At 48.7% G+C, this 57671-nt stretch carries 45 protein-coding genes (1 of these 45 running past the window's edge); 20 read left to right on the top strand and 25 right to left on the bottom strand.

Going from position 1 to position 57671, the window contains the following annotated elements; all coding sequences use genetic code 11:
- A protein-coding gene (locus tag NDA06_RS09155) for a GAF domain-containing protein (protein ID WP_190984898.1) crosses the window boundary here: on the top strand, positions 1 to 2448 show its 3' portion. Its footprint begins 534 nt before the window's first position; 2448 of the gene's 2982 nt are visible here — the last part of the coding sequence; its start codon lies off the left edge, out of view; its stop codon occupies positions 2446 to 2448.
- Positions 2449 to 2493: 45 nt separating this feature from the next.
- Here the strand turns inward: NDA06_RS09155 and secA are convergent, their stop codons facing one another.
- The 3 genes from secA to NDA06_RS09140 all read right to left on the bottom strand — a co-directional run bounded on the left by secA (position 2494) and on the right by NDA06_RS09140 (position 7197).
- Entirely contained in the window at positions 2494 to 5310 is a 2817-nt protein-coding gene (gene secA / locus NDA06_RS09150; protein WP_190984897.1) for a preprotein translocase subunit SecA, read from the bottom strand.
- Positions 5311 to 5556: 246 nt separating this feature from the next.
- Positions 5557 to 6177 carry a diheme cytochrome C gene (locus tag NDA06_RS09145; RefSeq protein ID WP_190414083.1) on the bottom strand — a complete coding sequence of 207 codons (621 nt, stop codon included), beginning with the start codon at positions 6175 to 6177 and terminating at the stop codon, positions 5557 to 5559.
- Positions 6178 to 6288: 111 nt separating this feature from the next.
- Positions 6289 to 7197: a MoxR family ATPase gene (locus tag NDA06_RS09140; protein WP_190414084.1), complete on the bottom strand. Its 909-nt coding sequence runs from the start codon at positions 7195 to 7197 to the stop codon at positions 6289 to 6291.
- 89 nt (positions 7198 to 7286) lie between these two features.
- Between NDA06_RS09140 and NDA06_RS09135 the strand changes: the two genes are divergently transcribed.
- Complete coding sequence (locus NDA06_RS09135) at positions 7287 to 7511, top strand: hypothetical protein (protein ID WP_190984896.1); 225 nt, start codon at positions 7287 to 7289, stop codon at positions 7509 to 7511.
- Here NDA06_RS09135 and NDA06_RS09130 read toward each other — a convergent pair.
- From NDA06_RS09130 to NDA06_RS09120, 3 genes are all read right to left on the bottom strand, one after another.
- Positions 7491 to 8606 (bottom strand): bifunctional riboflavin kinase/FAD synthetase, encoded by a 1116-nt coding sequence (locus tag NDA06_RS09130; RefSeq protein WP_190984895.1) that lies wholly within the window; start codon positions 8604 to 8606, stop codon positions 7491 to 7493. The genes NDA06_RS09135 and NDA06_RS09130 overlap by 21 nt on opposite strands.
- A 64-nt stretch (positions 8607 to 8670) precedes the next feature.
- Positions 8671 to 9573, bottom strand: coding sequence for an MBL fold metallo-hydrolase (locus NDA06_RS09125; protein WP_190414088.1), 903 nt, complete (start codon positions 9571 to 9573; stop codon positions 8671 to 8673).
- Between the two features lie 616 nt (positions 9574 to 10189).
- A complete protein-coding gene (locus tag NDA06_RS09120) occupies positions 10190 to 10354 on the bottom strand; it encodes a hypothetical protein (RefSeq protein ID WP_190414090.1) in 165 nt (54 codons plus the stop codon).
- A gap of 318 nt (positions 10355 to 10672) precedes the next feature.
- Here NDA06_RS09120 and NDA06_RS09115 point away from each other — a divergent pair, with 318 nt between their 5' ends.
- Complete coding sequence (locus NDA06_RS09115; RefSeq protein WP_190984894.1) at positions 10673 to 11029, top strand: hypothetical protein; 357 nt, start codon at positions 10673 to 10675, stop codon at positions 11027 to 11029.
- A 583-nt stretch (positions 11030 to 11612) separates the two neighbouring features.
- Here NDA06_RS09115 and NDA06_RS09110 read toward each other — a convergent pair.
- A complete protein-coding gene (locus tag NDA06_RS09110) occupies positions 11613 to 11747 on the bottom strand; it encodes a hypothetical protein (RefSeq protein ID WP_277878293.1) in 135 nt (44 codons plus the stop codon).
- Between the two features lie 305 nt (positions 11748 to 12052).
- A complete protein-coding gene (locus NDA06_RS09105) occupies positions 12053 to 12478 on the bottom strand; it encodes a hypothetical protein (protein WP_242047364.1) in 426 nt (141 codons plus the stop codon).
- A 354-nt stretch (positions 12479 to 12832) separates the two neighbouring features.
- On the opposite strand from NDA06_RS09105, the gene NDA06_RS09100 reads away from it, so the two are divergent.
- The 5 genes from NDA06_RS09100 (at position 12833) to NDA06_RS09080 (ending at position 17925) form a co-directional block, all read left to right on the top strand.
- Positions 12833 to 13702 carry a 2OG-Fe(II) oxygenase gene (locus tag NDA06_RS09100; protein ID WP_190673749.1) on the top strand — a complete coding sequence of 290 codons (870 nt, stop codon included), beginning with the start codon at positions 12833 to 12835 and terminating at the stop codon, positions 13700 to 13702.
- 277 nt (positions 13703 to 13979) lie between these two features.
- A complete protein-coding gene (gene grxC, locus NDA06_RS09095) occupies positions 13980 to 14243 on the top strand; it encodes a glutaredoxin 3 (RefSeq protein WP_190686200.1) in 264 nt (87 codons plus the stop codon).
- Between the two features lie 96 nt (positions 14244 to 14339).
- Positions 14340 to 15317, top strand: a complete 978-nt coding sequence (gene gshB / locus NDA06_RS09090; protein WP_190984892.1) for a glutathione synthase — start codon at positions 14340 to 14342, stop codon at positions 15315 to 15317.
- Positions 15314 to 16450, top strand: coding sequence for a Gfo/Idh/MocA family oxidoreductase (locus tag NDA06_RS09085; protein WP_190984891.1), 1137 nt, complete (start codon positions 15314 to 15316; stop codon positions 16448 to 16450). Before gshB ends, NDA06_RS09085 begins: the two co-directional genes overlap by 4 nt.
- A gap of 266 nt (positions 16451 to 16716) precedes the next feature.
- On the top strand, positions 16717 to 17925 hold the full coding sequence (locus NDA06_RS09080; RefSeq protein ID WP_190673744.1) for a tetratricopeptide repeat protein: 1209 nt from the start codon (positions 16717 to 16719) through the stop codon (positions 17923 to 17925).
- A gap of 48 nt (positions 17926 to 17973) precedes the next feature.
- Here NDA06_RS09080 and NDA06_RS09075 read toward each other — a convergent pair whose 3' ends face one another.
- Both NDA06_RS09075 and NDA06_RS09070 read right to left on the bottom strand, forming a co-directional pair.
- Positions 17974 to 19146: a GNAT family N-acetyltransferase gene (locus tag NDA06_RS09075; RefSeq protein ID WP_190673740.1), complete on the bottom strand. Its 1173-nt coding sequence runs from the start codon at positions 19144 to 19146 to the stop codon at positions 17974 to 17976.
- Between the two features lie 115 nt (positions 19147 to 19261).
- Positions 19262 to 19510: a hypothetical protein gene (locus NDA06_RS09070; RefSeq protein WP_190984890.1), complete on the bottom strand. Its 249-nt coding sequence runs from the start codon at positions 19508 to 19510 to the stop codon at positions 19262 to 19264.
- A 53-nt stretch (positions 19511 to 19563) separates the two neighbouring features.
- Here NDA06_RS09070 and NDA06_RS09065 point away from each other — a divergent pair, with 53 nt between their 5' ends.
- A complete protein-coding gene (locus tag NDA06_RS09065; RefSeq protein WP_347277003.1) occupies positions 19564 to 21477 on the top strand; it encodes a serine/threonine-protein kinase in 1914 nt (637 codons plus the stop codon).
- Positions 21478 to 21523: 46 nt separating this feature from the next.
- Here NDA06_RS09065 and dprA read toward each other — a convergent pair whose 3' ends face one another.
- The 3 genes from dprA to NDA06_RS09050 all read right to left on the bottom strand — a co-directional run bounded on the left by dprA (position 21524) and on the right by NDA06_RS09050 (position 24352).
- Positions 21524 to 22636: a DNA-processing protein DprA gene (gene dprA / locus NDA06_RS09060; RefSeq protein ID WP_190984888.1), complete on the bottom strand. Its 1113-nt coding sequence runs from the start codon at positions 22634 to 22636 to the stop codon at positions 21524 to 21526.
- Positions 22637 to 22829: 193 nt separating this feature from the next.
- Complete coding sequence (locus NDA06_RS09055) at positions 22830 to 23480, bottom strand: DUF2301 domain-containing membrane protein (protein WP_190427047.1); 651 nt, start codon at positions 23478 to 23480, stop codon at positions 22830 to 22832.
- A gap of 68 nt (positions 23481 to 23548) precedes the next feature.
- Positions 23549 to 24352, bottom strand: a complete 804-nt coding sequence (locus tag NDA06_RS09050; RefSeq protein WP_190984887.1) for an SAM-dependent chlorinase/fluorinase — start codon at positions 24350 to 24352, stop codon at positions 23549 to 23551.
- A 279-nt stretch (positions 24353 to 24631) separates the two neighbouring features.
- Here NDA06_RS09050 and NDA06_RS09045 point away from each other — a divergent pair, with 279 nt between their 5' ends.
- Positions 24632 to 24787: a hypothetical protein gene (locus NDA06_RS09045; RefSeq protein WP_190414178.1), complete on the top strand. Its 156-nt coding sequence runs from the start codon at positions 24632 to 24634 to the stop codon at positions 24785 to 24787.
- A 298-nt stretch (positions 24788 to 25085) separates the two neighbouring features.
- Here the strand turns inward: NDA06_RS09045 and NDA06_RS09040 are convergent, their stop codons facing one another.
- The gene (locus NDA06_RS09040) at positions 25086 to 26453 is read right to left on the bottom strand and encodes a TldD/PmbA family protein (protein WP_190984916.1); all 1368 of its coding nucleotides are present in this window, start codon (positions 26451 to 26453) and stop codon (positions 25086 to 25088) included.
- A 256-nt stretch (positions 26454 to 26709) separates the two neighbouring features.
- On the opposite strand from NDA06_RS09040, the gene NDA06_RS09035 reads away from it, so the two are divergent.
- Positions 26710 to 29031, top strand: coding sequence for an MASE1 domain-containing protein (locus NDA06_RS09035; protein WP_190984886.1), 2322 nt, complete (start codon positions 26710 to 26712; stop codon positions 29029 to 29031).
- Positions 29032 to 29061: 30 nt separating this feature from the next.
- Positions 29062 to 29733 (top strand): DUF1361 domain-containing protein, encoded by a 672-nt coding sequence (locus NDA06_RS09030; protein WP_190984885.1) that lies wholly within the window; start codon positions 29062 to 29064, stop codon positions 29731 to 29733.
- Positions 29734 to 29772: 39 nt separating this feature from the next.
- On the opposite strand, the gene NDA06_RS09025 is transcribed toward NDA06_RS09030, so the two are convergent.
- On the bottom strand, positions 29773 to 30570 hold the full coding sequence (locus NDA06_RS09025) for a sugar phosphate nucleotidyltransferase (RefSeq protein ID WP_190984915.1): 798 nt from the start codon (positions 30568 to 30570) through the stop codon (positions 29773 to 29775).
- A 352-nt stretch (positions 30571 to 30922) separates the two neighbouring features.
- On the opposite strand from NDA06_RS09025, the gene NDA06_RS09020 reads away from it, so the two are divergent.
- Entirely contained in the window at positions 30923 to 32095 is a 1173-nt protein-coding gene (locus NDA06_RS09020; protein ID WP_190984884.1) for a hypothetical protein, read from the top strand.
- Here NDA06_RS09020 and NDA06_RS09015 read toward each other — a convergent pair.
- The 4 genes from NDA06_RS09015 to NDA06_RS09000 form a co-directional block, all read right to left on the bottom strand.
- On the bottom strand, positions 32092 to 32349 hold the full coding sequence (locus NDA06_RS09015) for a hypothetical protein (RefSeq protein WP_190414119.1): 258 nt from the start codon (positions 32347 to 32349) through the stop codon (positions 32092 to 32094). The genes NDA06_RS09020 and NDA06_RS09015 overlap by 4 nt on opposite strands.
- Positions 32350 to 32619: 270 nt before the next feature.
- Entirely contained in the window at positions 32620 to 35328 is a 2709-nt protein-coding gene (locus NDA06_RS09010) for a putative PEP-binding protein (protein WP_190984883.1), read from the bottom strand.
- 46 nt (positions 35329 to 35374) lie between these two features.
- Positions 35375 to 40732 (bottom strand): PAS domain S-box protein, encoded by a 5358-nt coding sequence (locus NDA06_RS09005; protein WP_242047362.1) that lies wholly within the window; start codon positions 40730 to 40732, stop codon positions 35375 to 35377.
- A 99-nt stretch (positions 40733 to 40831) separates the two neighbouring features.
- The gene (locus tag NDA06_RS09000) at positions 40832 to 44701 is read right to left on the bottom strand and encodes a PAS domain-containing protein (RefSeq protein ID WP_190984882.1); all 3870 of its coding nucleotides are present in this window, start codon (positions 44699 to 44701) and stop codon (positions 40832 to 40834) included.
- A 178-nt stretch (positions 44702 to 44879) separates the two neighbouring features.
- Between NDA06_RS09000 and NDA06_RS08995 the strand changes: the two genes are divergently transcribed.
- Entirely contained in the window at positions 44880 to 45566 is a 687-nt protein-coding gene (locus tag NDA06_RS08995) for a ComF family protein (protein WP_190984914.1), read from the top strand.
- A gap of 107 nt (positions 45567 to 45673) precedes the next feature.
- On the opposite strand, the gene NDA06_RS08990 is transcribed toward NDA06_RS08995, so the two are convergent.
- Complete coding sequence (locus tag NDA06_RS08990) at positions 45674 to 46042, bottom strand: EamA family transporter (RefSeq protein ID WP_190427002.1); 369 nt, start codon at positions 46040 to 46042, stop codon at positions 45674 to 45676.
- Between the two features lie 116 nt (positions 46043 to 46158).
- Here NDA06_RS08990 and NDA06_RS08985 point away from each other — a divergent pair, with 116 nt between their 5' ends.
- Both NDA06_RS08985 and obgE read left to right on the top strand, forming a co-directional pair.
- Complete coding sequence (locus NDA06_RS08985; RefSeq protein WP_190534055.1) at positions 46159 to 46845, top strand: Mo-dependent nitrogenase C-terminal domain-containing protein; 687 nt, start codon at positions 46159 to 46161, stop codon at positions 46843 to 46845.
- 107 nt (positions 46846 to 46952) lie between these two features.
- Positions 46953 to 47972 (top strand): GTPase ObgE, encoded by a 1020-nt coding sequence (gene obgE, locus NDA06_RS08980; protein ID WP_190534057.1) that lies wholly within the window; start codon positions 46953 to 46955, stop codon positions 47970 to 47972.
- A gap of 210 nt (positions 47973 to 48182) precedes the next feature.
- Here obgE and NDA06_RS08975 read toward each other — a convergent pair whose 3' ends face one another.
- From NDA06_RS08975 to NDA06_RS08960, 4 genes are all read right to left on the bottom strand, one after another.
- Complete coding sequence (locus tag NDA06_RS08975; RefSeq protein ID WP_190984881.1) at positions 48183 to 48977, bottom strand: class I SAM-dependent methyltransferase; 795 nt, start codon at positions 48975 to 48977, stop codon at positions 48183 to 48185.
- A gap of 92 nt (positions 48978 to 49069) precedes the next feature.
- Positions 49070 to 50680: a 2-isopropylmalate synthase gene (locus NDA06_RS08970; protein ID WP_190984880.1), complete on the bottom strand. Its 1611-nt coding sequence runs from the start codon at positions 50678 to 50680 to the stop codon at positions 49070 to 49072.
- Between the two features lie 95 nt (positions 50681 to 50775).
- The gene (locus NDA06_RS08965) at positions 50776 to 51297 is read right to left on the bottom strand and encodes an NYN domain-containing protein (protein ID WP_190414139.1); all 522 of its coding nucleotides are present in this window, start codon (positions 51295 to 51297) and stop codon (positions 50776 to 50778) included.
- A 318-nt stretch (positions 51298 to 51615) separates the two neighbouring features.
- Positions 51616 to 52458 (bottom strand): sulfurtransferase, encoded by an 843-nt coding sequence (locus NDA06_RS08960; protein ID WP_190673704.1) that lies wholly within the window; start codon positions 52456 to 52458, stop codon positions 51616 to 51618.
- A 596-nt stretch (positions 52459 to 53054) separates the two neighbouring features.
- On the opposite strand from NDA06_RS08960, the gene NDA06_RS08955 reads away from it, so the two are divergent.
- From NDA06_RS08955 to NDA06_RS08940, 4 genes are all read left to right on the top strand, one after another.
- Entirely contained in the window at positions 53055 to 53942 is an 888-nt protein-coding gene (locus tag NDA06_RS08955; RefSeq protein ID WP_190984879.1) for an MnmC family methyltransferase, read from the top strand.
- Positions 53943 to 54305: 363 nt separating this feature from the next.
- Positions 54306 to 55349 (top strand): two-component system response regulator, encoded by a 1044-nt coding sequence (locus NDA06_RS08950; protein WP_190534077.1) that lies wholly within the window; start codon positions 54306 to 54308, stop codon positions 55347 to 55349.
- Positions 55350 to 55501: 152 nt separating this feature from the next.
- Positions 55502 to 56881, top strand: coding sequence for a bifunctional UDP-N-acetylglucosamine diphosphorylase/glucosamine-1-phosphate N-acetyltransferase GlmU (glmU, locus tag NDA06_RS08945; RefSeq protein WP_190426984.1), 1380 nt, complete (start codon positions 55502 to 55504; stop codon positions 56879 to 56881).
- A gap of 6 nt (positions 56882 to 56887) precedes the next feature.
- On the top strand, positions 56888 to 57217 hold the full coding sequence (locus NDA06_RS08940; RefSeq protein ID WP_190414703.1) for a YnfA family protein: 330 nt from the start codon (positions 56888 to 56890) through the stop codon (positions 57215 to 57217).
- A gap of 52 nt (positions 57218 to 57269) precedes the next feature.
- Here the strand turns inward: NDA06_RS08940 and NDA06_RS08935 are convergent.
- Positions 57270 to 57671 (bottom strand): isoaspartyl peptidase/L-asparaginase (locus NDA06_RS08935; protein WP_348251706.1); only part of this gene is annotated, 402 nt, incomplete at its 5' end.

Below are 57671 nucleotides of genomic sequence, written 5' to 3'. Positions count from 1 at the left end.
CTTGACTGGCAGCACTCCTCGACCAAGCGCCCCGACCAGCCGCTATTTCAGGTGCTAGACCAGATGGCGCGGATGCCTGCGATGGATCAACGCCTAGAGGCTGTGGTAGCCATGACGCAGCAATTTATTGGACCAACTCGCACCAGCGTCTACTGGTATTCCCCGGAGCGACGCTACTTTTGGCACCGAGTTGGCAACCGCCAGACATCTAGGGGACTCGCTTCCTCAGCCGCCAGTGCTGCTGCTGGTCTTACCGTCCAAGAAGTCAGCGAATTTTATCTAGCTCTGAATGAAAATCGGCTGATTGCCATTGGCGCGGGTAGAAGCCCCCTAAAAGCCGAAGTAACCGGGCGCTTGCTCTCCAGGTTGCGGGCACGCTCCCTTTTGGCTGCACCGATTCGGGTAAAGCAGGAACTGGTGGGCTTTCTGGCAGTGGAAGGCAATGAAGCTCGCATTTGGGAAGAAGCGGAAAAAAACTACATTCGTGCGGCTGCTCAGTTGATTTCCCTAGGGGCAGGAAGTGAGGAGATAGAAGGAACGCTTGAGCGTACCCAACAGGATGCCCAACTGGTGGCAGAGTGTGCCCGTATTCTCGCCGACAACACAAACGCTGAGAAAGCCTTAGATGAGTGTGCCCAGCTGCTCTTGAAGCGGCTAGGGGCAGAACGTTTTTTGGTACTGCAACAACCCAGAAGTGGTCATGGGTCATGGTTCGGGAATGGGGAACAAGACTCATTCCCGATTACTCCAGGTTCAACTGAAAACTCAAAACAGAAAGCTGAAAATTATTCGGTTGTTTACCAGCGCCAGCCACTGAATAGAAGACCCCTAACAACTTCCCTCAGGGCTGTTACAGGTGCTGACCGGCAGCTAATCGAGGAAAGTCCTGAAGCCGTGACGATTGAAGATTGGGAACAAGACCCGCGACTGGGTCGCTGGCGGGAAAGCTTGGCGGGTTTAGGCGTGCGATCGCTTTTAGTCTGCCGGATGTCCAGTCGCGACGCCTCTGATGACCCAGACTCGGAAGAGAACTTACCCCTTGTTGTCATTGGTCATAACACCCCCCGAACTTGGAACCAAACCGAGCGCCAATTACTAGGCATCGTCAGCCAACAATTAAGTTTGGCAGTCCGCACCTTGGAGATGAGAACCTCCACCCAACTCTCAGAGTCAGCCCAATCCTTCTTCCAGGCTGGCTTGAAGATTCTCTTATCGGCACCGCCAGACCCAGCCGGGTTCGATCGGGCTTGGGTGGAATTCCTCTCTGAGATGCTGCAATCTCCTCTAGCGCTCTTGCTTACTTGGGGAGGCACTCGGAAAGATTCTCGGATTGAAAACGCCAAGGTAGCGGCGGCGGTGATGGCAAACTCGCGGTTTGCCCTTCCCCCCGACCTTTCGGTTCCACTCAACGATGCATTGATTCAGGAAGCTCTAACGACTGAGGGTCTTCTAGAAAAGCGGGGCACGCAAATCCCCGGTAGATCCCGGCAATGGCTGAGCAGCGCCAGTATCGGCTGCTTGCTGGTCATGGCTCTCCCCCAGGATGAAGGCGGAAGGACGAAGGAGGAAACAACTCCCCTTCATCCTTCCGGTGGTCTGGTTGTGCTGGCAGACAGCCCCCAGCGTCAGTGGCCCGAACACTTACTTCCGGTTGTGGAAACCTTGATAGGACAGTTCGCTCGGATTCGCCAGTACACCTTGGAAAACGCCGCTCTCTATGGGCAAGTCAGAAACCTAGAACAGCTGAACTGGTATAAACATCGTTGTATGGCAAGCTTGCATTCCTCTGCCGCCGATCGCCTTAACCGCCTGAATCAACTTGTAGGGGGGGGGTTATCAGACATCCCGCTGGGAGAACAAACCAATCGTGCAGACAGTTCTGTACCTTCTAAAGGCCATCCTCCAGATAAATCTTTAGCGCGTATGCATTCCTCACAACTCATCCGCGAACTAGGGAATATCCTTGGGGAGTTCGCCCCGCTCGTGGAGGAGGAGCAGTGGCAGCTGAAGCGCCGACTGACAAAGGTGCCGTTAGTGAATGTGTTGAAGCGATCGCTCTGGTTCGTTCAACCTCTCTACCATCAGCGCCAGATTCAAGTATCCATCGGAGGAGTGGGTAGCAACCTTCACGTATATAGCGACCTGCTTAAGCTGGAATGCGTCCTCTCCGAACTGTTAGCGATCGCAGCTCGTAAGGCAACCGCAAACAGCCGGATTCATCTCAAGGCTGAAGTCAAAATTCCCCAAGAGGTCAGCGCTTCCCTCGTGGAATTGTTAATGACCGATTCGGAAAGTTTTGATTTGACAACACCCGTAGGAGCGGGTTTCCATCTCGAACCAACCTTGAAGATTTGCCAACGCTTCGTGCGCTCTTTTGGCGGCGATCTCCAGTTTTACCAGATGGAAGGACACCGCTACTTAACTCGGTTGTTACTACCAATGGTCTAATTAAAAATTAAAAATTGAATGCCCAATTTTTAATTTTTAATTCTTTTACACCGCTTGCGGCTGAGCCTGCGGCTGGAACTGGAACAACGAATAAACCACATTCCGGCGGATATCCGTCATCATGTCCAGAAACATCTCATATCCTTCCTGCTTGTACTCAATCAGCGGGTCTTTTTGACCGTAGCCGCGCAAACCTACCGACTCGCGCAAGGCGTCCATTGCTTGTAGGTGTTCCCGCCAAAGGGTATCAATTTGCTGCAAGATAAAAAACCGCTCGGCTTGGCGCATCAAACCAGGCTGAATTTGATCGACAGTCGATTCTTTGAGGTCGTAGGCTTTTCGCACTTCTTCTTGCAAGAAAGTTTTGATTTCCCCAACGCTCATGTCTTCTAGATGGGACGGCTCCAAATCTGCCAACAGATTGACAAATTCCTTCACCTTAGCAACAAGGCTGTTTAAATCCCATTCTTCCGAAGGTAATTCTGGATTGACGTAAGCCTCCACAATGTCATCCATTGTCCGCTCGGCATACTGAATCACCTGTTCTTTCAAATCCAGCCCCTCCAAGACGCGGCGGCGTTCGGCATAGATAGCGCGACGCTGGTTGTTCATCACCTCGTCGTACTCAAATACCTGCTTCCGGATGTCGTAGTAGTAGGTTTCGACTTTTTTCTGCGCCCCTTCCAGACTCCGGGTTAGCATCCCGGATTCAATGGGCATATCCTCCTCTACCCGCAATCGATCCATCAATCCTGCGACGCGATCGCCACCAAAAATCCGCAACAGGTTGTCTTCCAAACTCAAGAAGAACTTCGTCGAGCCTGGGTCTCCTTGCCGTCCGGCGCGACCCCGCAACTGGTTGTCAATCCGGCGCGACTCGTGGCGTTCTGTGCCGATAACATGCAAACCGCCCAACTGGATCACTTCTTCGTGTTCGGCGCTGGTAAATTGTTCGTACTCTTTGTGAATTAAGTTGTAAACCTCCCGCAGCCTTTGGATGACCGCGTCATCCGTCGGTGCTTTTTCTGAGGCAACGGCTAGCTTATCCTCTGCCTCCAACTCTGGCAGGCTCCGCTCTCCATATTGCTGTACGGCAAAATCTACCGCACTTTTCAGCTTTTGTTCCGTATCCTTGGATAACTGAGTCGGGAAAATTTGCGGGCTAACCTTCCAGCTTTTCACCTTCTTACCGGGAGTAAACCCCTGCGCGGGGGCACGTCCTGGCGCTCCCGCCACCTGACTTAATGCAAAACTATCTTCTTCTTCCGGCTGCACAATCTTGGGCATCAAGTATTCCCGCAGCTTCAGGCGTGCCATATAGTCCGCATTCCCTCCCAAAATGATGTCGGTTCCGCGACCCGCCATGTTCGTCGCAATCGTCACTTTCCCTTTGCGACCGGCTTGAGCGACAATTTCCGACTCTCGCTCTACATTTTCCGGTTTGGCATTCAGCAGGTTGTGCGGCACTTCTCGCTCGCTCAACAGAGTTGATAGGAGTTCTGATTTTTCTACGCTGGTTGTTCCCACAAGGACGGGTCGCCCAACTTTGTGCATTTCCGCACACTCTTCAGCGATCGCCCGCCACTTTCCTGCTTCTACCTTGTAGACCACATCGGGCATATCTCCCCGCCCGCTCGGTCTATTGGTGGGAATTTGCGTAACTTCCAGTTTGTAGATTTTTTCAAATTCGGCTTCTTCTGTCTTTGCCGTTCCGGTCATCCCACCGAGCTTTTCATACAGCAAGAAGAAATTTTGATAAGTAATCGTCGCCAGCGTTTGCGTTTCATTCTGAATTTCTACCCGCTCTTTCGCCTCAATCGCTTGGTGGAGTCCGTCACTCCAGCGACGACCGGGGAGTACCCGCCCCGTAAACTCATCCACAATCACGACTTCCCCGTCGCGGACAATATAGTTCACATCTTTTTTAAACAACTCTTTTGCCTTAATCGCATTAAAGATATAGTGCGCCCAAGGATCGTTGGGGTCATACAAATCCTTGACTTCCAGCAGATGTTCTGCCCTGGCAAACCCTTCATCCGTCATCAGAACGTTACGAGCTTTTTCATCTACCTCGTAATGCCCTTGCTTATTCCCGTCGCTCTCAACTTCCTTTTCCAGTGCCGACGCGATCGCTGCCGCCTTCATGTACTTCTCAGTTGGACGCTCGACTTGCCCGGAAATAATCAACGGCGTCCGCGCCTCGTCAATCAACACCGAGTCTACTTCGTCGATGATGCAATAGTTCGGGGGACGCTGTACCACATCCGCCATTGAGGTTGCCATGTTGTCGCGCAGGTAATCAAAACCTAGTTCGCTGTTCGTGGCGTAAGTAATATCGCAGGCGTAATTTTTCTGGCGTTCGCTTGGCCCCATTCCCGATTGAATCAGCCCTACGCTCAAGCCCAAAAACCGATGCACCTGACCCATCCACTCGGCATCGCGCCTCGCCAGGTAGTCATTGACCGTGACTACGTGGACTCCCTTGCCAGTCAGGGCGTTGAGGTAAGCCGGTAGGGTTGATACCAGGGTTTTTCCTTCCCCAGTTTTCATTTCGGCGATTTGACCTTTGTGCAGAACAATCCCACCGAGCATTTGCACGTCAAAGTGGCGCATTCCCAAAACTCTCCGCCCTGCTTCCCGCACGACTGCAAAAGCTTCTGGGAGCAACTCATCCAACAGTTCTTGGCGTTCCCGCGCTGTCTTAGTTTTCTCCAGTCGCTGTTTAAATTCTGCGGTTTTGCCCGTCAGTTGTTCGTCGGACAGCGCTTGGATTTCTTCCTCCAAGAGGTTGATATCTACAACATAAGGTTGGTATTTTTTGAGCTTGCGTGCGTTGGGGTCGCCCAGTAATTTTTTAAACATAGCAGCAAAAGGAAACTTTAGAAGGATGAAGGATGTTAGCGATTCGCTGTCGCGTATAGCGGTGCTTTCTTCGCAGGATGAAGGATGAAGGATGAACTTAGGAGTCAGAAGTCAGAAGTCAGCGGAGAAGTCCTACTTGATTCATCTTTCTGCCTAGCGGTTTTATGCCTCCAACGACCTTCGGCATTTATCAATCATCGTATCATTTCCACTTAGGCTGAGATGGTACGGGCATCCCGTCTAACTTTAGGGTGAATTTTCCCATTCAGCAGTCAGATCCCGGAAGTTGTATTGATTAGCGCCAGGGTGACAGGTGACGCAACTAGAGAGTTTTACGGGCTGGGGCAGTTCGACGCGAGGATGAAGTGCTTTTAAATAGCGAGATTCTGTAACCCGATAGGGCACGGTTTCTTTTTCTAGTTGGGGACGAGAGTAAGTCCTCACGTAATCCCAAATCAGTAAAAGTGAGGGAGTGATGATGCGCGGCAACTGCGTCCCGTAATGTTGGTGCGTTTCTTGCAGCAGATTTTTCCAGGTTTCCATCGGCAGAACGGCTGGGGGGACGGCAATGTGACAGGTGGAACAGTTATCCACGTAAAGTTGCTGTCCCAATTCGAGGCGACTGATAACCGGATCGACGGTGCCCATTATTTCTGTCGCTGTGTTGGCAGTGGTTGGGGACATTTGGGCAATGGGGACTTTGCTCTGAACGTCCATCGCCATTGCCATTCCCCATCCCAGGATGATGCTCCAGACTAAGAGCAGCAAAAACAAAGTAAAAAGCGATCGCTTGCGGATGCCCTTAGGCGCGGCTTCTCGCCCAGGGAAAGAGCGGGAGCGGGTTTTTGACCGGACAAGCTTTGGCATAACGGATGCTTGGGTAATGGGTAATGGGTCGTGGGTTGTGGTTTGTGAGTTACACCGACTACCTGCTACCTACTACCTACTACCAAAAGACAACTGACAAGGGACAAAAGTCTATGGAATCGGAATCGAGCGCAGCAGACGCTCCACAATCGTCTTAGCACGGCGACCGCCCGATGGAATGAGACGATGGGAAAGGACGTGAGGTGCCAGGAACTTCACATCATCGGGAATAGCATAATCCCGCCCTTCCAAAAAAGCCAGTGCTTGGGTACTTCGCTGCAAGGCAACGGTACCGCGAGGACTGGCACCGAGCGTAATTTCTTCATCTTCCCTCGTCGCCCGCACCAAGTCGAGAATGTACTGTTGCAAAGACGCCTCTACCTTCACGCCGCCACACAGACGCCGTAACTCCAGCACGTCTTCCAGGGAAATACAGGGCTGTAAATCTTCCACCCTAACGCCTTCAGCGAGCCGTTGCAGCATTTGGAGTTCTTCTTGCTCGCTGGGATAGCCCAAAGTTAAGGAAACCGTGAAGCGATCCATTTGGGCTTCTGGCAAGGGAAACGTCCCCTGATACTCAATTGGATTCTGAGTTGCGATCGCAAAAAACGGATTGGGTACGGTGCGAGAAACCCCATCGACGGTGACTTGTCGCTCTTCCATCACTTCTAATAAAGCAGATTGGGTGCGGGGGGTGGCACGGTTAATTTCGTCTGCCAGCAGCACGTTTGCAAACACGGGTCCCGGCAGAAATTCAAACTCGCGTCCGGCGGGATTCCAGATATTCGTGCCGGTGATATCAGTGGGCAAAAGATCCGGAGTACATTGAATGCGTTGAAACTTTCCGTCAATCGAGCGTGCCAGCGATTTAGCCAACAGGGTTTTACCAACGCCAGGGACATCTTCCAACAGGGCGTGACCACCGGAAAGGAGGGCTACTAGCACTAAGCGAATGGCATCTGCTTTGCCGACAACTGTGCGACCCAGATTTTGCGTCAGCTGCTCAATACGTTGTCTCATAGTCGTTATTTTTTCGTCATTCGTCAGTAGTGAATTCGTCCATTGTCCGTCGTCTGTTGTCTGTTGTCTGCCAACAGTGACAATGACTGATGACGATTGAGTATGGACGAATGAGACCGCTTAGCCATTCACGCTTAAAAAGGCTCTTGCTGCCTCGCAGTCTGCCTGTATTTGTATCTCACCTCACTCTATTGCAGTCCTCAGTCCTCAACCCTCACTCTTTGGCTCCTCACTCTTCGACTCCTCAGTCCTCAGTCCTCAGTCCTCAGTCCTCAGTCCTCAGTCCTCAGTCCTCAGTCCTCAGTCCTAAATAAGGCTCTTGCTGCCTCGCAGTCTACCTGTATTTGCGTCTTAAGCGCGTCCAGGGAAGCAAATTTTTGTTCGGGGCGCAAAAACTGTTCCAAGCTCACAGTTAAGGTCTTTCCATATAAATCTCCGACCCAATCTAACAGGTGAACTTCTAGGGTGGAGGTGGTACCGTCTACCGTGGGGCGATTGCCAATATTCATCACGCCGATGCCCTCTATTGGCAAGGAGCAACCATCCGCCGCTACTTTGGCTTCCCCATTCCCTGTTTCTGTTTGCCCGGTGGCTTCCGAACCATCCTCGGTTTCGCTATAAACTCTGACACAATAAACGCCCTGTCGGGGTAAAAACTTTTCTGAAGGAAGTTGTAGGTTGGCGGTAGGAAATCCGATGGTTCTGCCTAGTTGTTGTCCTTTCACGACTAATCCAGTGAGAGTGTAAGGACGCCCTAGTAGCCGGTTTGCCTGCTCTAAGTCTCCTTCTTGGAGCGCCTGACGGATGACTGAACTGCTAATCCGTTCGCCCTCACAGGTTTGCAACGGCACCAGGGTGACATTGATGCCATAAGAGTGCGCGATCGCTTTTAAGTCCGCCCCCGTACCCGCTCTTTGGCACCCAAAGCGAAAATCCTCTCCGACACTCACACTTTGCGCTCTGAGTTGTCCCACCAAAATCTTTTCTACAAACTGCTGCGGACTCAAAGCAGCCAGTTCCCTGTCAAAAGGCAACAGCACCAGCTGTTCCACACCCAATGCCTCTAGTTGTCGGACTTTTTCGGGTCGGGGTGTTAGCAGTCCTCGGCGTTGACCTGTAAAAAACTCTCGCGGATGCGGATTAAACGTCACCACTGTAGCGATGGGATGTTCGTTGGAACTGAGAATTTTCGTCTCAGGCGACCGTCCCGTGTCCTCACTTTGGCTTTGCCAATGGTATTCTAACCGCCGATGCAGGGACGATGGAGGAAGCGTTGGTACACCCGGAACGTCAGAAGCCTTCAAAATTGGTTTGACGACCTGTTGATGCCCGCGATGCACACCGTCAAAGTTTCCCAAGGCAACAGCGGTTGGTTTTAGAGCAGTGTCAGGAGAAGAAGTTACCCACACGCTTTACATTTTTACATAATTTAGTCGTTCGTCATTAGTCATTAAGGATTAGCCAATGACCAATTTAGGCAGAAACGCCCGCTTCTTGGACAGCGATCGCATTTGGCAGATGATTCTGTGGCACTAGCTGAATTGACAAGCCTTCCCGCGCCATTATCGCTTCGGGAAACTCTTGCGCCACCTGTTCGCCAACCCGATCGAGAAAATCATCATTGTGCAGCGGATCGTGGTGGAAAATTACCAGTTTTTTCACATTCGCGGCACGAGCTACTTTCACGGCTTCCTGCCAGGTCGAATGTCCCCAACCTACTTTAGAAGATTTGGGTGAGTCGTATTCCTCATCCGTGTAGGTAGCATCATAAATCAGGACATCTGCATTCCGAGCCAGCCACAAAACTTTTTCATCCATGCGAGTCGGGGAGTGTTCTGTATCGGTCACGTAGGCGGCAGCGCAACCCCGCCAGTTGACGCGGTATCCCACAGCTTCCCCAGGATGGTTTAACAGGGCATTTTCGACTGTAATTTCTCCAATTTGTACCTTTTGCCCGATTGGCAAATCGTAGAATTTCAAATCGGCTCCCATGATTTGTAAAGGCACGGGAAAATTTGGGTGGAGCATTTGGTCGCGCAGGCGCTGCTCAATCGTCGAACCGTTCGGAGCAACCGTTCCATGAATATGAAACCGATTCCCCTTAATAAAAGCAGGAACAAAGAAAGGAAACCCTTGAATGTGGTCCCAGTGGGAGTGGGTGAAGAACATATAAGCTTCCACCGGCATTTGAGATAGCAGGGATTGCCCTAATACTCGTAGGCCAGTGCCGCCATCGAAAATCAGGCGTTCACCACCCACTCTCATCTCAACACAAGGCGTATTGCCGCCATACCGGACTGTCTCCGGCCCCGGACAGGCGATACTTCCTCTTACTCCCCAAAAGTGAATTGTGAATAGGTTTTGCATGCTAGACATGGGTGTTGCCTGTAGGATTCCGATCGCGGGTCATCAAAAAGGTTTTACTGATTGTTCATATAGTTTGATGCCAGAAGCCTGCACGAGATTGGGACCGTGCTTGCTTGAGGAAAGTCCAGCCAATCTCAAAAAGCCTTGGTTGCTCAACCAGGCTCAACAATTCAGCGGCTGACGTAGAGAGTGATCCGGCAGAAGACCCTATTCTTCTATTTGAGTATGACTCAAAACTGCTCCCTGGCATAATTACAGATGCCGCTTTTGCAAGCGTTTTTTACGGAAACTTTTTAAGTTACGCTATTGCCTCTGGTAGGACACGCATCCAAACTAGGAGGACGCTAGCTTTTGGATTAATTTAAAAAGCTTAGCAGTTTAGTCGTAAAAACGTCTGGCACTTGTGCAACAGTAATCTGTGATCTAGCTCACCTTCAAAATATAAACAAGTCGCTAGAGGATAAAACTTGCCTTGTGTAGACAGATGAAGTTGCACACCTGGAGAGCAAAATTTCCTAAGAGGAGCAGATTATCTCTCCCTCTCTATATCGATCTTACCAAGTCTGAGTCTAGATTGCCTGCCGCTTAGTTGAGTGAAACTTTTTTAGTAAGAGTTGATTGAGAATCACAACGCTCTCCTGAACTCGTTGCCCACATATAGATTGAGGGGGATTGAGGGCGTTCTTTGGGAATGCAGCTCATCTATATCAGAATCTGAATCAGAGCAAAATATAAAGCCATCAAAAAACCGCTTTTTGTGACGGGCACTCTGGCACTCAGGTGCTTTCATCAGTCACCTCCTCCACTTCTGGCGTCACTGATTATCTAGCGTGCGCCTAGAATATCTAGTTCAACAATCTTCGTCAGCTCGGTATACACAGCCATATTAAGCAAGGAAAGATATCTACCCGCTACCAGCCTCTGCCAGGTCTTGTAAGCTCTGAATCATTGTATTTATTGCTTGCTTAGTACCGAGGGGCACCCAGCTTGCTACTACGATTGCCTTTAACAAGATTGCTCAAATCGATAGCAAGACAATAGTCCTTCTCCGTTGAGTACACACTGGAGGAGCGAACAATATATTTGTCTATTTGTCCAAACATCAGCCTTGCAGGGAATACCAGCGAGAACCGCTATAACTGCGCTGTCTCATCCCACTTTAGATTTTGGATTTCAGGTTTTGAATGGCACAAGTCTTTTCAGCAACGACTTTCAGCAATTTACTTGTGGCGACATTCAGGTGAAATGGTCTCAAAACTTGCTTGAAGCGTTGTTTATTTTAGCTAAACCGAATCTCTGTATAGCAGTAATACCACTTCAGGGCTTCGCATACTTACCCTTGAGAAGGCTGCTTACCTTCGGTAAATACTCAAAGCAAGCAGGATTGATTTCGCGATTAGCGAAATCAATCCGTATTGATATCAGTGCCAAAAAGAATTTACTTATGATTTTGGCGGTAAAGTAACCTGCCTAAAATATTCAACCTCGTGTTTCGACTCGGTAAATACTGAAAATGGCTTTTATAGGATTTGTATTACCCAAATAAGTGCGTATTTCTGCTGAAGACGTTACACCTATAAATGTGGAACACTTAATATTGAAGCTCGATATTTTGCGGTAATTACAAAAGTTGAAACCTTGCGATCGCTGCCCAGAATGATTGACTGGAAAGAATTTCAAGGCGCAAGCATCAGTTTTAAGCGTAGTGTCTCTTATAGGTAAATGCCTAGAAAAATGCTCGGACATCAGCAAAAAAATACTCATGATTTGAGTTTAAATGAAGATACGAAGAAGTTTTAAAAAATCGATAGACAATCAAAAGAATACTCTCTACAGTAGAGGTAACAATAAATTAAACATGATTGATTTTCAGGAAAATCAGGGGAAATCTACAAGTTCAAGGCATTTCATTGATGTTTAAACATCCTGTGATATACAACCTTGCACTGTAGTGCAAAGATCGCAGATTCCATAGCGCAACTTCAGTTCACTCTTAAATTGGTAAAGGTTTTAATTACGATGAAAAGGACAATCCCAACTCTACTTAGTTATTCCTTCGTGGCTGCTGGTGTTGCGATCGCATCTTCTGCATTTTCCCCAGCCCATGCTGCCTCAATGACTTTTAGCTCCAATGACTTTACAGGTGCTAACGCGAAGGTCAACTTTACATTGGATGACGCCATAGCCGGACCAGGCAAAATTCAGTTCACAGTGGCTGTTGACACGAAATTCTCATTTGGGGACATTCGCGGAATCTTCTTCGACATTCTTGATAACTCGCTCCTAAGTGGTCTGAGCGTAGTTGGTCAAAACCAACTAGGTCAAAACCAATTAATAACCACGACTGCCTATAGCACCAGCGACAACCTTAGCACTGTTGGTCAAGCTAATTTGAATGGCGATGGAGGCAATCACTCATTTGAATTTGGCATAGAAATTGGTGACACAGGTTTGAAGGGCGGTAAGGACGACTTTCAAACGGCCGTTTTTACCCTGTCCCATGCCACAACAGCTTTAACCCTCTCTCAGTTTTACGGTCAGGAATTCGGAGTGCGCCTGATGAGCGTAGGAGATACCAATGATGAAAAATCTCGTCAGGAAAGTAGCAAACTAATCGGAACCGCAGGTCCAGCGCCAGCACCTGCTCCAGCACCTGCTCCAGCACCTGCTCCAGCACCTGCTCCAGCACCCGCACCAGCACCCGCTCCAGCGCCAGCACCAGCACCTGCTCCAGCACCTGCTCCAGCACCTGCTCCAGCGCCAGCACCTGCTCCAGCGCCAGCACCTGCTCCAGCACCTGCTCCAGCACCTGCTCCAGCACCTGCTCCAGCACCTGCTCCAGCACCCGCACCAGCGCCAGCACCAGCGCCAGCACCCGCTCCAGCACCAGCGCCAGCTCCGGCACCAGCTCCAACACCAGGTGGCACCACCGGCGTTGATTACAGCAATGGCGGAACGGGAGTTGACTACGGTTCCGGCACCAATCCCAGTACCGGCGGCACTAAGAGTAACCCTAAACCAGTACCCGAACCCAGTACAGTGGGCGCACTCATGCTGACAAGTTTTGCCGCCATGCGGTTTGGCAAAAGACGGAAGACAAGCGCACAGTAGCGTTAAGCGCTAGTTAAGCGACTGTTTTACCTCCCCTAGAGATACATATTTCAAAAAGAGCTTCTCACTTACGATACGGTGAGAAGCTTTTGCTCAGGGTGAATTTACTTCAAGCCAAAAATCTCAATGCGATAGGTATGTGAAAGTAGGAAAACTTATGGAAACATCTGCTCAAGTCAAGGAGATAAAAGTCAAACTGCTTTTAGCAGGGGGGCATCAATACACTGTCTTTCTAAAGTCAGACGCCCCTATGCTAGAAAATCTGTTAAAAACTGTTGTGGCTCGCTCTTATAAGCAAGAAGATGGTTTTTATGGGTTGTTCCAGATTCCGATTGATGAGGGTCGCGCTTCTCTGTGTTTTCCAAGCGAACATCTGGTTGGTGTAGTTACCGAACCCTCAGTTTTTGTCATGCAAGAGGAACTGAAACCTCAACCAACGGATGTTTTAGCGTCTCCCTACGTGCAAATTGACAATTTTCTGACTCAAGAGGAACACAAACAACTACTCGACTATGTGTTTAAAAAAGAGCCAGCCTTTGTACCTACCAGCATTTCAACCGATGCGACTGATTATCGTCGGTCTATGGCTCTCTACTCTTTCCCTGAGTTTTCAGAACGGATAGTCAATCGCCTGCGAGCAATTTTACCGGATATATTTAGTAAATTAGGGATTCCATCATTTCCTGTATCTCAAATTGAGTCACAATTAACCTCTCACAATGATGGAAATTACTACAAAGTTCACAATGATAATGGTAGTCCTGATACTGCTACCAGAGAATTAACCTATGTTTACTACTTTTACCGAGAACCCAAAGCTTTCTCTGGTGGAGAGCTACTAATTTATGACAGCAAGATTGAAAATAACTTTTACGTGAAGGCTGATTCCTTTAAAACAGTTGAGCCTCGTAATAATAGCATTGTGCTTTTTCTCAGTCGTTATATGCATGAAGTATTACCTGTGCAATGTCCCTCAAAAGCCTTCGCAGATAGTCGCTTTACGATTAACGGATGGGTTCGACGTTGATATTTTTGCGCCTTCAGCCAGATTTTTTTCTCTAGCTTCAGCGCTAAGCAATATTAAATGGCTCTTTTTCCCTTAAGGATTGATTTCTGGGAAATTTCCACAAGAAGCTCTCCGCTTTGATTAAGCGGGGAGCTTTTTAGGATGGAGTGGGACTTCCGGTACGGGACGTGCTAACTAAGCGAACTAAGATTTTCAGTCAACTCTACTCGGAAAACAAGATATAGATGGGTTTGACTAGACTAAGATCAAGAAAAATTACTTAATATTTGAGGACAAGATGGCTCCTAAAGTGGAAATTTATACCTGGAGCAGCTGCCCCTTCTGCATCCGTGCCAAGGCTTTGCTCGATAAAAAAGGGGTTGATTATATCGAATACGGCATTGATGGGGATGAGGCGGCACGGGCGGAGATGGCAAAACGCGCAAATGGGCGGCGTTCCGTACCTCAAGTTTTTATCAACGATCGGCATATTGGTGGCTGTGATGATACCTATGCGCTAGAAGCTCAAGGCAAGCTCGATCCACTCCTACAATCAGCATAGTCATTCGTCATTTGTTATTCGTCCTGAGCTACTGTTTGCGGACAACGGACAGCGGACAACGGACAATGGACAAAAGACAAAAAGCTGATAGCTAACATGAAACTTGCTTTTATTATTGACCCCATCGAACGCCTAGATCCCGGTCACGATACCAGTGTGGCGCTGATGGAAGCAGCACAAGCACTGGGACACGAAGTTTGGATTACTCAGGCGAATTTATTGAGTGTGGGGGATGGCAAGGCTTGGGCGTTGCTGGAGCCGGTGCAACTGACGCCGGTGCATCTGGTGGAAGGACGCTGGGTGGCGGAGTCGCGGTGGTTTTCTGTAGGCGATCGCGTCTTGCAACCGCTGGAGGCAATGGACGCGGTTTTCATGCGAACAGATCCGCCAGTGACCGTTCCTTACCTCTACGCCACCTACATTCTGGACTATATCGATCCAGCGAAAACATTGGTGATCAACGCCCCCAATGGGCTGCGGGCGGCAAATGAGAAGATGTACGCACTCCAGTTTAGGGAGGCGATTCCAGAAACGATTGTCAGTGCGGATAAGCAGGTGATCCGGCAGTTTCTGGAGGCAAAAGGGGCAGCAATCCTGAAGCCGTTGGGAAATAAGGCGGGGGAAGGAATTTTATTTTTAGATCCGAGCGATCGCAACTTTAATTCCCTGATAGAACTCAGTACCCTTCAGGCACGAGTTCCGGTGATGGTGCAAACTTACTTACCTGCCGCTAAGGAGGGAGACAAGCGAATTATCCTGCTCAATGGCGAACCGATTGGAGCCGTGAATCGCATTCCTACAGGGAAGGAATTTCGCGGCAATATGGCAGTCGGGGGTAGAGTGGCTCAGACGGAAATTACCCAACGAGAGCGCGAAATTTGCGCCCAACTGGCTCCTACACTGCGCCAGGATGGTTTAATTTTTGTCGGGATTGATGTGATTGGCGGCTACCTCACGGAAGTGAATGTCACCAGTCCTACTGGCATCCGAGAAATCGATCGACTTGATGGCACCCGTCTCGGCTATCAAGTGATTGAATGGGTGGAAAAGTTTAGATCGGAAAACCCTGCATGACATTCAGCAATTCAGCCCAAGCATCGAACCCGATTGGCGTAGCAGTGGTGGGGACTGGATTTGGTCAAAAAATCCACATCCCAGGATTCCAGGCACACCCGCGTACTCAGGTGGTTGCAGTTTACAACCGGGATTTGGATAAAGCGAGAGCGATCGCTTCTGCCCAGAATATTCCCCACGCTTGCAACACCCTAGAAGAAATCGTTGCTTTACCGGATGTCGCCGCTGTCAGTATTTCAACGCCGCCCTTTTTGCACTATGAAATGGCGAAAACGGTGTTGCAAGCGGGGAAGCATTTATTATTAGAAAAACCCACAGCCCTGTCTGCGACTGAAGCACGTCAGTTGTATCAGTTGGCGAGAGAAAACGGCGCGATCGCTACGCTCGATTTTGAATTTCGCTTTGTCCCCGCATGGCAACGATTCGCCGAACTTTTAGCAGAAGGATATGTGGGACAGCAGCGCCTGATCAAGATTGATTGGCTGGTGTCGAGTCGTGCCGATGCCACGCGCCCGTGGAACTGGTATTCTCGGAAAGACCAGGGAGGGGGAGCATTGGGAGCCGTCGGTTCTCACGCTTTTGATTACATTCGCTGGTTGTTTGCACCTGTGCGGCGACTGTGTGCCCAGCTGATTACAGGAATCTCTGTTCGTCCAGACTCGAACACGGGTGAAATGAAGCCGGTGGATGCGGATGATACGTGTATGCTGATGCTGGAACTGGCGGATGGGACGCCTTGCCAACTGTGTATCAGTTCGGTGGTTTATGCATCGCGGACGCACGGGATCGAAGTTTATGGCGATCGCGGTACGTTAGTCTTAGGCAGTGAAAATCAGAAAGATTACGTACATGGTTTTCGCCTCTGGGCGGCACCTGCGGGTAAACCTCTTGCTGAGGTAGAAATTCCGCATCGGCTGGCGTTTCCCCAAACCTATACGGATGGGCGTCTGGCACCCTTTATCCGAGTTGTAGACAACTGGGTGCAGGCAATTGACGCCGGGAAAGCGATCGCGCCATCGCTGCGAGAGGGAGTTTATTCCCAGCTGTTGATGGATTTAGCCCATGAATCCCATCAGACGGGTTGCTGGGTGGATGTGCCAAGTTTGGACACTTTCCTGGCCAGTCGCTCATAGCGACAGTCAACGTAGGAGATTAAGCTTCAAATACAGTTAAGTTAACGTTTTGAGGCAACCTATTTGCACCCCCTTCGCCTCCTGAAAAAGGAGATTTTTTTCTCATCGCCCCCAATTTATCAGCGGGTTGGGGGATCTTCTTTCAAATACTGATTTATCTAAACGTATTTAACCCGAACCGGATCGCGTTGCAACTTTGCCATTTGCCTCGCGGCTGAGTTAGATTAAAACATCTTTTCAACCGCTTTTCCTCAGGGTGGGCAGCAATGTTACCTGTCGCAGTTTTCGTCTGTCTTGGCTGGATCGTGTCTGTTTGTATACACGAGTTTGGTCATGCGGTAGTTGCTTATTGGGGCGGGGATACCTCAGTTAAAGATAAGGGGTATTTGACCCTGAATCCCCTCAAATATACCGATCCAACTTTGAGTTTGGTTCTGCCCGTCGTCTTTCTTCTCATCGGTGGGATTGCCTTACCGGGTGCCGCAGTTTACATCAATCAAAGCCAATTACGCAATCGTTGGTGGAAAAGTGCTGTCTCCGCAGCGGGTCCCATCGCTAGTGTAATCGTGACTTTATTGCTCACGATTCCCTTTTGGCTGGGTTGGGTGACGCCATTCAGCCAACACTGGATTGGCCCAGCTTTAGCATTTCTAATTATTCTACAAATCTCCGTTATTCAGTTCAACTTTCTGCCAATTCCGCCGCTGGATGGTTATGGCATTATCGAGCCGTGGTTGCCCAATCAAACTCAAATTAAACTGAGAAAATTGAGCAAATATGGAATTATTGCCCTCTTCATTCTGCTTTCATTCGTAAAACCGTTAAATCTGCTTTTTTGGAAATCAGCTTTTACAATTGGGGCACTGCTTGGTGTTCCAATGGAATTGGTATGGAAGGGATACACATCTTTCAACGCTGATTCCGGCATTTTATTAGTAGCAGCAATTGGTGTTTTTTTACTAATTCGTAGAGTGATGAGTCCGCATCACGCTTGTTACGAAAAAGGCAATCAGCTACTTAAATCACAACAGTACGAAGAAGCGATCGCTTCCTATGACAAAGCCATTAAACTAAAACACGATTTTTGGGAAGCGTGGCACCATCGAGCCTGGGCGTTAGGAAGCCTACAACGGTATAAAGAAGCGATCGCTTCCTACGAGCAAGCAATTGTCCTCAAACCAGATAACCCCGCTACCTGGACTGACTGGAGTGGGGCACTCGCTGCATTGCAACGGTATGAAGAAGCGATCGCCTGTTGTGACAGAGCCATCGAAATCAATCCTCACTACCCTTATGCTTGGTATAACAAAGCTTGCTTCTGTGCCCTACAAGGCAAAGTTTCTTTAGCGCTTGATTCTCTAGAACAGGCAATTAATCTCGATACCAATACATTTAAAACCTATGCCAAAAATGAATCAAGTTTTTATCGGATTCAGCAACATGAGCGGTTTAAAAAAATGATTGGTGAATTGTAGCTAGTAAGATAATAGCCATTGCCTACCTTGCCCCTAACTAATGAGCCGCTAAAAATGATCTGGCATCCACGGTTCGGGACTGGCAAAGAGCAGCATGGCGGTCGATAAAGAATCGGCATCCCCTTCAATTTTCCCAATTGTTTGTAACTGATGAGCTGTCAGTAACCCTGTGAATAAAGGTGCTAAGCCTCGCACATCTAACCGTAATTCACCGCGTCCGCCTCTTGTCACTTCACCGCGTCCGCCGGAAACTGCCAAAACAAATTTTCCATTGTTATCGGGCAATACATTATCTTGAATTTCAAGATGTAATTCGGCTTCTAACCCAATCGGATAGCCGCGCATTGATAGTGCTTTTGGCACATCAACGACTCGCACCAACCATCGTTCTAAATGGGCAATTTTGTAAGTTTGTTCTGTGAGTAAAGACAAAAGCGGGTCTCCTGCCTGACCTTGCCAAATCACCTTGTCTGCGAGAGAACGGTGATCGGCAAAGAAAGTCCATAAACGACGTGCTGCTGCTGGTGTTAATGCCACCATGTCTCTGACTTCAAGGTGATAGCTTGTGTCGCCCCTCTTTTGGCTGAAAATGATGTAACCTTCTGCTTTGTCTTCAAAGCCAATCCGGTAGGCGTAAATCACGTCTTCTGGGGACTCGACAATGCCTTGCCAAATGGCTTGGTGGCGATCCAAGTTGCCACTGGAAGCGATCGCTCGTTGACGGTAGAGTTCGTGAAATTCGTGGTGAGTCGCTTCCACGCGCTGCATCGGCAAAGTGCGATCTTTGAGCAGAATCGTCTCTGTCGGCACCGTCAAACGGCAATAGTTCCCAGCTTGTTCGTAACCCACTTTCCGATAAAGGGCGCTGGTAGAGGCGTAGAGCGTCGATAGGGGAATCCCCTTAGCGTGACACTCCTTAACAATATTCGTCATCAGCGCCGCTGCTACCCCTGTGCCTCGATGCTCTGGCGCAATGCCCACGGCGGCAATTCCGGCGATAGGTACGCGAGAACCTCCGAACCACTGACCCATGTTGAGAATGCCTAAGCCCCCAGCCGTCTGTCCTCCTTGGCGGATGACGCGAAAGTTCTCCAGCCCAATCCGATTTAAATACATCTGCCAGCTATCTGGCGGTGAATTGAAGCACTGGGTTAAGATTTGCCCAAGCTGTTTAGCTTCTTCAGGGTTAGAAATCGTGCCGAATTCAAAGTTAGTTGTCATATTAGGCTGCTAATTGCTGATTAATTTTTTACGATCAGCCATCATTATCTGCGTCTGTGAAATCGAAGCGAACCGAAGGTCGTCCTTGGAGGACATCGCGTTCTGGATGAACCGCCTAAAACTTCATTCCATTCTCTGCCACGATGGGATTGAACTCATGCACCACTATCTCCCGATAGGTAGAATCGTGAGATAAGGGTTGCATCGCCACCGCCATACCAATGCCTATCCCTGGTGTGCCTGCTAGCGATCGCAGTGAAATAGTCGCCGTGTTTGCTGGTTTCGTAATCGCACCGTGCCCAATAAAAAGTATCAAAACTGTAGCCGTCAGAAGCATTAAAGCTAAGAAAATTTGGCGTTTCATGCTTGAATTCTACAGAGAAAATTGAGGGGCACATTTATCATAGACTCAACCAGATGTTGCATCTTCTACCTATGAGCTGTTGCCTCAACCCCGATTGTCAGAATCCTCTAAATCCTGATACGACAAAGTTTTGCCGAAGTTGCGGGGCAAAACTCATGCCGTTGCTGAGAGGACACTATCGCATTATCCAGCTTATTTCCAATGAGGGAGGATTTGGTAGAACTTATCTGGCAGAAGACATAGATAGGATGAATGAACCCTGCGTTGTCAAGCAATTTAGACCCCAAGTGCAGGGAACTGCGGCACTCAACAAGTCTATTCAACTGTTTAAACAAGAGGCAAAGCGTCTGCAAGAGATGGGACATCATCCGCAGATTCCCACGCTCTATGGCTACTTTGAAGAAGGAAATTATTTATATTTAGTGCAGGAGTTTATCGATGGGCAGGATTTATTGCAGGAGTTGGAACAACAAGGTGCTTTCAGTGAAAAACAGATTCGAGAGATGTTGCTGGATATTTTACCTGTTCTCAAATTCGTTCATGATAAAAATGTAATCCACAGAGATATCAAACCCGAAAATATTATGCGTTGCCGCTTAACAAGGGGAGGAAAGCGGGAGCTAGTACTGATTGATTTTGGTGCAGCTAAGCAGTTAACAGCAATAAAGGCAACTCAACGAGGTACAAAAATTGGTTCTTTCGGATATACTTCCTACGAACAAATGCAAGGGGGTGAAGTTTATCCAGCTAGCGATTTATTTAGTTTAGGTGTAACTTGTTTTCATTTGCTAAGTAATGTCAATCCCCACTTATTATTTCTTGATTATGGCTACGATTGGGTTTGTCAGTGGCGGAAATACATAAAATATTCAATTAGTAGTAATTTGGTTAATATATTAGATAAGCTATTGCAAAAAAATGTTGAGTACCGCTACCATTCGGTAGACGAGGTTATTCATGATTTGATGCGGAGTCCGCAAAATTTAACGCCTAAAATATCTGTAGCGCCGCCTAGAAGTAATAACCCTTTTAAAATTACGTCTTCAGCGGTTACACTGGTTAGAAACAAATTTTTAAATCAAGTTTTAGCAGGTAGTACCACATTAATATTATTGTTATTTGGATATAGTTATTTTAAACACGCCAATCTAAATAATTTTTCAATTAGTAATCTAACGTTAAGTCCGAATCAACCAATTTTTAGAAAAAAATTTGCTTTAGCGAACACTTTAAAGGGACATTCAAAGTCGGTTGCTTCTGTCACCATCAGTCCAAATGGAGAGATGCTGGCTAGTGGGAGTTTAGACAACACGATTAAATTGTGGAATCTGAACACGGGCCAGGAAATTTACACTTTGAAGGGGCATTCAAAGTCAGTGGGTGCTGTTGCCATCAGTCCAGATGGACAAATTCTGGCTAGTGGCAGTTGGGACAACACGATTAGATTGTGGAACCTTAAAAAAGCAGATAAAGTTCGCACGTTAATCGGGCATTCGAGCCAGGTTGTTTCTGTCGTATTCAGTCCCAATGGAGAGATTTTAGCGAGTAGCAGTTTAGATAATACGATTAAATTATGGGATTTAAAAACAGGTCAGGAAATTCACAATTTAAGTGGGCATTCTAACTGGGTTGTTTCTATTGCTTTTAGCCCAGATGGACAGATGCTAGCGAGTGGCAGTTGGGATAATACGGTTAAATTGTGGAATTTGAATAATGGGCAGGAAATTCGCACGTTGCATGGACATTTAAAAGCGGTTTATGCTGTCAGATTCAGCCCAGATATGCAAACCCTTGCCAGTGGTGGTATGGACGATACGATTAAATTGTGGAATCCAAACACTGGCAGGGAACTCTACACCCTTAAAGGACATTTTAACAACGTTGTTTCCCTGGCTTTCAGCCGCGATGGACGGACGCTGGCGAGTGGAAGTCAGGACTTTAGTATCAAAATTTGGCGAGTGCAGTAGCAATTTAAGACATTCGATTTGGGAATGGTAAGGGTAGCGATCGCGCTTAAGATTGCTGATACCTCATCCCCGGCAATTGCGACACTAACCCCATAAGTTCTAACTGCAACAGCGCACTGGAGACTGAGTTAGCTGGCTTACCCGTTTGCTGCACAATTAAATCAAAAGCCGTAGGTTCTGAGGAAATTGCTTGCCAAATCTGTTTAAGTTCTGGTTCTAAATCGGGTACGGGAGGCTGATTAAATAAGTCTAGCTGTTGCACTGGATCGAGTTTTGGAATCGCTCCGAGCATTTCTAGTAAATGATTTTCATCTAGAAAAGGCGTCGCTCCCTTACTAATTAATTTTAGACAGCCCAGCGACTGCCGATCGTCCAACCTTGCAGGCAAAGCATAGACATCTCGACAGAATTCATTGGCATAATCAGCAGTAATTAATGAACCGGATCGCGTAGGCGCTTCCATTACCAGCACCGCACGACTCAACCCGGCGATAATCCGATTGCGAGGGGGAAAGTGTTCGCGCTTCGGTTGGGTGCCAGCAGGATACTCACTCAGCGCTAACCCGCGATCGCATATTTGTTCGTATAAGGACTTATTGCGCCAAGGATAGACGACATCCACACCAGTACCAAAAACTGCCAGCGTCCGTCCCCCAGCTTCTATACAAACGCGATGCGCTTCCGTATCAATGCCATCTGCCATGCCGGAAACAACCGTGAAGCCGCTTTTCGTCAATGCAGCAGTGATTTTGCCAGTCCAGCGTCTGCCATATTCAGAGGGTTGGCGAGTACCGACAATGCCAATCGTTGGCGTAATGCCATGATTTTCTTGGAGTTGCACTTTGCCGCGATAATACAGCACTGGCGGTGGGGTAGGCGTCTCTAGAAGTAAGCGGGGATAATCAGCATCTGCTGGCGTCCAGAAACAGGGATTTTTTACCAAGTGTTCTTCTAAAAATTGTTGGGGATGCAGGCGCGATCGCTTCTCTATCACCCCCTCAATTGTTTGACGCCCAAACCCCTCCACCTCCCTCAAGGCGGCTGGATTGGCTTTCCAGGCTTCACTGAGCGTGCCAAAATGCTGGTGCAAGCGCCTGAGCAAAATTGGACCAATTCCAGGGATTTGCGACCATGCTAGCCAGAAGGCACGTTCTTCCATAACAGTTAAATGATTGGCAATACAGGAAACCTAACTCCCCCCCTTTAGGAGATCCTGTTGGCGAATTCTCTCTTTAACCTCTCCCCAATCCTTTCCCTATTAGGGGCGAGGCTCGGTAAGGGGGTTAGGTTTTAATTCGCCAACAGCTTCCTAGCAGGAGAGAAGTCATTACTATGGTGTTTAATCGCGTGCCTCAAGCCTTCGCCGAATGCTGTTGTTTGAGATAGACAAACACCGACTTATCACCAATATCCGGTGGAATTTCTTGCACAACCTTACGCAAGGCAAAGATGACAAATAGAATTGCCCAAACTGCCAATAATCCCCGTTCTACTGACACTGGCAATACACCCGTCAGGTGTCCCAGCAGCAACATTGGCAGCAAAGGCGTGAGAACTTTAGTTTCCAGACGGTTGAAGCAAAAGGCTTCTTTGAAGTAAATCCCCGTTAATGCCGCAAAGGTAAAGCCAACTCCAAAAAGGGTTATTGGGTGATTGTAGACATATAGGGCAAGAGGTTCGCTACTTTGCAGCGCCAGCACTGTCGCTGATAAAACACCAATTGCCCAAAAAGCTTGAAGGAGTCGGTGTAGCGGTTCTAGGTAAATATGGATGGTAAATAAACTGACGCCCAATGCCAAACAAAAACAAGCGTACAGCGGGGTGAGGAGTGACAATCCCATGTTTGTCTTTAGCACCAGGAAGCTACCTAAAGCAAAGCTTAAAGCCGCTACCATTAAGCCACTGCGGTAAACGATCACGCCAGTGCGATCGCTCTCGGTTATCGTAAATTCTCCAAACTGACCTTGATAAACTGCCGAATCAGACACATTTAACTGAGTCATAAAACCTATCCGAAAATTGCTATACAATATCAGCGATGCGGATGTATAAATCCCAATTAGGAATTGAATTAATCCAGATGAAGAAGCACCTCATCTCCCCAGTCTAGTTGCAGTTGCGACTGAGCATTGCCTCCGTTGACGGCAATTTCGACCCAACCGTGACTGCCAATTAAAGCGATCGCTTCTCCGGTTGGACTGTCGCTGTAAGTCTGGCAACTGGGTAGCCTAAATCCCACAACCACAGACCAGATTTTTCCTTGGACGAAGGTACCTGGAATATTTGTAATTAAGTTGCCAAAGCGATCGATATACTGAATGCAACCCGTGATACCCGCCTCTGTCTGGCTGCATTCAGGGATGGGCAGTTGAACTACGCTGGCTGGATCGATAGCGTCTCCCAGTTGTTCTAGTGGAACGCCGCTGGCAAGATGGGCACCTACGGGGGCAAAGATATCTCGACCGTGAAACGTTGAACTGGCTTCGTTTGTGCGCCAATAGTCGGGGTTCGTGAGTTCGACAGCGGCAATTTCTAGTAAGGACGGAGAAACCCCACTATTACTCAGAATGCCACTAAATAGCCCATTATCGGGTCCCACCAGGAAACCATCTGCAAGTTCAACTGCGATCGCTCTGCGGCTACTCCCCACTCCCGGATCGACAACAGCAATATGCACTGTCCCTTTTGGGAAATAAGGGTAGGCATTCATTAAACAAAATCTTGCGGCTGTAAGATTCTGAGGGGGAATCTCATGAGTGAGATCCACCACCGTCAGCGTCGGGTTGATTTGGGCGATCGCGCCTTTCATCACCCCTACATAAACATCACTCAAGCCAAAATCGCTCGTCAGAGTAACGATCCGGTTGTCATACATCTTTGTTAAGAAGGATTCTTTGTGCCAAGCGCGGGTGCGATGCTGTTGATGCGACCAGAACGCGCGGTGGTTTGAACGTCTTTTTTGAACGTTTTCAGAGTCTAGCTTACCTTCAGCAAGGGCGATCGCTCCCAGACCCTAATTCGTTCCACAGCCTCAACCCTTAACGCTAGCTAACAAACTATGAATATTCTGTAACAAAAACTACCATTTTTTGGGTATTTAGGTTATATTAGATAAGTAGCAGATACCTCAAGTCGCTTAAAAAAAATGTCCATTATGAACGGAAGACGCCAAGATAACCAGAAAAATGCGGCTGCGGCTCACCGCGAAAATATTCAAAAAAGCTTGCAGCATCGTCTAGAAATTGCCAGAGCCAAAGGTGACGAAGCTTTGATTCGCCAGTTGGAAGCGGAAGCCAACTACTTCCACTAAACCTGAATTAAGCGATACTCTCAGTCTCAAATACCGAGCCTTCGGAGTCTGCTGTTTCCGTGCAAGTGTACTGGGGCAAAACCGCCACAAATGCCATGCTATGCACGTTAATTAAATAAAACAAAAGGGGATGCCGTTTACTAGCGGCATCCCCTTTTTGATTAGAGCGTCTATCGATTCAGATCTCCGACTTCTTAGGGAAGTCGGGGATCTCGCGTTCACGAATCATTTAGAATTGCTATACGGTAATGGGTCATTGGAGAAAGGGAGAGAATTCTTCATAGCTTCCCGGTTCCTCCTAGCGCCCGCCCACCACGACATTTTTAATTCGCAGATGGGGACCCCCCACACTCACTGGTAGCGGCATTTGTCCGCCTTTACCGCAACCGCCGTTGATATAGATGGAGTCGTTCCCAATCGCCTCAATATCTTTGAGCGTTTGGAAGACATTGCCAGTCAGACTGGCATCAGTCACTCTTTCAGCTATCTTGCCATTGCGAATCATATAGCCTTCAGCAGCGGCAAAGGTAAACATCTCGCCGTTGGTTTGTCCGCCAAGCATCCGCACCGCATAGACGCCTTCCTCGATATCCCCAATCATGTCATCGAAGGAGTGTTCCCCCGGTTCAATGCCAGTGTTCGTCATCCGCACCAACGGGGGATAAGTGGCGTTGAGTGCCCTAGCGTTGCCGGTAGGAGCTTCGTGTAGCTTGCCAGCAGTTTCGCGGTTATGCAAGCGCTGGGTGAGGATACCGTCTTTAATTAAATATTTGCGTTGAGCGGGGACGCCTTCATCGTCATACTTGAGAGAACCAGGTAAATCGGGCATCGTGGCATCATCAACCACATTCAGTTGTTTGATGGCTAAGGGTTTGCCTAAAGTAAGCAATTCCTGCATCCGGGGGTTTTCGTAGACAAAATCAGCTTCCGAAAGATGTCCAAAAGCTTCGTGAATGAAGACACCGGCGAGGTAGGGGTCGAGAACGACGGTATATTGTCCGCCTTTGACTGATTTGGCTTCCAGTTGACCGACAGCGCGTTTGGCGGCTCCCAGTACCTGGTCTTCAATTCCTTCGAGAATGTTATAGTCTGTGCGGGAATGGACAGATTCAAAGCCTTGGCGGGGGGCAGAACCTTCTTCCCTAGCGATCGCCCCAAATCGACCCGACACATCCAAGCGTTCTTGGGCAATACAGGTGCCGAGAGAATTGGCAAAATAGGTGATGCCGAAGCGATCGCGCAAATTCACCATTGTCGTTTGAATTCGGGGGTCAAAATCTAGCAGCAGTTGGTTATATCCCTCCAATAACCGCCGCTTTTCTGCCAGAGAAACCCCACGTGGATCGCGCCCGATTTCCACCGCCACATAATCTTGAATGGGTTCCACTGGCGCTAGCATCGTCGTTTCTTTTCCGACCAGATGTGCTTGAGAAATCGCTTCTTCAATCCGGTCTTTCAACTCAGCTAAACCATTGAAAGTGACAAAACTCCAGCCGCCCATGTGGCAAGCGCGAATGCCCCCAGCGAGGGTAAAGTTACGATCTACGGCATCCAGCTGATGACCGCGAAAGGAGATAGAGGTAGACTCACTTTGTTCTAAGCGAATTTCTAGATAATCTACCGCTGTACGGTAAGGAGCGATCGCTGCCTGTAACCGATCTTGCATAGAAGTTTCCACTTTTTAATCCTTTTATTTAGCCCCTGATAGGGATTCTAGGCGATTGTTAGGGCAGGCTGCTTAAATCGATTGGCACTGGATTATTGCTTAATTTGTACTAAACCGAAGGTGAAATCAGATTAATTATCGGATTTCTCCCTTCAGTTAAAAATTTGTCTATATTTACCTTTGCAACATCTAGCTCAGCGGATTATGGTTGCAAGGAGAAAACATCTCGCATTTTGAACCCCTAAACCGCCGTATTATGTCCCAAACTCGGCTTTGGCGATACTTAGCCAGCGTCGCCATACTGACTGCCATCTACATTGGTGCAGCAAAACTATCACTGGCGCTTCCGGTGTTGAATAAGTACGTAACGCCGGTTTGGCCTCCGGCGGGGATTACCCAAGGCGTGCTGTTTATCGGGGGGCGAAAGCTTTGGCCTGGAGTCGTGCTAGGTGAATTTTTATTTGCCAAAGTAGTTCTGCACGTACCCCTATCTGTTGCCATTGCTGGCAGCTTGGCTACCACCTTGCAGGCTCTAGTCGGGGTCACGTTGCTTCGTTCGATTCGTTTGCGCCCCTCTCTGGATCGCCTGCGAGATGTTTTCGGTTTTCTCGGCTTGTCTGTGATGCTGTCTACTCTAGTCGCTTCCACTCTGGGTTTGACGACTCTTTGCTGGGCAAATCTTATCCCTTGGAGCGACTATGCGACGACGTGGTGGACGTGGTGGTTAGGGGATGGCATGGCAGTTTTAGTGTTAGTCCCGGCGATCTTGACTTGGAGTGTCCTTCCTCGCTTAGACACAAGACGAGAGCGAATCATCGAGGCGATGCTTTTGCTGACTTTGCTTGCAACCGTCACCCAGTCAGTTTTCTTCGCCAAAACTGCTACAGCAATCGCTCACTATCCCCTTGCCTACATGCCCTTCCCTTTGGTCGCTTGGGCAGCCCTCCGATTTAATCAGCAAGGCGCTGTATTGGCAACTCTACTTGTCTCCTGCATTGCTATCTGGGGCACCGCCTTGGGGGATGGGCCGTTTGCGGCAGTTGCCATTAATACCGACCAAGCTTTGCAATTTTTACAAGCCTTCATGGGCGTTATCGCAGTCACTGCTTTGGTTTTGGGGGCGGCGGTTGCGGAACGCGCCTCAGCTGAAGCGTCACTGCGCTCTAGCGAAGCCAGTCTCGCCAACGCCCAACGGATCGCCCATCTCGGTAACTGGGATTTAGACTTGGTTAAACAACAACTGCGATGGTCGGATGAACTTTATCGCATCTTGGGTTTTTCACCAGCAGAATTTGAGCCAAGTATGGAACGATTGCTGACATCCGTTCACCCAGATGACCGAGAACGGGTCAGAGAATTGATAGACGCCGCATCGTATTTCAAGCAAGCCTTCAGCACTGACTTTAGAGTTGTTTTATCCGATCGTTCTGAGCGCATTGTCCACGGCACTGGCAAAATTATTCAGGAGCAAGGAGGGAAAGCCGCTCGACTCATCGGCACGATTCAAGACGTTACAGAACAAAAAAGAATCGAGCAAGCACTGCTGCAATCGGAAGCTCAATTACTCGAACTTGCCCACAATCTCGATCGGAAAGTAACCGAAAGAACTCTGGAGTTAGAAGAAAAGAATAATGAACTCGCGCGATCGCTCACCTCGCTCAAACAAGCCCAACAGCAATTAATTCAAGCTGAAAAAATGTCGAGTTTGGGGCAATTAGTAGCAGGAATTGCTCATGAAATTAATAACCCCATTAACTTTATCACTGGCAATATTAGCCATATTACTGCTTATATTCAAGACCTCCTCGACATCCTGAACCTTTACCAGCAAAATTATCCCACCCCACCCCCGGCGATTCAAGCGTATAGCGAAACGGTTGAACTGGACTTTGTGATTGAGGATTTACCGAATCTTCTAGAGTCCATGAAAACGGGTGCAGAACGTATCCGTCAGATTGTGATATCCTTACGCAGCTTCTCCCGTCTGGATGAAGCCGATATGAAGCCGGTGGATATTCATGAAGGCATCGATAGTACGTTGCTGATTTTACAGCGTCGCCTGAAAGCGCGTCCGGGACATCCAGGCATCGAAGTGGTTAAAAATTACGGTGACTTACCCCTCGTGGAGTGCTATCCGAAACAACTCAATCAGGTGTTTCTCAACCTGCTTAGTAATGCCATTGATGCCTTAGAAGAAAGAATGAAAGAGGAAGAAAAGGCCAAGGATGAAATTACCCTTTCAGGATTTTCACCTCAGCCGTTTGCGATCGCCCTCACCACCCAAATTTTGTCACCCACTCAGGTGCAGATTGAAATTTCCGACAATGGCATCGGCATGACTCCGGAAGTCAAAAACCATATTTTTGAACCATTTTTTACCACCAAACAAGTCGGCAAAGGCACCGGCTTAGGTTTATCGACTTGCTATCAAATTGTGGTAGAAAATCATCAAGGACAGCTCATCTGTCTATCGCAGCCAGGATTAGGGGCAACATTCCAGATCGTCATCCCCCTGCGGCAGAGTGGTCATCGCGAAACCAGTGGTTATACTGGTAGCTTCAATGAAAATGTGAACTAAAACTGCTGATTCAACAATGAGACAGCGCGTATGAAATTTGAGCTGGTTCGCTGGACTTCCAATATATTGCGGGTTTTGTCCCGCAATCTGGACTGGATGACGTGGAATCTGTTTCTGGCGTTTATCCCTCTGCTGTTGAGTATTTGGCTATTTCGCAGCAGGCAAAAGCGATCGCTCATCTGGTGGGCGGGAGTCTTAGTTTTTATCGCGTTTTTGCCGAATGCGCCCTATTTGTTGACAGATATCATTCACTTGATTCATGATATTCGCGCCAACTACTCGGTGTGGATGATTACGCTAGTTCTCATCCCCCAGTATTTGTTAGTTATCCTGGCTGGCTTTGAAGCTTACGTTATATCTTTAATTAATCTAGGTTACTATTTACATCGCCACGAACGTAGTAAATACATTCTTTGGATGGAGCTAACTTTGCATGGTCTTAGCGCCATTGGCATTTATTTAGGGCGATTCCTACGCTTCAACAGTTGGGATTTTGTTACTCAACCGGATGCCGTATTTACTAGCGTACTGGATGACTTGGTCGGCAAATGGCCTGTGGTGGTCATGGTTGTCACCTTTGTCATAATTTCTGGCTTGTACTGGCTGATGAAGCAGGTGACTTTGGGGATAATTTTGCGAAGGCGGTTAAAAGCTATCCAGTCGCCATCCAATCAAAATCATACGGACTCCCCGACAGCTTAAGCGTTTGTTTCTTTCAAGGTGAGCCGAGAATCAATCAATTTAGATATCAATCTCATCAGCCGCAAATTGACGAACTGCTTTCACCAGATCCGCAGGGGTGCCGATATCCAGGTAGGTTCCATCCGGAAATGTTTCGGCTTCCACCCGCAAGCCGCTGTCAATCGCTGCCTGAACCACATCGCTAATCGGCAGCTCTTTCGCCTGTGGCACTTGCCCAGCTTGGATTGCAGCGAGATACTCGTGCATAAATTGGGTAAATACTGGCGTCCAAACCGCGATCGCCCACATATACTTTAAATCGCTAATCGGCGGTTTTTCGACCACGAAGTGGACTCGTCCTTGGGCATCAAAATCAACCATCCCGGCTTTATGAGGTTGATCGTTCGGAAATAATCCCAAAACCGCATCGGCATTACCAGCCGCAAGCCGTGCCAGCAACCGCACAAAGGCGTCTTCAGGCTGAAAAAGGATGTCGGGAAAGCCCAGTGCTACCACTGCGTCTTGCACGAAGGGATAGGCTTGATCCAAGGTATAAGGAACGCCATAAGGCAACCCCAGCATCAGATAGCCGAGGTTCATGTCTAGCAGGGTGCCGTCCCCAAAATAAGCCGGAATATCCCATTTTCCCGGACGCAGTACGGTGTATGCCTTCTTAATCCCTGCCAACCGCATTTTCTCTAGTAAGTAATGACTCACGACTTTGGGGCGTAAGGTGCCGCTGCCGCTATCTACCGGACGAAATCCAATCGGGTACAGCTCTTTGCTCATCGGTAAGGGGGCGATTCGCGTTGCTTGCCCTCCTGCTGGTAGCAGTCCAATGACTTCCCGCTGGTGAATGCGATCGCTATCAATCATAAAAATGCCGATTGCGGTGGAATGGAATAGGGAAACCCTTAATCTTATTATTCTCCCTGAATCTTTTTGACAGATAAAGACTTGCTGGGATTTTTGCTGGGATTTTGGTCAGGTGTGAGCCAAAGTTCCTATCAAAAGAAAGATGGCATCGCACCTTTCTTAGTCTGAAATGAATTTAGGTTGGGTTTTGCATTTAAGAATTTCCCGCAGCCGCAACCATAATTATTTCCCGAGAAGGGCGGATTTCCTGTATGGCCTTTTCCGCCATATCTTTCTTTAGAGATTGCCAATTTTTGTCGTCCTTTCTGAATATTTTTGAAAGGAGTCCAATCAGATGCCGCTATTGTCTACTGATGAATTAAAAAGTTTGATAGAAAATTCCGCTAGTCCCTGTATCTCGATTTATATGCCGATGGAAAAGGCAGGGCCAGAGATTCGACAAAATCCGATTCGCTTCAAGAATCTCATGCGTGAGGCTGAGAACCGCTTGGAAGAAATGGGGATAGACCCGGATGAGGCGAGGGCATGGCTTGAGCAAGCGAATGCGATTGATAACTCTGAATTTTGGGAAGAAAACCAAGGCGAGGGGGTGGCAATTTTTATCTCTCCCGAAGTCTTTCGTTACTACCAGCTTCCGGTTGATGTTGAAGAATTGGTAATCGTTAGCGATCGCTTTCATATTAAGCCGCTGTTGCCTATCGTCAACAACGATGGACGGTTCTACATCCTAGCCCTTAGCCAAAAGGATGTCCGGCTGCTTCAGGCAACGCGCACTACGGTCAAAGAGGTGCATATTGAAAACTTGCCGAAAAGCAAGGATGAAGCTCTCCAATATGACGCGACTTCCAAGGACGGTCAGATCCGGATTGCCACATCAAAAGGGGGAACCAACAATACTTTTCAGCAACCCGGTAGTTTCCACGGGCAGGGAAGCCCGGATCAGGATGATATCAAGAAGGATCTCCTGCAATTTTTCCATCAGATTGATGGTGCATTGCATGACTTCTTCCGGAATAAGAAAGGGCCTTTAGTGTTAGCGGGAGTTGAGTATCTTTTCCCGATTTACAAAGAGGCGAATACTTATCAACATTTGGTAGAGCAAGGGATTACTGGAAATCCTGAAATATTCAAGCCAGAAGAATTGCACGAACTCGCTTTACCGATTGTGGAGCCTCTGTTACAAGAGAATATTGAGGGGGTTGTAGAGGTATACAAAGAACTGGCTGGAAACGATACGAGTAAAGTATCCCACGATATCAAAGAAATCATCCAATCTGCTTATTATCACCGGGTTGATTCTTTGTTTGTGGCGGTCGGCGAGCAGCGCTGGGGTCACTTTGACCCTGAAACCATGACCGTAGATTTACACCCTGAACCACAGGCGGACGACGAAGATATGTTGGATTTTGCCGCTACTCATACAATTTTGAACGGTGGTAAAGTCTATGCAGTGGAGCCGGAAAAAGTACCGGATGAGGCTCCGGTAGCAGCAATTTTCCGCTATTAATCAGCGATTGACTGCGATCGATCGTAGGGTTTCAAAATTGCTAAGTTTGTCAACCCCCCCGCTTCCCCAAGGACGGGGGGTTGAATATAAGTTAGGTCACTCAAGAAATCGTTTGGATCGCAATTAGGAGGAAAAATAAAAATTTCCTTTCCCTCTTTTAGTGCATTCTGGTGAAACGCGATCGCTTCTACCAAGGGACAAAACATAATTGGAATCCATCTGCCACTGTAAAAACAGACAACGACGCGGCTCATTGTGTACTCTTCCAGCAGGAGTGGATTTCGCCAAGGTGAAACCACACGAATTCTATGATAGGTATACTCTTTAGTTGTTCACGATTAGAAGTAAAAGGGCAACAGCCTTAAGTAGTATCTATTAACCTTTCTCGGAAGGGAATTATTAGAAAAATCGGTTGGCAGACACCCCTTGAAAGACAACCCTTGAAAATAGAATGACTTAAGACAAAGGGCAAAAAGTGGGTGTGGATTTGAAACCGTCTCTACCAGATTTTTGCCGAGCGCTACTTATTGATTCAACTGACGACGGGCGGCTGCTAAGAGAAGGCGTTGTTCGGCACGAGCGATCGCGTTATAGGTTCGCTCAACGGCATCTAGTTCCACAGAAATTGAGGGAATGCCCCACTGCACAAGCCGATCGATCAACTCTGGATATTGAGCCGGTGCTTGACCGCAGATGCAGCAGGGAATTCCTGCCTGTTTTGCCATTTGGATGAGTTGCGCGATCGCTTGCGTGACTGCTGGATGACGCTCATCAAACGCCGCCGCCATCTGCGCTTGGTCTCGGTCAACTCCCAGCAGCAGCTGGGTGAGATCGTTAGTGCCGATCGAGATTCCCTGGACACCCGCTTTCACGTAATCAGGTAGCAAAAATAGAACCGACGGCACTTCAGCGACGATCCAGAGTTGGAATTGAGGCGATTGGCTGAGTCCGGCTTGTTCAACGCGGCGGCGACAGAAGGAAAACTCTTCCACCGTGCGGACAAAAGGCAACAGCAAGCGGAGATTGGTATATCCCGATTGCTGCACCCGTACTAAAGCTGCCAGTTCTACATCGAACAAGGCGGGATTGGAAACATAGCTGAATGTTCCCCTCATCCCCAGCATCGGATTGGCTTCCGGGTGCCCCAAAGAACCACCAACTAAGTATTGAAATTCATGCGATCGCAAATCTAGAGAGCGATAAAATACCGGGCGAGGCGCAAATGCCTCGGCAAACTGGCACAGTTGTTGGGCAAGAATTTCCCTCAACTCGTCTTCACGCTGCTGCTGGAGCCATCGTTGAGGATGTTGTCCCTGCAAAACTTCCAGCAGCATCAGCTCAGAGCGCAATAATCCTACTCCATCCACCGGCATCTGAGCCGCGCGTTTGATACTGCTGGGTTGACTGAGGTTGACCAGCAGTTGAGTTGCGAGGACTGAGGACTGAGGACTGAGGACTGAGGGCTGAGGACTGAGGACTGAGGGCTGAGGGCTGAGGACTGAGGGCTGAGGACTGAGGACTGAGGGCTGAGGACTGAGGGCTGAGGGACGAGGAGTGGAAAGTGCAGCGTGAGGAGTGGGGAGTCCAGAGTGCGGGGTGAAGGCTGCAGAGTGTGGGGTGGAGAGAGAGGAGTGCGGAAGAATTTTCTCCCGCTCGCCTGCTTGAGCCTCAACGCGATAAACTGCTCCCTTGTCACCATCTACTAGCACGGCGTCGCCGGTTTGAATCAGCCGGGTGGCACCGACAGCACCAACAACCGCTGGGATGCCTAATTCCCTGGCAATAATGGCAGCGTGACAAGTCATCGCACCCTGTTCGGCAACTACAGCGACAGCCTGTTTTAGCAGTACCAGCCGATCGGGAGTAATGCTTTTGACGACTAAAATTTTCCCATTAACAGGCGAGTTTTCATCTCCATCGGTATCCGGGAAGTGGAGATGATTGGAATCAGTTAATACATGAGCGATCGCAATTGTCCGTCCTGCTGACGCTCCCAGCCCTTCGATCAAAGGCTTTAGGTCTGGTTCTGGCACTGTAGGCACTTTCCCTTCCTGTAGGCGGTGCTGAGTCTGGGGCGAAAAGAAGGATAAAGGAGCGAGCATCAAGGAGGAATGACCGATCTCTACTGAGTGCTGTAAGGATTCCTTAACCGCTCCTACTTTAATTTTGGACTCCTTCAAGCTCATTGCTGAGTGCCCAACGATGACTTGTGTGAGATACAACTGGTTGCCTTCATTTTCTTTTCCTGGAGAGAGCGTCCACTCCAAAGTAAAAGTTGGGCCGAGTTCAGTCCTCAGTTGCTTCGCCAGTTGAATAAGAACATCTAAGTGTTTTTCTTCCAGGGCGTAATAATTTTGTTGCTCTTCGTTGAGCAGATAAGCTTCTAGACAATTATCTACCCTTAATCGAGAAGGGTGGGTGTTTGTGAAATTCTCCGTGCTGTTTGTGTTGGTTTGGGCGTCCCTAAAGTTCTCAAGACGATAAGCACGGGTTTTACTGCCCAGATATCGAGTTTGCACTTCCCCCGTTTCTGGTTGCACCTGATAGAAATCTGGAACCACTTCTCCCAAGACTAGCGCCTTGCCCAGTCCCCAAGTTGACTGAATTTCCCAGCACTCTGGAGTTGCTTGAAGAGTCCCGGAAGCGATCGCATCTAAGACGGGTTGCACTAAAATCGCCAAGTTCAGCTGAGCAGTCTGAATACCCCAACAGTGCCAATAAAACAAACTTCTGGCACGAAACAGCTCTGCCCAAGCCAGCTTCAAACCCATCGCCAAGCTCTCTGGCGTCGCCAGACAAACGTGGGATTCTAAAAGCCCAGACTCTGGTAAAAGCACCCCGGTTGCCTGAACTTTAGACGCCGGATCTAAAGCCAAAGAGGGGCGCAAAATCAGCACCTTCGTTTGCCAATGCGCTTGTGCCGATTCTATCTCCGACATCCAAGACGACGGTAGCGTAGCGGCTGTAATTTCCTGCCGAATCGTTTGAGCAACGCTCTGTAGTTGGCGGGGATTATCTACATCCAGATGTAGCGAAGAATAGGGCAGGTCTAAGCCAAGCGGTGCCGACCATTGAATGCTTTCGAGAAATTGACGGGCTGCGGTTGCCGGAACGACAAAACCGGGCACGACCGGATAGCCACGCTGTATGACTCGGCTCAAGGAAAAAGCTTTGTCGCCTACCAGGGTGCGGTCGAAGGGTTGAATTTGGTCGAGCCAGTGGAGTTTTTCCACTCAGGTGAAAGGGTAAATAGGGAACAATGCATCATAACTTAATTATTTATTCATCATTCCGAATTTGACCCGGCGATTTCCAAAGATTCGCCACGACTGCTACCAACTGGGCGGTTTCCACCGGCTTAGAAAGATGGCGCTGATAGCCAGCGGCAAGAGTTTGCTGCTGGTCTTCCTCAGTGGTGTAGGCGGTCAGCGCGATCGCGGGAATTTTGCCTCCGCGTTCGGCTTCTCGATTCCGCAGTTGGCGAATCAGCCCATAGCCGTCCTCTAACGGCATTCCGATATCGCTAATCACCAGGTCTGGCAACTCTCGATCCAGTGCCTTTATGGCTTCTGGCACTGATGCCACGGCTCTCACACTTGCTCCTGCCTCCTCTAGAGTGGTGACAACGACTTCGCGGATATCGGCATCATCTTCCACTAACAGAAGGCGCAATCCGCTGAGAGCATGAGGATTGAGGGAAGAGGAAGAGGACTGAGGGCTGAGGACTGAGGACTGAGGATTCAGGGAAGAGGACTGAGGGCTGAGGACTGAGGGCTGAGGATTCAGGGAAGAGGAAGGGGATGAGGAGTGAGGATTGAGTGAAGAGGATTGAGGATTCAGGGAAGAGGATTGAGGATTCAGGGAAGGGGAAGGGGATGAGGAATTTTTTCTTTCTTGATTTGTGTCTTCTACCTCAGTCGGCACTTCGTGCTGGTGCGCTAAGACTCCTGAAGTTTTCAGCCCTACTTGCGTACTCTCTAAAAGAGGTAGGCGCACCGTAAAAGTGGCTCCGAGTCCTTCGCCTGGACTTTGGGCGCTGACGGTGCCGCCATGCATTTCTACAAGATAGCGGACAATCGCGAGTCCCAGTCCTAGACCTCCATGCGATCGCGTGGTTGTACTATCAGCCTGACGGAACAAGTCAAAGACATGGGGCAAAAAGTCAGGAGTAATACCCACTCCGGTGTCGCTGATTTGGATTTGGGCATAGTGAGTCATTGGTAATTGGTAATTGGTAATTGGTAATGGGTGAGATTCTTCCGCATTAGCCATTACCGATGACCTATTCCCAATAACGATTGACATTCGCACCGTCACTTGTCCGCCGTTCGGTGTGAACTTGAGGGCATTCGAGAGTAGATTTGACATCACCTGCTGCAATCGGACGGGATCGCCTTGGACACGTCCGCAAGAAGGGTCTAGCACTGTCTCTACTTGAATTTCCCGTGTCTGAGCTGTTGCCAGTACAGAATTAATGGAAGTTTGAATCACCGGCACTAGGTCAACTGGGAGGAGACTGAGGGGCAAGTTCCCCCGGATCATGCGCGAGACATCCAAAAGCGACTCAATCAGCTGCGTCTGTGCCTTGGCATTGCGCTCGATAGTTTCCAACGCTTGCGCCGTCCGGTTTTCATCAAACTTGCGACTGCGGAGTAGCTGTGCCCAACCCAGGACGGCGTTGATCGGAGTTCGCAGTTCGTGGGAGACAATCGCCAGGAACTGGTCTTTCATGCGATTGGCTTCTTGAGCTTCGTGGTAAAGTCGCGCATTGTCTACCGCCAAGGCAGCGCGGTGAGCTAGTTCAGAAGCCAAGGAGAGATCCGCCTGATTGTAGTGACGACCCGATTCGGCAGTAATAAAGGCGATCGCTCCCAAGATTCGTCCACGGGCAATTAATGGTAGGCACATATAAGATTTGAAATCTGCCTTGCGGAGGATTTCCAAGTGTTCCGGATCGCGGGCGATCGCGACGAGCAATTCATCGGAAACCTCCGGAGCGAGTTTTGCCTCACCTGTATGCAACACTTTTGCCAAACCACGGGGCACCTTGGGATCGAAGGGATAACGACGCTCTACCTCCCATGCCAGCTCAACCTTTGAGGCGTCTGCATGGGCAACCGCTCGTTGGCGAATCGTGCCATCCGGCTCAACTGTATGGACGGCGCACCAGTCGGCAAGGTGCGGCACCGCCAGATGTACGAGGCGTTCTAACGTAGCTTGATAATCCAGCGAGTCAGCCAGCACGACGCCAGCTTCCGAGAGGAATTGCCGTGACTGTTCCGCGCGCTTGCGATCGTCAATGTCGGTGCAAGTCCCGAACCACTTGACGACCCATTGATGGCGATCGCGTAGCGGCAATGCCCGAACCAGATGCCAGCGGTAAACGCCATCTGAGGCTCTCTTAAAGCGGCATTCCGCTTCGTAAGTCTCACCCGTATCAATAGCATTGTTCCAGCCGTCTACCGATGCCTGCAAATCGTCTGGATGGAGTATAGGCTGCCATCCCCAGCCTTGGGCTTGCTCCAGCGTCGTTCCCGTGTAGTCAAACCAGCGTTGGTTGTAGTAATCCACTGACCCATCTGGCTGTGCCGTCCACACCATCTGCGGTATCGCCTCTGCTAGGGAGAGATAACGCTGCTGCGCCTCTTCAGCTTGGGCACGCGCTTCCTGTTCGCGGACGAGCTGGAGCCGTTCTTTCTCAGATTTCTTGCGGTTGGTGATGTCTTCAATCACATACGCAAATTTCGGATGCAAACTGGAAGCTCCCTCGATGGGACAGACGCTAGCAGACAGCCACTTCTTACCCAAGTCAGTCTCGTGAGGGTATTCAAAGCGGATGGTTGTCTGGGTGCGTTGAGCCAACCGATATTGATGAATCCACAATCGCAGGTATTGCGGCGGGACTCCCAAACTGCTACTCAGTCGATTTTGCATCGCTTCGGGAGTTAGCCCAAAGAACTTTGCTGAGGTGGAGTTATCAGAAATATGCCGGATGTCATCTTCCACCAATTCGACAATTCCCATCATCAAAGAAGCGCTATCGAAGAAGCTGCGAAGGATGGATCTTTCCCATTTGAGTGCTTGAAGTGCTTGGTACCGTTCGGTGATGTCCTGAACGAGAGCCACGAAGTAATCAATTGAGCCGTCAGTACGGCGCACGCAGCGAGTCGAGATGCTGGCGTGGATCGTTTGACCATCTTTGCGGATAAACCGCTTGTCCATTGAGTAGGCTTCAATTTCGCCTGCTAAAATCCGCTGGAATTGCTCTACATCGGCTGGCAAATCATCGGGATGAGTTAATTGATCCCAAGTCATTTGCGTGAGTTCTTGCCGGGAATAGCCAAAGATGTCGCACAATTTATCGTTGGCGTCTAGCCAACCTTTGTCTGGCGAACTGATGGCGATTCCGACTAAAGGAAGTTCAAAGTAGCTGCGGAAGCGTTGTTCGCTCTTCCGCAGCTCTTGTTCGGCTTGTTGAGCCAGGGCAATTTGTTCTTGAAGTAATTCATTCGCTGTTGCGAGTTCGGCAGTTCTTTCCCGAACCCGAATTTCTAAATTTTGATGGGAAGCCTGCAATTCGCGCTGGCGGGAGGTGAGTTCTTTGGCTAAGGTGGCGAGGTCTATATCCAGAGTTTGTAACTCCTGCTGAAGAATCTCACGGGTGCGTTTCATAGCGATCGCATTCCCTACCCGCGCCCGGAGTTCCTCGATATGAAAGGGCTTCATCAGGTAATCTTGTACCCCTTCTCGTAACATCTGCACCCGTAGCTCGTCGTCTGCTTTCGCCGTCAGCAGAACAATCGGGATCGTATCGAGTTCCTTGATGGCTCTGACTTCCCGCACTAGCTGGTCGCCGTTCATTTGAGGCATCATCATATCGGTGAGGATTAAGTCAGGATGCAGGGCGATCGCTTTTTCCAATCCTTCCTGTCCATTCCGGGCACTTACGACCCGATTCTCTGGCGCTAAACTCTCGACGATGAAGCGATTCATTTCCGGATTGTCTTCAACTACCAGCACGAGTGGGGATTGAGAATTAGAAATTTCACCTTGAGGATTTTGCGCGGACTGTTCTGATGGGAAAATTTTTGATGACTGGTAATTTAATCCCGATTCCAAATCGTTGGGTTGATGCCCCAGTTCTGCCATTACAGAAAGGGCAATTTCCTTGTAATTTGTGGATGTTTTCGCCTGGGGCGATCGCGTCGAATCGATTTGAAGATTTGTCGAAGTCAGCTTGTCGGAGTCTGTAGCAGCTGGTTGCGCGATCGCAATCGTCTCCCCATCCAGATGAAAATCGCGATTCCCATCGGGTACTAGCAACTCTTCTGCATTGGTACTTAGAACGTCTGAGGGTGCTGCTTGCGGCATCCAGGTCGTGAAAACTGCCCCGCCTTTTGGAGCCTGGTTAACTTCTATGGAGCCGCCGTGCAATTCAACGAACTCCTTGACAATGGCTAGCCCCAGACCAGTACCGCCAAATCCTTGCTGAGTAACGAATTCCTCTTGGCGATACGGCTCAAAAATGACTTCCCGGAGTTCTGGTGGCACGCCTGGGCCAGTATCTTCAATGGTGAGGGTGAAGGATGAAGACGACAGGGAGTCCAGGGCGAAGACTTGCTCCTCTGTGCCTCTGTGCCCCTGCTCCTGAGGACTGACTTCCGCAAGGATGCAGCGGATACTACCTCCCATCGGGGTGAATTTGAAGGCGTTGGAAAGTAGATTGAAGCAGATGCGCTGCCACTTATCTGGATCGACACTCGCCCTAAGAGATGAAGGAGTTTCGACAACGAAGGATATCTGACGGTCTTCTGCAATGGTTTCAAAGTTGGCAGCAATCAGCCGCACCAGCTCAGCCACGTCGCTGAGCGCGTAGTTCACTTCCATTTTGCCTGCCTCCAGCTTGGAGACATCCAGCAAATCGTTGACCCGTTTGAGCAGGGTACGGGCGTTACGATCCACCAATTCTAGGTTTTGACGTTGTTCTGGGTTGGTCAGATTCGGCTCGGAGAGCAGTTTCTCCGTTGGCCCCAAGATCAAGGCAAGTGGTGTCCGCAAGTCGTGGCTAACGTTGGCAAAAAATTGGGTTTTTAATTGGTCAAGTTCCTTAAGTTTTTGGTAAAGCGTCTCTAACTCAACGTTTGCCGTTTCTAGTTGGAGTTTACGATCTTCAGAGGTTTTTGCAGAGGCAATCAGCGTCAGGACTTGAGGAACTAATGGCGGGATTACCAAGGCTGTCGTCACTGAAGCGATCGCTGTAATTAATTTAATCGTTCCAGATAGCCAATAAACGGGCATCCATAGTGTCCACACTTCTATAAAATGCGTGGCACCGCAGGCAATAATGAAAAATCCAAAGGCGATAAATACTGAATGAAAAGGAATATCTCGACGCGCTTTGTGGACTAAATAAACTAGCGTCACTGAAATCGAAACATACGCCAGTCCGATTAACGTATCGGTGGCAACATGAAGTGACACCAACCCTGGTTTCCACAAGTAGCAATGTCCATGTGGGATAAAACCATTCGCTGCAAAAAGATTGTTTAATAATTCCGGCCCTAGCCACAGACCCAGCAAAGTACAAATAGATACTACTAGCCCGTAGCCGAGAGCGGCCCAAGGTATGATATGCATAGATTGCTTTTCCCCTCCTGATACTATTTTGAGGGTTAAATCCCGACTTTGGGGATCGCGCCGCTCTCGTTCTTTCAGCCAATTGAGCAAGCAGTGCGTCTAGCGAATAAGCTTAGCGATCGCTTCTGCTAACAGGGATGGCTCAACTGGCTTAGCGATGTGTCCATCGAAACCCGCAGCGCTCGCTCGCTCGGTATCTGCCGAACTTGCATAGGCGGTGAGTGTGAGTGCTGGCAGCCGCCTCACTCGTTCTGCCGAATGGTTCCTGACTTTGGCAATTAGCGAATAGCCATCCTCCAAGGGCATTCCGATGTCGCTGACAAGGACATCCGGCTGAAACTGTTCGAGTGCTTCTAAGGCATCGAGAACGGATGCCACAGCAAGTATCTTTCCTCCATACTGTTCCAAGGCTGTGGAAAGAAATTCTCGTGCGTCTGCTTCATCATCTACAACCAGTATCCGCACTCCACTCAGAATGTTCAGGACAGGAGGAGTGAGGGAAGAGGAGGGAAGAGGACTGAGGGCTGAGGACTGAGGACTGAGAGAAGAGGAGGGAAGAGGGCTGAGGGCTGAGGGCTGAGGGTTGAGGGTTGAGGAGTAAGAGTAATTTTGGGTTTTCTCATTTGCTTGTTCTAGGTCAATCTGCACTTCCTGCCGCTGCGCTAACAGTCCTGAAGTTTTTAGTCCTACCTGTGTCCTTTCTAAGAGGGGCAACCGCACTGTAAAGGTCGCTCCGAGTCCTTCTCCTGGACTCGTCACCTCAACGGTGCCGCCATGCAGTTCCACCAGTTGGCGGACGATGGCTAACCCTAGCCCCAAACCCGCTTGCGATCGCGTCGTTGTACTATCCGCTTGCCGAAAGCGCTCGAAGACGTAGGGCAGAAAGTCAGGACTGATGCCCAATCCGGTGTCGCTGATTTCAATTTGGGCGTGGTTGGGAATGGGGAATGGGTTCGATGGGTTGCTATTCCCGATTCCCGATGACTCATTCCCCTTGACCGTTGACAACTTTACCGTGACTCGTCCGCCTTCCGGTGTGAACTTAATGGCATTGGAAAGGAGATTCCAGACGATTTGCTGCAAGCGTTCTGCATCACCCATCACAACGCCAATATCAGGAACGAGCATTGATTCTAGAGCGATCGCTTTGGCTTCGCAGGAAGGTAAGACGGTATTGATGGATGACTCAATTACCAATATCAGGTCAACTGGACGAATATTCAGGCGGATTTGCCCGCGAATTAGGCGCGAGACATCTAATAAATCCTCAATCAGTTTTACCTGTGATTTGGCGTTGCGCTCAATCGTCTCTAGCGCCCGCGCGGTGGTGGTTTCATTGAGTTTCCGCGTCCGGAGCATCGTCGCCCAACCCAGCATCGCGTTTAAGGGCGTCCGCAGTTCGTGGGAGACGATTGCCAAAAATTCGTCTTTGATCCGGCTTGCTCTCTCTAATTCTTCTGCCTGTTGCCGCAGAGTCGCTTCTAACTGCTTGGCGCGAGTGATGTCCTCGGCAATGCCAACAATGCGGTAAACCTCTCCCCGATCGTTTTGGATCGGAAAAGCGCGATCGCGTATCCAGCGCTCCTCGCCGTCGGGTCGGGCAATCCGATACTCTTGATCGTACTTTTCGTAGCTCTGCTTTTTCGCCGCAGCGATTACCCGCTCTCGATCTTCTGGATGGATGGAATTCACCCAGGATGAAGGGTCTTCGTAAAGGCTTACGGTCGTGCGACCCCAGATTTTTTCATAGGCGGGACTAACGTAGAGTAACTGTTTCGGAGCGTCCGAACGAATCCAGAACACTTCATCGATGTTTTCTGCCAGCTGACGGAACCGCTTTTCACTTTCTTTGAGTGCTTCCTCTGCACGCTTGCGTTGGGTGCGGTCGAGGACAAAAGCAACGCAACTATCGGGAGATTCTTCCAAGCGAGCCAACCCGACGAGAACTGGAACGCGGCTGCCATCTTTACGAACGTATTCTTTTTCCCAAGGCGTACACGTGCCGGAGTTCAGCATTTCTTGGTTTTTGTGCCGATCCAAATCGTCGAATTCCTCCGGGGTCATGATATCCCAACGCACTTTGCCCGTTTGTAGCTCTTGGCGGGTGTAACCGAGCAGATTCAAAAAGGCGTCGTTGGTATCGGTGACATTGCCGTTAAAGTCGGCGAAGACAACCCCGATGATATTGGATTCCACCAGACGCCGAAATCGGGCTTCGCTTTGCCGCTTTGCCTCTTCGGTGCAGTGCCGCTCAATGGCGATGCCTGCCAGATTGGTCGATATCTCAACCAGTTTCTGGTCGTGCAAACTAGGCGGTTGCGGCTTGCGGTAATACATCGCAAAAGTGCCTAAGATATCTCCATTCGTGGCAAAAATCGGGACAGACCAACACGCTTGGAATCCATGAGACAAGGGCAAATCTTTGTATTCTGCCCACAGGAAATCGTTGGCAATATCCGACACAACTACTGGTTCGCGCCGATAAACCGCCGTACCGCAACTGCAAGCTACAGCACCGATGGGAATCCCGTCAGGGACTGCTTGAAAGTAGCTGTTTGGAATGCTGGGTGCTGCACCGCGATAGAGTTTTTGCTTTTCTTTGTTCATCAGCAGAATGGAACACAGAGCGCCATCCGACTGTTGTTCGATCAACCGGGCGAGAACATCCAGTACGGAGGGGAGGGCGGCACCTTTGGCAATCATTTCCAAGACCGTGTTTTGCGTCGCTAACAAAGCTTGGTTTGAAGAGCGCTGGGTGATGTCGAAAAAGGTGACAACAGCAGCGACGAGTTTGCCCGCGCGATCGCATACCGGAGAGGAGCTGACGTGCATTGTGCCCCGCGTATCATCCCCCCGCAAAAATTGAATTTCTTCATCAATGACGACTTCGCCGGTGCTGATGGAACGTGCCAAAGGCCATTCCTGCGGCTGATAAGGTCGCCCGTCGGCGTGGAAGCCTTGGTACTCGCGGTACTCCTCAATATCCCTAGATTGCCGAAAAGGATGACGCCAAATCCGATCCACCTGCTCGTTGCCGAGGATCAGCTTCCCGGAGGGAGCTTCCGCAACAATCGCGCCGACTGGTAGCTGCCGCAGCACCGCTTCTAGGAGGGCGCGTTCGGTTTCCAATTGCGAATGAGCGCGATCGCATTCGTCTTGAGCAATTCGGCTTTCGCTGATGTCTAAAGTACAGCCAACCACGCGCACTGCACGCCCATCAGCATCTCGCACGATTAGCCCTCTATCCCAAACATATAGATACCGATCGTTTTTGTGGCGAATCCGATATTCAACGGTAAAACTACTACTGGCGGCGATCTTGCTGTTTATTTCCTCGTGTACCCGCTGTCGGTCATCCGGATGAATCCGCTCCATCCACCACTGAACAGTTGTTTGGGCTTCTTCAATTTGATAGCCTAGAACCTCACTCAGCCCCTGTGTCCTTTCTATCGTGTTCTGAGTCAGATCCAATTCGTAGATAATCCCATTAATTGCCGCAGCCGCCAGCTCAAAGCGCTCGTTTGCCCTCCGCAGCTTTTCCTCGACCTGTTTGCGTTCGCCCAGTTGCTGATTCAGAATGTCGTTAGTCGCCTCTAGCCTCAAAGCTTGTTCTGCGCGGCGCTTTAGAAACCCGACCATCAACACCAGAGCTGGTGTGGTGAAGGCTAGTACGAGCAAGTGACGGGCATTTTCGTCTGTGTACTCAAACAAATGTCCGGGGTTGGAAAAGAAGCCAAGGGCATACACCAGCGAAATCGCTGCGCTAATCAACCCAGCCCAAAAACTGCCGCTGAAGGTAGCATAAACAACCGTGGTGAGGGAAATCGGGCCTGGGTTGGGGATGGCAAATTTTGTCTGAGACAGCACCTCAATGGCGACAAGCGTCACCACTGTTAGGATGGGGCCAATGACCTGCGACCCGAAGCTCGTGTTCGACGACTTTTTTCTGACATGATTAGAGTCAGCCATTATTCTGGAACTTCAGCTAATTTTTTGGTGTAATTCGGTGTGAAAGTTTAAAAAAACTCTGATTCTTAAAGTTAAATTCATTAATTTTGTAAAAGATTAAGCTAGACGTTACTTGCGCGATCGCTTACAAACCTACTTGTATTTTAAAGAAATCTTCCCCAAGGATGAGGTATTGACGATGGGGCATTGGAGCCAGACTGTAAAAGGTTTGCTAAATCTATTTCTGAAGTCCAACTGCCCACTCTGCCAGCGCCCGACTTCTCAAGAATTTTGCGAAGACTGTCAGCGGCAACTGCAACGCTGTCAGATGTCCAATCCTAACCAATTTTGGCAAGGGCAACTACCCGTGTTTGCTTGGGGCGGATATGGAGGGGCAATGAAGAGAGCGATCGCTGCCCTAAAATATGAAAACCATCCCCAACTGGCTCGTCCGTTGGGTCATTGGCTTGCTCAAGCATGGCTGAATTCTCCGGTATCCGCTCAGCTCAAATTAACCGTAGTGCCCATCCCCATGCACCCCTCCAAAGTGAGTCAGCGAGGCTACAATCAGGCAGATTTACTGGCTCAAAGCTTTTGCGATTGTACCGGCTACCCCATGCGATCGCTGGGTTTGGAACGGGTACGGGCGACAGAGGCTCAGTTTAGCTTATCTGGCACCGAGCGAGAAAAAAACTTAGCTGGCGCTTTCTCCCTTGGAAAAGAATTTCTTCGTAGCCGTCCATCTACGCCAGTGTTGTTATTAGATGACATTTATACGACAGGAGCGACGGCTCAATCTGCGGCTCAAACGCTCGCACAACATGGCATCCGAGTATATGGTTTAGTTGCAGTCGCGACTCCTAAAAGGGTGAAGGATGATGGTTGATACGAACCAATTAGCAATTACTAATGACACCCGGTGTGCAACTTTCTGTATTTTCGCCCAATCAATAGGGGTTAAGAAAAAGTGGCGCAGGGCGTAATGCACGAAATTTAATTTTTCCAAATCACTAACACCACGCCGCTGATAATCAGGCCCAAACCCACCACGCGGCTCAAAGGAATCGCTTCTCGGAAAATAAAATAACCCAGCAGCACAGAGAATACATAAGTCAGACTTACCGCAGGGCCAGCGATGCTGAGATTCACCCGCGTCAGTAGCAAAATATAAACAAAAGCCCCTAAACCATAGCAAGCCAGACCCGCTAGAAGTTCTGGTGTACCGAGAATGCTTAAAAGATGACCGATCCAATTAGCTGCATTGACTCTGCCTAACTTCAAAGCTCCAGCTTTGAGCAAAAATTGCCCTGCAACGCTCGCTAGGATCGAAATCAGGAATAACCCAAATTCTGGTGAATTCACAGAAATATCAATAAAGTGAGGAGATCCGTCTCTAAGTTTACAGCCATCCGAGGCTGAGCCAGAGCTAGAATCGACTCAAAGGGATCGCAACGTAAATTCAAGCAAATCAGAGTGTTATGACGAGCGTACTTCAGTCTCCCTATACCAGCGAGCAAATGGCGGTTTGGATACGCGGCTTGCTAATGGTTGCTTGGGCAGACGGCAATTTTGACGCCGAAGAACAGAAATTAATTTCATCGCTGACTCAGAACCAAGTAGCGCCCACAATGGATTTGGGATCGCTCGAACCGATTACTGCCGATGAATTAGCAGCGGCTTTTAAGGAAGATGCCAGAAGCGCAGAAGATTTCCTGCGTACCGCTGTGATGGTGGCAGTCGCAGATGGCGTTTATTCCTCCAGCGAGGATGAATTGCTATTCCAGTTTTGTGAGGCATTAGGACAGCAGCCGAAAGCGCTTTCATTGCTGCGGCAAACGCTGATTCCTACCTCAGAAAGCGAGATTTCCGCTGACTCGGACAAAGGAGCAGCGGCTCGGATTCGGCAGCGGGATGTGCTGCGCCCAGTACGGGTATGGCTTGATGGGTTAGAAATTCACGATCCGCGATTGGCGAGATTCTTGTGCAAAATGATTCCTGCCCAGTGCCCGTTTGAGCGCGATGTCAAGCTATTTGGTCACAAAATTGTCCACATTCCACCGCTGTGTAAGCTCAATCCCATCTACGAGCAGTTAGTGGGTTTGCGCTTTCGCGCTTTATCCTATTTGGCGGATGATTGTGGTGAAGATGTGTCACCGTATTGTTAATGGAAGACTGGCTAATGGCTAATGGTTCATGATTCATGGTTCATGGTTCATGGCATCCCGGAGCAAACGATCAATCAGTAACAATTAGCAATTAGCAAAGGAAATTTATGCAATTTATCGATCAGGTAGAAGTTGAAGTGGAGGCGGGGAAAGGCGGCGATGGAATTGTCGCTTTCCGACGGGAAAAATATGTGCCAGCTGGGGGGCCATCCGGGGGGAATGGCGGTCGCGGTGGTTCGCTGATTCTAGAGGTGGTTGAGAATTTGCAAACCTTGCTGGACTTCAAGTATACCCATCGTTTCAAGGCTGAAGACGGTTCGCGCGGAGGTCCCAATAATCGCACGGGTGCCGCGGGACGCGATCGCGTGATTCATGTTCCCCGTGGCACGATGGTTTATGATGCCGAAACGGATGAGTTGCTGAGCGATTTGGTCGAGACAGGGCAAACTTTCTGTGTGGCGAAGGGTGGCAAGGGGGGTTTGGGAAATCAGCACTTTTTGAGCAACCGCAATCGAGCGCCGGATTATGCTTTAGACGGATTGCCAGGTGAAAAACGGCAGCTGCGTTTGGAATTGAAGCTCTTAGCTGAGGTGGGGATTATTGGTTTACCCAATGCTGGTAAATCTACGCTAATTTCGGCGATTTCAGCGGCACGACCGAAGGTAGCAGATTATCCTTTTACAACGTTGGTGCCGAATCTGGGGGTGGTACGCAAACCCAGCGGTGACGGCACCGTATTTGCTGATATTCCAGGTTTAATTGAGGGTGCCCATATGGGTGCCGGGTTGGGACACGACTTTTTGCGTCATATCGAGCGTACCCGATTACTGCTGCATTTAATTGACGGGACTAGCGAAGATCCCATTAGCGCGTATCAAACGATACAGCAGGAGTTGCACTCTTACGGTCGGGGGCTAGCAAATCGTCCGCAGATTGTGGCGCTGAACAAGGTGGATGCGATCGATCCCGATCGTGATGTGGAAGCGATCGCGCAACAGCTTCGTCAGTTAAGTCATGCACCCGTATTCCTGATTTCAGGGGTTGCTGGCATTGGGCTAGATCAAATGTTGCACGAAGTTTGGCAGACCCTCGCTCAACTGGATGAACTAGCCACCATTAATCATTAATAACTAAAAATTAAAAATGCAAGAATTTATCTTTCATTTTTAATTTTTACTTCTGGTTTTTGCTGAGGATTAATCCTAACAACGCTTAAGAATTACTGAATTCTTAGCTTTGTTTGAGGCTGGAAATTTAACCAGTGTGAGTTTTTTCTCAAAACAAGCTAACAATTTTTAGTAATTAATCTTATCCTCCGCTTACTTAAGAAATAAAACTCATTTCGTTGCGACTACAGCAAGATTCCAGGCAAAACGCTTCATTAAAGGAATCTTTTTTAGAACGCCATCCATCTTTTCTAACCGTTGATAACTCGGTGCCAATCTTTCATGTTCAATAATAATTTTTTTCCAGTAACGCTCTTTATTTGGATCGATTTTTTCAATCAAATAGAAGCGTAAAAAAATCCATAGTGTTGCCAACCAAAACGTATCGTAAGACGTTTCTGAAAACTGGGATTTTACAAAATTGACAATATTAATATCCAGCGGCGTTTCATCTTCAGTCCGCACTTTCGTCGCAATCCGGCGGTACACATTAATGACTGGATTGTGTTTCAGAGGGTCCCAAAAACAAGCTTTTCCACCGGGTTTAAGCACCCGGTGCATTTCCCGAATGGCGAGTTTCGGATTGGGTAAATGGTGCAACAAATTCGAGGCGTAGACAATATCAAAACTATTATCGGGGCAATCGAGCGCGATCGCATTCATGGTTCGCCCCTCAATCTCGACGCCGTTCCTCGCTGCCAGTTGTAGGGCGATTTCCACCATGCCGGGAGAGTAGTCAGATGCCACGCACAGCGCCCCTTTTTTGGCAAAGTAAACGCTATTTTCCCCAGCACCACACCCTAAATCGAGAAGCTTTTTGCCTCTGATATCTCCCAGTCGTCTGAGGATGAAACGATTTTCAGGGGAAGTACAAGCTTCAAAATAATCTTTAACTTTGATTCCATCTACATCAATGGTGGATGCCCATTGATCGTGGAATTTTTTCTCTTTGTCAAAAATATCCATAATTAAGAATTAAACGCAAAGGTTCGCAAAGGTAAACGCAAAGGTACGCAAAGGATTTTCTCACTTTGCGTACCTCTATGGCTGTTTGCGGTTTATACTTTTTGGGAGATTACTGCCGATCGCGTCTCATCTTTTTCCAAGACAACATACAACCGATTCAGGGCGTTGACATAGGCTTGGGCGGAGGCGACGATGATATCGGTGTTGGCAGCATGACCGGAGAATACTCGATCTTGGTGCCGTAGGCGAATCGTAACTTCTCCGATGGCGTCAATTCCAGCCGTTACCGATTGAACGGAAAATTCAATCAGTTGGTTGGGGACGTTGACGACGCGGTTGATTGCCTTGTAAACGGCATCTACGGGTCCCGTCCCGATGGCGGCGTCGGTGAGTTCTTCGCCTGCGGGAGTGCGAAGTGTAACGGTTGCGGTGGGCTGAGAGTTGCTGCCGCAAGAGACTTGCACCAATTCTAAGCGGAAAAGTTCTGGGGCTTGTTGGATTTCATCGTTAGCGATCGCTTCCAAATCCCAATCGGTGATTTCTTTCTTTTTATCCGCCAAGTCTTTGAACTTCAGAAAGGCTTTATTTAACTCACTTTCTGATAGTTCAAATCCCAATTCTTTCAGTCGAGCGCTGAAGGCATGGCGACCGGAATGTTTGCCCAGTACAATCTGATTATCGGTTAAACCGATAGATTGGGCATCCATAATTTCGTAGGTGAGCTTGTTTTTCAGCACCCCATCTTGGTGAATGCCAGACTCGTGTGCAAAAGCATTTGCGCCCACAATTGCTTTATTCGGCTGCACCAACATCCCTGTTAAGTTGGAAACTAACCGAGATGTTTTGTAAATCTGCTTTGTGTCAATATTCGTGAGGGGTTCTTCTGACTCCTCTGGGCGTCCTAAAAATGGATTGTAATACTGACGCCGGACATGGAGTGCCATCACCAATTCTTCGAGTGAAGCATTCCCGGCTCTTTCGCCAATGCCGTTAATGGTGCATTCTAGCTGTCGTGCGCCATTTTTCACGGCTTCCAAGAAGTTCGCCACCGCCAAGCCTAAGTCATTATGACCGTGTACAGAAATGATTGCTTGGTCAATATTCGGCACATTCTCTTTAATTCCCTTAATTAAGTCACCAAACTCGCTGGGAGTCATGTAACCAACGGTATCGGGAATATTGACAGTTTTGGCACCCGCCGCAATTGTCCGCTCTAGCACTTGGTAGAGGAACTCTGGATCGGAGCGAGCGGCATCCATTGGGGAGAATTCTACATCGTCCATGAAGGATTTAGCATAGGCGACCATTTCTTCTGCGATCGCTAACACTTCAGCTCTTGTCTTTCTTAGCTGATATTCTAAGTGAATATCAGAGGTTGAAATAAAAGTGTGAATCCTACCTTTTACCGCTGGTTTTAGCGATTCTGCGGCAGCTTCAATATCTGCTTTGATCGCTCTTGCCAAACTACAGATAACGGGACCGTCTTCTGTCCCGACTGTCTTGGCAATTTTCTGAACTGCCTCGAAATCTCCTGGGCTAGCATAAGCGAACCCCGCTTCAATCACATCCACGCCCAAACGAGCCAATTGTCGCGCGATACTCAGCTTTTCGTCTACATTCAGAGTTGCGCCGGGGCACTGTTCCCCATCTCGAAGGGTCGTATCGAAAATAATAATCCGGTCTTGGCTAGGTTCAACGTTCATAGGTCAAAAAAACACATCCTTCAACTTTGATTCATTCGCCGTTAGTCATTAGTTCTTGCTAATTAGTTATAGCCAAAAAAACTAAGGTTTGAAGACTAATATTCAGTTTTTTCAATAAATTCCCGAATTTCATTCAGGTCTATGTAGCGGTCTGTAGCGTTTCTTAGCTCTCTCGCTATCATTCCTTCTGTGGAAACTACTGTAATATGCGTATTTTTAGAACGTAACAGTTCGATGGCTCTTTCAAAATCGCCATCTCCACTGAATAAAACTACTCGATCGTACTGTTCTACTGTATTAAACATATCAACAACAATTTCAATATCTAAGTTCGCCTTTTGCGAATAGCGACCGGAAGTGTCATCGTAATATTCTTTAAGAATTTTTGTACGGACGGTGTATCCCAAACTAATTAGTGCGTCTCGAAATCCTCGCTGATCCTGCGGATCTTTTAGCCCGGTGTACCAGAAGGCGTTGATGAGATTTGTATCGGGCTGTTCCTTTCTAAAGTATTCCAATACTCGCCTAGGATCGAAAAACCAACCATTTTTTTGTTGAGCGTAGAACATATTGTTCCCGTCTACAAAAATAGAAAGACGGTTCATTAAGAAAGCCATAGAAACTAAAACCTAAAATTTGTAGAAAAGAATTTTAGTGGAATGATTTATTCTAGCAATTTGTTACGAATAATTATTCATAAGTACTTTAGTGCAATCCCTATTCTTTTTTATCTTTCCGGATATCCCCAAAACCTGCTGGCATTCAGGAGGTTTTTAGGGCAAAATCGGCGATTAAAGTCGAAAAAGGGGAACAGCACCGATAAAGTCAAACATAACTTCTTCTTTAAACTCTACCTTAGTTGAGGACTCTATTACTGTCCTAGTGGACACTATCGTATAGTTAGGGCAAGTACTTAAGCACTGCCTTTATAGTATTTACAGGTAAGAACACCAATCACTCCAACTACCAGCATATAGCTTGCCCGTATGAACTCCCGCTATTTCTAAAGACAACAGATTTACGCAGGCGGTAACGCCAGAACCACAGTAGACTAAAACCTCCTCAGCTTGCTCTAAGCCTACCCATCGTGCGCGTTGTTCCGTCATCGGTCGTAGGTAAGATTGACTACTCGATACTTCCTGCCAAGGATAGTTTACGGCTCCGGGGATATGACCGGCAATTGGGTCAATGGGTTCTTGTTCGCCAGAAAAGCGATCGCCTTCCCGCGAATCTACCAATACCACTCCTGGCAAGTCTTTTCTAGCTTTGACGGTTTCAATATCTACTACCCAGTCTTGTCGCACCTGAGGCACAAACTTGCCTTTGTGTGGCGTTGGAAGAACGTCTGTAACCGGATATTCCTCTGCCTGCCATCCCGAAAAGCCGCCATCTAACAAAGCCACGCGATCGTGCCCTAGGTAGCGCAACAGCCACCAGAGACGTGCAGCAAAGGCAAATCGGGAATCATCATAGGCAACAACCAAGGTTTCCTGAAAATTTACCCCAATGGCTGCTAACTTCTTGGCTAATTCATCGGGATTGGGCAATGGATGCCTTCCCCCGTGCTGTCCGACGGGTGCAGAAAGGTCTTTGTTGAGATCCAGATAGTAGGCACCGGGAATGTGACTGGTGAGATACTGCTGGTGTCCCAATTCCGGATTGGCAAGGGAAAAGCGACAATCCACAACGATAACTTGCGAAAGCTCCGGAGCCGCTGCGCTAAGGTTCAGGTGTTCGGAAAGCCACTGGGCGGAAACGACAAAAGGGGTATCGGTCATTGACTTGACTGTTTGCAATCAAAACAGTGTACAAGTCTTCAGGGAGCGATCGCATCTGTGTTGCCACGGCAATAGTGGAGAAGCGATCGCGTTTCTGTTTAGAATTCAACTCCAAGTATCCATGCGGCTCACTTACAATTTATAGAGTTAACTGAGTGTTAGAACCAATAAAATAGATAGCAAGACACGAAATTATCGCTAAGCTGTAAAGGTTACATTTTGACCAAAACTAAACCAGTTTCACCAAATAAACTGCAACTCGTTTGTAATGCATTTAATCAGCGGCATGATAAACTTTTAATTCGCTTATTAGAAAGCTTTCACGAGCGGTTTTCAAGAATGAATGACCGAAAATTTCTCACTTTAGAGCTTCCATAAAGCAGCATCTTGGTAATCAGGGCTTCATATTATCTCGTATTAAAGAGGCTGAAGTGATTGATGCATTATGTAAAAAGTGGGTTCAGGAGTGGGCAAGCGTAGCCGAAGTCGTGCAGTTTGCCTAAGAGTCACTCGTCATCTGGAAAAATTAAATTTAGTTTCAACTGAGCTTAAGCAGTTTTTGCAGTGCTTTATTAACCTGCCTTCCTCTCTAAAAAATGCAAGACATGGGCATCTTCACACCTCAACTCACCGCTGATGGCTCATTCACCTTCTTTTCAGAAGAGTTTGGCGAAACTTTTCATAGCCAGCAGGGTGCAAAGAAGGAAGCCGAACTTAAGTTTGTCGAACCCACTCAACTCAGGCAAAAAGCGCATCAACCAACATTACATTTGTTGGATATTTGTTATGGTCTGGGCTATAACACCGCAGCGGCTTTGGAAATGATTTGGGAAGTGAATCCAAATTGCCGAGTGGAGTGGGTGGGGCTGGAATTAGATGCATCGGTACCAAAAGCAGCGATCGCGCATCATCTTTTGAACCACTGGAACCCAGAAAACGCTCAAATTTTCCACCAGCTAGCCACTTCTGGCAAAGTTCAGACCGAACGCCTGAATGCTCAGCTAATCGTGGGAGATGCCAGAGCCACAATTCAGCAGATATACCACTCAAACTTCCGGGCAGATGCGATTTTTCTCGATCCTTTTTCACCCCCCCGATGTCCGCAATTGTGGACGGTGGAATTCTTAAGCTGGGTTGCCAAGTGCTTAAAACCCGATGGGAGGCTTGCTACTTATTCTTGTGCGGCGGCGGTGCGGGCTGCTTTAATCGCCGCTGGGTTACAAATTGGTGCGACATTCCCGGTGGGAAGGCGATCGCCTGGAACGGTCGCTAGTTTTACAAACCTAGATATAGCGGCGCTTTCAGTACAAGAACAAGAACATTTGCACACCAAAGCTGCCATTCCCTACCGCGACCCTCCTCTGTGCGAACCCGCTGATGCGATTTTGCAGCGTCGTCAAATCGATCAACAAGCTAGCGCTTTAGAGCCAACCTCTCATTGGAAAAAGCGTTGGTTATTTCAATCTCAGCTCAGAATTCAATAGCTCTACAAGCGAGTGCTTTAGAACAAACCTCTGCTTGCAAACAGTGCGGGTTATTACAGTCCCCGATCGGGATTGAATGCGATCGCCGCAATGGTCTAGGTCTCAAACGGCGGTGTATAATCGTAGCATTCTTTGCAATCGCTCAAGTGAAAGATTATTAACTTTTAAGAACTGCCTGACCGAACCCGGACAGATAAAGAATCTCCGAATTTTGTAGGTTATCAGAAGATTAAATCGATGCCTGATGCCAGAAGACGGAAGCTGCAATCAAGATGTCTGCTAAGTGCTGTTAATATCCGTGAAAAACCCGATTCCACGGTTAAGCTATTCGCTCATACTAAAAACAAATTTATGTTATAAATCATGCTCAATTTATCAACGGCTGCTTCTTCTCAAACAAGGTTGTCTTCAGTGAGCTTTATAGGTTCGGAGTTGCCCAAAATTCTGGTGGTTGACGATCATCCCTCCAGTCGGATGACGGCGGTAGCACTGCTATCGGTGGAAGGCTACGAAGTTTTGGAGGCAGAAAGTGGGCCAGATGCATTGAAGCGTGTAGTCGAGTCCAACCCAGATTTAATTCTGCTGGATGTAATGATGCCGGGGATGGATGGGTTTGAGGTATGTCGGAAGTTAAAACAAGACGAACAAACCCGCCTGATCCCGGTCGTTTTTATCACGGCGCTAAATGATAGGCGATCGCGCATTCTGGGCATTGAAGCAGGTGGAGATGATTTTCTGACCAAACCCTTCGATCGCTTAGAACTCTCTGCCAGAGTCCGGTCTCTCGTCCAGCAAAAGCGTTTGAATGAAGACCTGGATCACGCCGAACAAGTCCTGTTCTCGATCGCCCGTAGTGTTGAAAGCCGCGATCCTGCGACAGGCGATCACTGCGAACGGCTGGTGGAAATGGGTAAAGCTTTTGGTGAATTTCTGAATCTTTCTCGCAACGAAGTTCGGGATTTGATGTGGGGCGGTTATCTCCATGACATCGGTAAAGTGGGCATTCCCGACGCCGTGCTGCTCAAAACCGGGAAACTCAACGACGAAGAATGGGTAATTATGAAGCAGCACGTCCTGATTGGTGAGAAAATTTGTCAGCCGCTGCGAACCATGCGGGGCGTCATTCCAATTATTCGCAATCACCACGAACGCTGGGATGGAACGGGTTATCCCGATGGTTTAGCTAATGAGGAGATTCCCTTTTTGGCGCAGGTTTTTCAAATTATTGATATTTACGATGCCCTGACAAGCGAACGTCCCTACAAACGCGCGTTTACATCAGCACAAGCCTTAGAAATTTTTGCAGAAGAAACGGCAAAAGGTTGGAGAAATCCTCAATTAGTAGAGAAGTTTACTGAGTTTATTCAATCAGCTCGCGTTGCTGAGGCGATGCCAGAAGCCGTGTAGGGGCAAGCTCGGATTGACTCAAAAATTTAGTCGGATGCTGGCGTCGGCTGACTGAGCCAATGTTTCACCCGGAAAGAACCACGAACGCTCTTTCATGGTTCATGCTTCATCCTTTATTCTTTTAGCTGGTCTGATAACGCGAAAAGCTGAATATGGTAGCAGTAGCAATTCTTGCAGCGGGACGTGGGACGCGGATGAAATCGGATCTGCCCAAGGTCCTACATTCCTTGGGAGGGCGATCGCTCGTCGAACGGGTTCTCCATAGTTTGTCTGAAGTCGAACCATCGCGGTGCCTCGTCATCGTTGGGTATCAAGGCGATCGCATCAAAGATGCCTTGGTAGAAGTCATCGATCGATTGCCCCCACTTCCCAATCTGGAGTTTGTTGAACAAACCCAGCAGTTGGGCACGGGTCATGCCGTCCAGCAATTACTCCCCCATCTGGAAGGCTTCACCGGCGATTTGCTGGTTTTAAATGGGGATGTCCCTTTGTTGCGATCGCAAACGCTCAAAAATCTGCTGCAAACTCACCAAGAGCATCAGAACGCCGCCACCCTCCTTACCGCCCAAATGCCAAACCCCAAAGGCTATGGGCGGGTTTTTTGTAATGGTCAAAATCTGGTCAAAGAGATTGTAGAAGACCGGGACTGCTCGCCTGCTCAAAAGCAAAATCGCCGGATTAACGCAGGAGTTTACTGCTTCAATTGGCCTCAACTGGAAAAAGTATTGCCGCAACTGGTACCGAACAATGACCAGCAGGAATACTATCTAACCGATGCGGTTAAATTCATGGAGCCGGTGATGGCTGTGGATGTGGAGGATTACCAGGAAATTCTGGGAATTAACGACCGCAAACAACTGAGTAATGCTTACGAAATTTTACAAGAGCGAGTCAAGGATGCCTGGATGGCGGCGGGTGTGACTCTCGTGAGTCCAGACACGATTACCATTGATGATACGGTAGAGTTGCAACCGGATGTAGCGATCGAACCGCAAACTCATCTGCGGGGAAATACCACGATCGCATCTGGGAGTCGCATTGGCCCTGGTAGCTTGATTGAAAATAGCCAGATTGGGGAAAATGTGACGGTGGTTTATTCCGTGGTGACTGACAGTGTGGTTAAAAAGGGCACCCGGATTGGCCCCTACGCTCATTTGCGCGGTCATGTAGAAGTCGGGGAATCTTGCCGCATCGGAAATTTTGTGGAACTGAAAAATAGCACCTTGGGCGATCGCACGAATGCTGCCCACCTGTCCTATTTAGGCGATGCCACTTTAGGAAATAAAGTGAACATCGGGGCGGGGACAATTACTGCTAATTATGACGGCGTGAAGAAGCATCGTACCAAAATCGGCGATCGCACGAAAACCGGCTCCAACAGCGTTCTGGTTGCGCCAGTGACACTGGGAGAAGACGTAACCGTTGCCGCCGGGTCTGTGGTCACGAAAGACGTTCTAGATGATTCTTTGGTAATTGCCCGTGCCCGTCAAGTCGTCAGAAAAGGCTGGCGCTTAAAACCCCAGCAGGAGTAAATCAAGATGCCAATTATCAAGTCTGTATTCTATTTCGTCTTAGCCGGGTTATGCGAAATAGGTGGAGGATATCTGATATGGCTTTGGCTGCGGGAAAATAAGAGTATTTGGTTTGCTTTCTTAGGAGCGATCGCAATGATTCTCTACGGAATCATTGCGACGCTGCAACCTGCCAATTTTGCGAGAGTTTATGCAGCTTATGGAGGTGTGTTCATCGTTCTTTCTATTCTTTGGGGATGGCAAGTAGATAAGATAGCTCCAGACAAATTTGACTTGTTAGGAGGTTGGATTGCTCTGCTTGGCACGCTGGTCGTTATGTATGCACCTAGGGGTTAATATTTTTACACCATAACTGCAAGTAGGCTGCAACCTGCCACCCTACTTGCACTTAAGAAATGAAGCCGGATAGGGTGTCACCCGTCCATTCCAAGGTATCGCCCATCTGTTCGCCAGTGTGAAAAGCAGCGAGGAGGACTTCGCTCGTTTTCCCAAATGCGATCGCTCCGGTTGCATCAATCCCAATCGCCCCAAAATCCCGCTGACGCCCACGCGCCTCGGTAAAGGAGCGCTCGAAGGCATCTGCAAGAGACAAACCATCCGTCACCCGCACCACAATCCGCGCTGCCAGACATTCATCAATAATGTCTTCTCCAATTCCCGTACAGCTAATTGCCGCTTGAGCGGTGGCGTAGTTCCCCGCAGGCATTGCGGAATCGCTGACTCGACCAATCCGCTCGAAACCCTTGCCTCCCGTCGAAGTGCCTGCGGCTAAATTTCCCTGACCGTCCAA

Origin of the sequence: Trichocoleus sp. ST-U1 (genome assembly GCF_039961835.1) — a bacterium.
In the GTDB taxonomy this organism is placed as follows: domain Bacteria; phylum Cyanobacteriota; class Cyanobacteriia; order Cyanobacteriales; family FACHB-T130; genus FACHB-T130.
This window is presented reverse-complemented; position numbering and strand designations above follow the sequence as displayed.

Bases quoted from the DNA above. Each gene is read 5' to 3' on its own strand.
- secA (WP_190984897.1), bottom strand. From the start codon at position 5,310: ATGTTTAAAAAATTACTGGGCGACCCCAACGCACGCAAGCTCAAAAAA.
- NDA06_RS09145 (WP_190414083.1), bottom strand. From the start codon at position 6,177: ATGCCAAAGCTTGTCCGGTCAAAAACCCGCTCCCGCTCTTTCCCTGGG.
- NDA06_RS09140 (WP_190414084.1), bottom strand. From the start codon at position 7,197: ATGAGACAACGTATTGAGCAGCTGACGCAAAATCTGGGTCGCACAGTT.
- NDA06_RS09135 (WP_190984896.1), top strand. From the start codon at position 7,287: ATGACGATTGAGTATGGACGAATGAGACCGCTTAGCCATTCACGCTTA.
- NDA06_RS09125 (WP_190414088.1), bottom strand. From the start codon at position 9,573: ATGTCTAGCATGCAAAACCTATTCACAATTCACTTTTGGGGAGTAAGA.
- NDA06_RS09120 (WP_190414090.1), bottom strand. From the start codon at position 10,354: ATGAAAGCACCTGAGTGCCAGAGTGCCCGTCACAAAAAGCGGTTTTTT.
- NDA06_RS09110 (WP_277878293.1), bottom strand. From the start codon at position 11,747: ATGGCGTCATCCAATGTAAAGTTGACCTTCGCGTTAGCACCTGTAAAG.
- NDA06_RS09100 (WP_190673749.1), top strand. From the start codon at position 12,833: ATGGAAACATCTGCTCAAGTCAAGGAGATAAAAGTCAAACTGCTTTTA.
- grxC (WP_190686200.1), top strand. From the start codon at position 13,980: ATGGCTCCTAAAGTGGAAATTTATACCTGGAGCAGCTGCCCCTTCTGC.
- gshB (WP_190984892.1), top strand. From the start codon at position 14,340: ATGAAACTTGCTTTTATTATTGACCCCATCGAACGCCTAGATCCCGGT.
- NDA06_RS09085 (WP_190984891.1), top strand. From the start codon at position 15,314: ATGACATTCAGCAATTCAGCCCAAGCATCGAACCCGATTGGCGTAGCA.
- NDA06_RS09080 (WP_190673744.1), top strand. From the start codon at position 16,717: ATGTTACCTGTCGCAGTTTTCGTCTGTCTTGGCTGGATCGTGTCTGTT.
- NDA06_RS09075 (WP_190673740.1), bottom strand. From the start codon at position 19,146: ATGACAACTAACTTTGAATTCGGCACGATTTCTAACCCTGAAGAAGCT.
- NDA06_RS09070 (WP_190984890.1), bottom strand. From the start codon at position 19,510: ATGAAACGCCAAATTTTCTTAGCTTTAATGCTTCTGACGGCTACAGTT.
- NDA06_RS09065 (WP_347277003.1), top strand. From the start codon at position 19,564: ATGTTGCATCTTCTACCTATGAGCTGTTGCCTCAACCCCGATTGTCAG.
- dprA (WP_190984888.1), bottom strand. From the start codon at position 22,636: ATGGAAGAACGTGCCTTCTGGCTAGCATGGTCGCAAATCCCTGGAATT.
- NDA06_RS09055 (WP_190427047.1), bottom strand. From the start codon at position 23,480: ATGACTCAGTTAAATGTGTCTGATTCGGCAGTTTATCAAGGTCAGTTT.
- NDA06_RS09050 (WP_190984887.1), bottom strand. From the start codon at position 24,352: ATGTATGACAACCGGATCGTTACTCTGACGAGCGATTTTGGCTTGAGT.
- NDA06_RS09045 (WP_190414178.1), top strand. From the start codon at position 24,632: ATGAACGGAAGACGCCAAGATAACCAGAAAAATGCGGCTGCGGCTCAC.
- NDA06_RS09040 (WP_190984916.1), bottom strand. From the start codon at position 26,453: ATGCAAGATCGGTTACAGGCAGCGATCGCTCCTTACCGTACAGCGGTA.
- NDA06_RS09035 (WP_190984886.1), top strand. From the start codon at position 26,710: ATGTCCCAAACTCGGCTTTGGCGATACTTAGCCAGCGTCGCCATACTG.
- NDA06_RS09030 (WP_190984885.1), top strand. From the start codon at position 29,062: ATGAAATTTGAGCTGGTTCGCTGGACTTCCAATATATTGCGGGTTTTG.
- NDA06_RS09020 (WP_190984884.1), top strand. From the start codon at position 30,923: ATGCCGCTATTGTCTACTGATGAATTAAAAAGTTTGATAGAAAATTCC.
- NDA06_RS09015 (WP_190414119.1), bottom strand. From the start codon at position 32,349: ATGAGCCGCGTCGTTGTCTGTTTTTACAGTGGCAGATGGATTCCAATT.
- NDA06_RS09005 (WP_242047362.1), bottom strand. From the start codon at position 40,732: ATGCATATCATACCTTGGGCCGCTCTCGGCTACGGGCTAGTAGTATCT.
- NDA06_RS09000 (WP_190984882.1), bottom strand. From the start codon at position 44,701: ATGGCTGACTCTAATCATGTCAGAAAAAAGTCGTCGAACACGAGCTTC.
- NDA06_RS08995 (WP_190984914.1), top strand. From the start codon at position 44,880: ATGGGGCATTGGAGCCAGACTGTAAAAGGTTTGCTAAATCTATTTCTG.
- NDA06_RS08985 (WP_190534055.1), top strand. From the start codon at position 46,159: ATGACGAGCGTACTTCAGTCTCCCTATACCAGCGAGCAAATGGCGGTT.
- obgE (WP_190534057.1), top strand. From the start codon at position 46,953: ATGCAATTTATCGATCAGGTAGAAGTTGAAGTGGAGGCGGGGAAAGGC.
- NDA06_RS08975 (WP_190984881.1), bottom strand. From the start codon at position 48,977: ATGGATATTTTTGACAAAGAGAAAAAATTCCACGATCAATGGGCATCC.
- NDA06_RS08970 (WP_190984880.1), bottom strand. From the start codon at position 50,680: ATGAACGTTGAACCTAGCCAAGACCGGATTATTATTTTCGATACGACC.
- NDA06_RS08965 (WP_190414139.1), bottom strand. From the start codon at position 51,297: ATGGCTTTCTTAATGAACCGTCTTTCTATTTTTGTAGACGGGAACAAT.
- NDA06_RS08960 (WP_190673704.1), bottom strand. From the start codon at position 52,458: ATGACCGATACCCCTTTTGTCGTTTCCGCCCAGTGGCTTTCCGAACAC.
- NDA06_RS08955 (WP_190984879.1), top strand. From the start codon at position 53,055: ATGCAAGACATGGGCATCTTCACACCTCAACTCACCGCTGATGGCTCA.
- NDA06_RS08950 (WP_190534077.1), top strand. From the start codon at position 54,306: ATGCTCAATTTATCAACGGCTGCTTCTTCTCAAACAAGGTTGTCTTCA.
- glmU (WP_190426984.1), top strand. From the start codon at position 55,502: ATGGTAGCAGTAGCAATTCTTGCAGCGGGACGTGGGACGCGGATGAAA.
- NDA06_RS08940 (WP_190414703.1), top strand. From the start codon at position 56,888: ATGCCAATTATCAAGTCTGTATTCTATTTCGTCTTAGCCGGGTTATGC.